Raw genomic sequence first — 57,671 nt, forward strand, 5'->3', positions numbered from 1 at the left:
CGACACCCCCACCAGCTTGGGGGCGCCCCCCCCCTCCCGGGGGGGGGCCGCCCCTCTTCGCGTGCGGGTGGTACGTGGATCGGCTCGCGGGGGTTGGTGCGCCACCGCGCACCCGTCCCGTGCGCCCGCCGTCCCGTCGCGTGCTCCTGTGCCGCCCACATGGTGGCTTCGTCCACATGGTGAACGGGACGGGTCATCGTACGGATGCGGTTGTCCGGATGGCGGAACGCTCCCGGCCCTTTTCCGGGGCCGGCGGGAGCAGCCCCGGGCCCGGGGGCGCGCGGGGCGCCGCCGGGGGCTCCCGGCAGGGTCAGAGGCGGACCTGGACGGACCGGGAGAGCCGGTCGTGCAGTCCGCGCCCGTCGCGGTCCCAGATGAGAGCCGGGATCACCAGGACCAGCAGGACGCTCCGTACGAGGACGCGCACCAGACCGAACCGTCCGCCGTCCTGGGAGACGACCCGCAGACGCAGCAGGCGCTTGCCGGGAGTGAAGCCGAGAGTGCCGACGGTGAGGAAGCTCATGACCAGGAAGACGAGCAACGCCCAGTTGCCGGCGGCCTGTTGGTCACCGGGAGCGATGAGCCCGTATGCGATCACCATGCACAGCGCCCAGTCGATGAAGATCGCCCCGAAGCGGCGGCCGAGCGGGGCCACGGCCCCCGGGCCCTGCTCGGGCAGGCCGAGGCGCTTGCCCCGGTAGCCGAAGTCGACGCCCATCTCCTCGGCGGCGGCCTGGGGGCCGGAGAGCCACGATCCGATTGCTTGCCTGTTGTCCACCCGACCACGGTACTGCGAGCGGGTTTGCTTCCTGCCGCCCGGGGCACGGGATGAGGCGTTGGGGTGCCCCCCACCGCGCGCCCGGTTAACTTGGGCGAAACAAATGGGTCATGCTTGGGAAATCCCGTCTGCCTAAGGTCGCCCTCAACGTGCGCCACCGCACTGGCGACACACACGAGCTACAACCCCGTCCCTCCGGGCCGGGAGTAGGAGGAGTTGGATGTTCCAGAACGCCGACGAAGTGCAGAAGTACGTCGCGGACAACGACGTGAAGTTCATCGACGTCCGCTTCTGCGACCTGCCCGGTGTGATGCAGCACTTCACCATCCCGGCAGCGAGCTTCGACCCGGCCGAGGAACTCGCCTTCGACGGTTCGTCGATCCGCGGCTTCCAGGCCATCCACGAGTCCGACATGGCGCTCCGCGCCGACCTGTCGACCGCCCGGGTGGACCCCTTCCGCCGCGACAAGACGGTCAACATCAACTTCTTCATCCACGACCCGATCACCGGCGAGCAGTACAGCCGTGACCCGCGGAACGTGGCCAAGAAGGCCGAGGCGTACCTCGCCTCCACCGGCTTCGCCGACACCGCCTACTTCGGTCCCGAGGCCGAGTTCTACGTCTTCGACAACGTCCGCTTCCAGACGTCGGCGAACGAGAGCTTCTACCACATCGACTCCGAGGCCGGCGCCTGGAACACCGGTGCGGTCGAGAACAACCGCGGGTACAAGGTCCGTTACAAGGGCGGCTACTTCCCGACCCCGCCGGTCGACCACTTCGCCGACCTGCGTGCCGAGATCTCCCTGGAGCTGGACAAGAACGGCCTCCAGGTCGAGCGCCAGCACCACGAGGTCGGCACCGCCGGCCAGGCCGAGATCAACTACAAGTTCAACACGCTGCTCGCCGCGGCCGACGACCTGATGCTCTTCAAGTACATCGTGAAGAACGTCGCCTGGCGCAACGGCAAGACCGCGACCTTCATGCCGAAGCCGATCTTCGGCGACAACGGCTCGGGCATGCACGTGCACCAGTCGCTGTGGCAGAACGGTTCGCCGCTCTTCTACGACGAGCAGGGTTACGCCGGCCTGTCGGACATGGCCCGCTACTACATCGGCGGCATCCTCAAGCACGCCCCGTCGCTGCTGGCCTTCACCAACCCGACGGTGAACTCGTACCACCGCCTGGTCCCCGGCTTCGAGGCCCCGGTCAACATGGTGTACTCGCAGCGCAACCGCTCCGCCGCGATGCGCATCCCGATCACCGGCTCGAACCCGAAGGCCAAGCGCGTCGAGTTCCGCGCCCCGGACCCGTCCTCGAACCCGTACCTCGCGTTCGCGGCGCTCCTGATGGCCGGCCTCGACGGCGTCAAGAACAAGATCGAGCCGGCCGAGCCGATCGACAAGGACCTGTACGAGCTGGCTCCGGAGGAGCACGCCAACGTCCAGCAGGTCCCGACCTCGCTCCCGGCCGTCCTCGAGGCGCTGGAGCAGGACAACGAGTACCTCCAGGCCGGCGGTGTCTTCACCACCGACCTGATCGAGACGTGGATCGACTACAAGCGCACCCACGAGATCGCCCCGATCCAGCTGCGGCCGCACCCGCACGAGTTCGAGCTGTACTTCGACCTCTAAGGAGCGGCTCCCGGTACCCCCGGGGCGGCTTCCGATCGAAAAGGAGCGTCGTCTCCACCCCTCGGCGGGTGGCGGCGGCGCTCCTTTCGTTCGTCCGTCCGTCGCTGCCGGCCCGGACCCCCCGTCACCCCAGCTCGATGACCGCCCGGACCGAGAAGTCCTCGTACAGGTCCTCGCCGTCGGGCGAGTGCAGGAACTCCGCGATCCCGGGGTTGTGGTGGGCGGTGGCGAGGGGCAGCCAGCTCAGGAAGGTGCCGTAGCCGCCGCAGACGGCCTCGCCGCCGTCGCCGCCGTGGACGCGGGCGGGGTCGCCGGTCATCTCCGCCTCGTACACGTCGTAGCCGATGTGCAGGCCGAAGGCGTTGGGCAGGCGGTGCGGGCCTGTGCCGTCGCCGTACGGGGAGTGGTCGGTGGGGTACGTGTCGCCCCAGCGGAAGAGGGTCTCGGCGCCGGCGCCGCAGGCGTGCTCCCACTCGTCGGGGGTGGGCGGACGCAGGCCCCGGGCGGCGAGCAGGCCGGGGACCTCGGACGGTACGTCGGGCAGTGGCTCGGCCTCGACCGCCATGAGGACGGTGGGGAGGGTGACCGTGCGACGGGGCGTGAGGACCTCGGCCAGGTGGGCGGAGAGGTCGGCTCCGAAGCCGAAGCCGCCCGCGAGGGTCTCCTCGCGGTAGGAGCGGAGCTGTTCGGCGGTCGGGGTCCACGCCGCCACGTCGAATCCGACCCGCACCTCGCCGCCGGGTATCAGGGCGTACCGCTGTCCGTCCCGTTCGATCACCGCGCGGTGCGGGACCCGGCCCCGCGCCGGGTCGCTCTCCCACTCGGCCAGGGTGCCGCCCACCTGGCGGGCGGCCTCCTCGGCGTGGCGGAGTGCGGTGGCCCCGTCCAGGGCGCACCAGTGGTCGAAGGTCAGGGTGGCGAGTGACATGCCGGGAGTCTGTCAGCCACCGCTGACAACCGGTCGGAGGCCGAACGGCCGTGCCCCGCACCCCGGAGAGACGGGGATGCGGGGCGCGGCCTTCTGTGGAACGGAGCCGTCAGCGGCCGTAGCGGATCAGGGTGCGGACCATGCGGCAGGTGGCGTCGGACGGCGGGTGGATGCCGAGGCGCTCGGCGGCGCGGCGTATGCGGTGGTTGCTGGCGCTGGAGGGCTGGTAGACGCCGGAGTCGAGCAGGGCGATCGTCAGCCGCATGGCCTTCAGGCGGCGGTTGTGGGCGATGTACCACTCGCGGGGGCGGCCCGCCGGGAGCCTTTTCTTGGGCTGCGGCGCGGCGAACGGCTGCATCGGTAGGAACGGGGCGTGGAGCGTCGGGTCGAGCGGCTTGGTCGTGACTGCGGCGACGGCCATCGGCAACCTCCTGGCGCGGTGGTGGAACCCTCACGAACTGCCTCCATTTTACCGCCTCGCACTGACAATCGCCCCTGGCCAGAGGGGATTTCAGCCCTCGCTCCGGGACTCTTCCGCCGTATCCTCGGTGGCATGGAAATCTGGATCAATCCGCGTTGCTCGAAGTGCCGGAGCGCCGTTTCGCTGCTGGACGCGGAGGGGGCGTCGTACACCGTGCGCAGGTATCTGGAGGACGTGCCGACGCCGGACGAGATCCGGACGGTGCTGGACCGGCTCGGGCTGGAGCCGTGGGACATCACCCGGACCGGGGAGGCCGTGGCGAAGGAGCTGGGGATCGGCGGGTGGCCCCGGGAGGCGGCGGATCGCGACCGCTGGATCGGGGCGCTCTCCGCCCAACCGGCGCTGATCCAGCGGCCGATCATCACCGCGGACGACGGGACGGCCGTGGTGGGACGCTCGGAGGAGGCGGTACGGGAGGCGTTGGGTCGTACGGAGTGAGCGGCGCGCCCCGGCCGGGAGCCGGCCGTCGGGTTCACGCGTTCCGCGGGGAGAATCGCGATGTCCGTCTCCTGGACCCGGACGCTGCACGATGATCACGTCATGACAGATGTGATCTTCTTCGATCTGGACGGGACTCTCGTCGATCATCGCAGCGCGGTCTGGAAGACGATCGGCCGGATCGTCCGGGACGCGCCGGGCGCGACGGCTCCGCCGGAGGAGCTGGCCGCGGCGTGGTGGGCGCTGGAGGCGCGCCACATGCGGGAGTACCTGGCCGGCGAGTGCTCCTTCGCCGAGCACCACCGGCGCAGGGCGCGTTCGTTCCTGCCGCTGCTCGGCGAGCCGGTTCCGGAGCGCCCCGAGTCGCTGGATGCCTGGATCGACGGCCACTACCTCGCCGCGTTCGAGGAGTCCTGGGAGACCTATGCCGACGTCGAGCCGTGCCTGGAGGCACTGAAGCAGTTGCCCCGGGCTCCGCGGCTGGCGGTCCTCACCAACGGGGACCCCGGGCAGCAGCGCGCCAAACTCGCCCGCTTCGGTCTTCTGGAGCACTTCGAGGCGGTGCTCACCCCGGCCGAGCTCGGCGCGGCCAAGCCCGCCGCCTACGCCGCCGCCTGCGCGTGGATGGGGACGGAACCGGCGCGGGCGGCCAACGTGGGCGACATGCTGTCGAGCGACGTGCACGCGGCGAACCTCGCCGGGCTCACCGGCATCTGGCTGGACCGCGGCATCGACTTCGTCACGGGTGGGCCGTCGCCGGCGGCCGACGGGACGGTGTTCCGCGTCGAGCGGCTCACCGACCTCCCCGGCCGCCTGTCGCGCGAAGCCGGCTGAGAGGGCTCAGGCCCGGTCCGCCGGCCCCATCTGCGCTTCGGCCTCCGCCAGCAGCTCGGTCAGGCGTGTCCCGAACCGTACGTCGCAGGGGTGCGGTTCTCCGGTGCGTACGGCTTCCGCCAGCGCGTCGACGGCTCCGGCGAAGGCGTCCAGGGCGCCGCCCCAGCGGGGCAGGGTGGCGACGCCGTGCTCGCCGCGGAGTTCGAGGTCGGTGCCGGCCGCGCCGAGCGGGGCGGCGAGGCCGAGGGTGGCGGTGCTGGAGGCGCCGGAGGTGTGGCGGAGCACCAGGTGCGCGGTGTCGGACGGGCCCCGGACGGCGGTCAGTTCCGTCACGTCGCCGAGGACCGGGAGGAGTACGGAGAGGACATGCGGGCCCACGTCCCAGAGGCCGCCCTTGTCGCCGCGCCACGGGGAGGCGGCGTACTCGCTGGTCGATCCGGGGGCGTAGAGCGCGCCGAGCCACTGGCCGCGTGCGGTGAACCACCCGTCCAGCGCGGCCTGTTCGGCGATCCAGGCGGCCGTCGCGGGGGCGAAGCGCAGGGTGCAGAAGACGACGGAGGCGACACCGGCCCGGGCGGCGGCGTCGGCGACCTCGTGGGCGCCGGCCGCGGTGGTGGCGACCGGCTTGTCGAGCAGGAGGTGGCATCCGGCGGCAGCGGCGCGGGCCGCGATCGGGGCCTGCACGTCCGGCGGCAGGGCGATGGCGACGGCGTCGCTGGCGGCGAACAGCGCGTCGAGGCCGTCGTCGCCGGTGAAGGCCGGGACCCCGTGGGCGTCGGCCAGGGCGGTCGCCGCTTCGGGGCGGCGGCCCCACACCCCGGTCAGTTCGGCGCCGGGGTGGGCGGCGAGGGCGGGGGCGTGGGTCCTGCGGGCCCACGGTCCGGTGCCGAGCAGTCCGATGCGCAGGGGGGTCGCGGAAGTCGTCATGGGTACCAGTGTGCGGCCCGGGCCGGGTACGGCCCACGGGCGCGGCCCCGTATACGACGAGCTCGCGAGGGGTGCGGGCGGCGGCACACGCGGCTGCCGCCGGGGCTCGTACCCGTACGGCCGGGGAGGCCCGGGGGCGGGGCGGTCCACGGCTGTGACGTGGTTCACGCGCGGAAAACGTCGGTAACACGGGGTTCACATTGGGGCAACGGTTGGGAAATCGCGTCTTGCCAAGCTGCGCGCATAGACCTCGCAGCACCCGCAAAGGATGGCTTCCGTGACGTTCAAGGCTGAGTACATCTGGATAGACGGCACCGAGCCGACCGCCAAGCTGCGCTCGAAGACGCGCATCCTGGCCGACGGCGCGGAGCTGCCCATCTGGGGCTTCGACGGTTCGAGCACGAACCAGGCCGAGGGTCACGCCTCCGACCGCGTGCTGAAGCCGGTCTTCACCTGCCCGGACCCGATCCGCGGCGGTGACGACGTCCTCGTGCTGTGCGAGGTCTTCAACATCGACATGACGCCGCACCCGACCAACACCCGTGCCGCGCTGCGTCCGGTGTCCGAGCGCTTCGCCTCGCAGGAGCCGATCTTCGGCATCGAGCAGGAGTACACCTTCTTCTCGGGCCACCGTCCGCTCGGCTTCCCCGAGGGCGGCTTCCCGGCCGCGCAGGGCGGCTACTACTGCGGTGTCGGCTCGGACGAGATCTTCGGCCGCGAGATCGTCGAGAAGCACCTCGACAACTGCCTGAAGGCCGGTCTCGGCATCTCCGGCATCAACGCCGAGGTCATGCCCGGTCAGTGGGAGTTCCAGGTCGGTCCGCTGTCCCCGCTGGAGGTCTCCGACCAGCTGTGGATCGCCCGCTGGCTGCTCTACCGCACCGCCGAGGACTTCAACGTCTCCGCCACCCTCGACCCGAAGCCGGTCAAGGGCGACTGGAACGGCGCCGGTGCGCACACCAACTTCTCCACCAAGGCGATGCGTGAGGGCTACGCCCCGATCATCACCGCGTGCGAGTCGCTGGGCGAGGGCTCGAAGCCGCTCGACCACGTCAAGAACTACGGCGCCGGCATCGACGAGCGTCTGACCGGTCTGCACGAGACCGCCCCGTGGAACGAGTACAGCTACGGCGTCTCCGACCGCGGCGCCTCGGTCCGTATCCCGTGGCAGGTCGAGCAGGACCAGAAGGGCTACATCGAGGACCGTCGCCCGAACGCCAACGTCGACCCCTACGTCGTCACGCGGCTGATCGTCGACACCTGCTGCACCGCGCTGGAGAAGGCCGACCAGGGCTGATCCCCCGCACCTCCCCGTACGACGAGAGGCGCCCACCGGGTTTTCCGGTGGGCGCCTCTCGTCGTACGTACGGGGGCACATGACTCGCGGTGGAGTGCGCGGCCGGACCGTCCCTCACGCGGTCACGCCGTCACGCCCTCACCCGGCCGGCAGCGTGCCGTACCCGTCCAGGTGGAGCCTCAGCGCGCACTGGTCCTCGGCCACGACGTGGACCCGCTGCCCCCAGTGCTCACCGAGCCGGTGCGCGACGTCGACGAGCCGGCGGCGTTCCTCCGGCGAGTACGCGGGGAAGCGGACCCAGCCGCGTTCGGCGATCACGGTGCCGAGGTCGTGGAAGAGCGTGGCCCGCGCGCGCCGCTCCTCGTCCTCGGTCAGGGGGGTGGGGTCGCCCTCCATGGGCTGCGGGCGGACGTTGTACAGGTCTCGGATCACCGGTCGCTCAGCCTTCGTTCGGCGCGCGGGCCGTCGTCGGCGCGCTCTGCGGGCAGGTTATCGGCCCGCGGGCGGGGCGCTGTCGGTGGAGCGTGCCAGAGTGGCTCCATGCTGGAGATCAAGGTGGAGACCGAGGGCCGACAGACGTACACGCGCCCGACGGCGGACGGGTTGACGGACCTGGTCCTCGGGATCGGCGGGCCGGAGAACCGGTTCCTGGTGGTGCAGCGGGTGCCGGACCGGCCCGGACGGTTCGTGCAGGTCTGGCAGGAGGGGGACGGCCCGTACGAGCTGGAGTACCGCGCGGGCGGCCCGACCGACCACTACCGGGCCGAGCTGTCCGACCCGGAGCGGGTCGCCGGGGCCATGGTCGGCTGGGCGCGGCAGGAGGAGGAGTGGGACGCGGGGATCGGCTGGGAGCCCCTGGGGCTGCCCGCGGCGGAGCCCGTACCCGCTCCGGAACCGGAGGTCCTGGCACGGCTGGAGGAGGCCGTCCGGGGTGAACTCCGTGGCGGGTTCGGCACGGTGGAGACGCTGACCGGATGGGCGGCCGACTGCCTGACGAAGGACGGGGTGTCGCCCGTCACCCGGGAGCAGGCGCGGGCCGTCGTCGAGCGGCTCTGGCTGGAGCGGGTGGAGGAGCAGGAGCGGTGGACGGGGGTGAGCGACGCCGACCGGCTGGAGCGCGCGTTCGCCGCCCTGGACGCGGCCGGTCTGACCGCCCGGCAGAACTTCACCTGCTGCCGTTCCTGCGGGATGAGCGAGGTGTGGGCGGAGGACGAGTCGGCGCGGGGATTCGTCTTCTTCCACTCCCAGGGCACCGCGAGCGCGGCGGCGGGCCATGGACTCGCGCTGTACTACGGCGGGTTCGACGACTCCGAGGAGACCACCACCGCGGTCGGGGGCGAGGTGGCGGCGGCGCTCCGGGACGCCGGACTGACCGTGGAGTGGGACGGCAATCCGTCGAAGGCGATCGAGCTGCCGCTGCCCGACTGGCGGAAGCGGCTGGTGGGCTGAGGAGTCGGGCCAGGTCAGGGCGGGTGCGGGCGCGGTCCGGGGGCCGGGTGTGAGAAGCGCGACGCAAAGGGTCCGTATCGACGGGTGAGAGGAGACTGCTGCCGCGCCACATTCTCTGCTTCAATGGGCTCATGGCCGGCTTCCAGTACACCTCATCGGGTCGCAGCGACCTTGAGCCGTTCTGGCCTTCCCGTCAGCACCACGACTTCGACCGGGTGTGTTGCCGCGCGAGGAACGCGCAGGCCCTCTAAAGCCGCTCACCCCGGTCTTCGGCCCGCGCGCACGACGTACGTCCCTCGACGACTCCTCGCGCGAAAGAGCTGACCCTCATGGCGAACGCCCGTTCTCTCTCCGCCTCCGCCGCCACCGCGGCATCGGCGGCCCCCGCTGCGGCCACCACCACCGCCCGCACCCACTCCCCCAACCGTCGGCTCCGTGCCGTCGACCGTGACGACGTCGTCCGGCTGACCGACATGGCCGACTTCCTGCCGCCGGGGGCCACGTGGCTGCCCGCGCCTCAGCACTCCCTGCCCACCCTGCCGGGGCGGCCGCCCATGATCGGCTACCTCGTCCTCGTACCGGCCGACCAGCAGGCCGCTCTCGCCGGCGCGTTCCCGGACGCCCGGCCCTTCGCCGCGGGAGCGCTCCCGCAGGGCGTGCTCGCCCCGCAGGCCGTGGTGCGCGAGGCTCCCGCCGCGTCCACGACGGACGGTCCGGTGCTCATCGACTCCACCCGGCGCATCGCGACGGTGGACGGAGTGGCGCTCGACCTCACCTACCTGGAGTTCGAGCTCCTCGCCCACCTGGTCGCCCACCCCCACCGGGTGCACACCCGCGACCAGTTGGTGACCACCGTCTGGGGTTACGGTCACGTCGGCGACGGCCGGACCGTGGACGTCCACGTCGCCCGGCTGCGCCGCAAGCTGGGCGCCCAGCACCGCCACTCGATCCAGACCGTCCGCCGCGTGGGATACAAGTACGCCCCCTGACAGGTCTGTTGTCACGAACGAGGCCCCGGTCCGCGCGGATTCGTACCGCGTGGGCCGGGGCCTCGTGCCGTCCGCGGCCGGCCTCGGGCGCCCGCACGCGCGACCGCTCCGAGGAAGGGCCTGCACGCATCTGGTCCTGCACCGTACCCGTCAGTACATTGACACCATGTCCAACAAGCAGCCGGCGGCGGTCACTTCGGAGCGGACGCCCCTCAAGCCCCGTAACGTCTCGTTCGACTGGGAGCACACCCCGCTGCACTGGGTGCCCGGCGATCCCTTCGCCGGGCACACGATCAACGTCCTCCATCTGCTGCTGCCGGCCGGGGAGCGCTGGTTCATCCAGGTGTACCGGCAGGTGCTCCCGTACATCCGCGACGAACGGCTCCGCGCGGACGTCATCGGGTTCATCGGCCAGGAGGCCGTCCACTCGCAGGCCCACGACGACGTCCTGCCGCACCTGAAGAAACTGGGGCTCGACCCGACGCCGTACACCGCGCAGGTGGACTGGTTCTTCGAGAAGCTGCTGGGCGACCGGACCCTGCCGCCCGGGCGGGCGCGGGAGTGGTGGCTCATGGAGCGGGTGGCGATGACGGCGGCGATCGAGCACTACACGGCGTTCCTCGGCGACTGGATACTCAACGCGGACGCCCTCGACCGGCGGGGCGCCGACCCCACGATGCTGGACCTGCTGCGGTGGCACGGCGCCGAGGAGGTCGAGCACCGCTCGGTGGCGTTCGAGGTGTTCCTGCACGTGGACGGCGGCTACCGGCGCCGGGTGCGGACCTGGGCCACCGCCTTCTCCGCGCTGGTCTTCCTCTGGCAGCGCGGGGTCCGCTTCTTCATGGAGAACGACCCGGAACTCCCCGACGGCCGGGCGTCGTTCCGGGCGCTCCACAACAGCGGCAAGCAGGGCACCCTGCCCCCGGCGGCGGAGATCCTGCGGTCCGTCCCCGACTACCTGAGCCGCCGCTACCACCCCTCGCGGACCGGCAGCACCGCCCAGGCCGTCGGCTATCTCGCCCGCTCGCCCGCGGCACTCGCCGCCGAGGCCCGTACGACGGGAGACCACTGACCCATGGCCCTGCCCCTGCCCCGTGTCCGCATCGTGCTGCTGGTCGCCGGTGCCGGTGCCGCGCTGCTCGCCCGGCGGGCGCTGCGCGAGCGTGTCGCCGCCTCCCCGCTCTGGCCGATGCCCGCCCTGGAGGAACCCGTCTCCGGGCGGCCGGGACGCCGCGCCACCACCGTCCGGCGGCTGCTGATCACCGAGCGGACCTCGCCCGCCGAGGGCGTCGTCCAGCTGCGGCTGGAGGGGCCCGAGTTGCCCGAGTGGGAGCCGGGAGCCCATCTCGACCTGGTACTGCCCTCGGGTGCCGTGCGGCAGTACAGCCTCTGCGGCGACCCGGCGGACCCGGGGACGTACACGGTGGCGGTCCGGCTGGCCGAGGACGGGCGGGGCGGCTCCCGCGAGGTGCACGCCCGGCTCCACGAGGGCGAGGAGGTCGGAGTACGGGCGCCCCGCAACCGCTTCCCGCTGGTGGACGCGGACGGCTACCTCTTCGTCGCGGGCGGCATCGGGATCACCCCGGTCCTGCCCATGCTGCGGGCGGTCGCCGCGTCCGGGGCGCCCTGGCGGCTGCTGTACGGGGGCCGGTCGCGGGCCGCCATGCCCTTCCTCGACGAGATCGAGAAGCTCGGCGCGGACGGGGACCGGGTGACGGTCGTCCCGCAGGACACCGCCGGGCACCCGGACGTGGCCGGTGCGCTCGCCGCGCTCGCGCCGGGGACCGCCGTGTACGTGTGCGGCCCCGGCCCCCTGATGGACGCGGTCGCCGCCGCCCTGCCGGACGGGTGCACCCTTCACCTGGAGCGGTTCGCGGCCACCGGGCCGGACACGGACACCGGCGCCGACTCGGGTGGGTTCGAGGTTGAGTTGGCGCGCTCGGGCCGGACGGTGTCCGTGGCGGCGGGCCAGTCGGTGCTGTCGGCGGTGCGCGAGGAGCTGCCCCATGTCTCGTACTCCTGCGAGCAGGGCTTCTGCGGCACCTGCCAACAGCGGGTGCTGGACGGCGAGATCGACCACCGTGACGAGCTGCTGACGGACGCGGAACGCGCCGATTCGATGCTGATCTGCGTCTCCCGGTGCCGGGGCGGGCGACTGGTCCTCGATCTGTAGGTTGGCCGGGCCGGTCCCGCCGCCCTCCGCGCCCCGGTTAGGCTGTTCGCATGACCACCGGGGTGCGGCGCCGAATGGGTGTCGACGAGCGCAGACAGCAGTTGATCGGCGTCGCACTGGAGTTGTTCAGCAGTCGCTCCCCCGACGAGGTGTCGATCGACGAGATCGCCGCCGCCGCGGGCATCTCCCGCCCGCTGGTGTACCACTACTTCCCCGGCAAGCAGAACCTGTACGAGGCCGCGCTGCGCCGGGCCGCCGACGAGCTGGCGGAGCGGTTCGTGGAGCCGCGCGAAGGCCCGCTGGGCACGCGCCTGTTGAGGGTGATGGGCCGGTTCTTCGACTTCGTGGAGGATCACGGGCCCGGCTTCTCCGCGCTCATGCGGGGCGGCCCGGCGGCCGGTTCCTCCACCACCAACGCCATGATCGACGGGGTGCGGCAGGCCGCGTACGAGCAGATACTCGCCCACCTCGAAGTCGAGGTCCCCTCCGCCCGGCTGGAGTTGGTGGTACGCACCTGGGTGTCGCTCGCCGAGGCGACGGCGCTGCTCTGGCTGGACGGCAAGCGCGTCCCCCGCGCCGAGCTGGAACTCCAGCTGGTGCACGACTTCGCGGCGCTGGCCGCCGTGAGCGCCGCGTACGACCAGGAGTTGGCCACCATCGTGCTGCGGGTCATCGAACAGGAGCCCTCGGACGGCCCGTTCGGCGAATTGCTCACCCGTCTCGGCACGCTGACCGCCGGGGTGCCCGCCGTCCCCCCGCAGCGGCAGCCGTGACCGGTGGTCGCGCGGAGGAACGGGCCGTAGGCCGAAGGGCCCACAACACGCTTTAGTTCCTGCGGTACGAGAGGTCGAGGTCGCGGGTCTCGACCACGGTGTCGATCCGGTGGCCGTCGGCCGGCTTGAGGTGTTCGTCCAGCAGCGCGAGGACTGACTCGGTGAGCTGCCCCCGCAGCTCCGGGGTGCGGCCGGGCTGTATGGCGATGACGACGTAGATGAGCGAACCGTCGACGGCGCCCTCGCCGAACAGCGTCTGCTCGACCCGGCGGAGCCTGGTCTTGCAGGCCGCGGCCGAGGTGGTGATCGTCCGGGCTATCAGCGGGTGCAGCTCGGCGGCGAAGCCCCGGCTGTCGAAGGCGTCTTCGAGTCCGGCGGAGTAGTCGATGGTGATGTGAGGCATCAGGCGCTCCCGTTGCGGGTGGGGCGGACATGGTCGTCGCCAACTCTGACGGGGGGCACCCGTGCCGCACAAGCGGGTCTCACCAGGCACCCCGCCCCTCACCCGCGCTCTCAGATGCGGGAGCCGTCCCACAGCGCCGCGGCGAGTCCCGCCTCGGCACTCTCGGTGCGGCCGCTCTCGAAGGCGCGCTGGTAGGCGGCGTCGCCGACGGCCTCCCGGGCCCGGCGCTCGCAGGTCTCGCGCACCGGGGCGATGTCGGGGGTGCCGCGCTGGGGGTGCCCGACCATCCGCCAGTACACCTGCCCGGTGCCGTACACCCGGGCGGCGCGGGCGCCCTGGCCCTGGGCGGCGATGGCGGAGGCGAGGATGTCCAGGCCGAGGGCGATGCCGAAGCTGTCGCGCAGCCGGTGCTTGCCCTGGAGCATGGTGCGGGCGTGCGCGGCCGAGGCGTCCGGGCGGCCCTGGAGCAGGGCGATCAGGGCGAGTTGGTAGTCGGCGTAGCTGCGGGTCCAGTGCTCGTCGTGCTCCTCGCAGGCGGCTCTGAGGACGGCGGCGGCCTCGGCCGCCTCGTCGAGCCGGCCGAGGCCGCTGAGGGAGAAGACCGTGATGAGCTGGCAGCGCAGGCGGTAGGCGGATTCGACCGGTCTCGCCCCGGTCAGGCGCAGGGCGCGGTCGGCGGCTTCGAGGGCGGTCCGCGGTTCGCCCTTCATGATGTGGGTGAGCCCGGCCAGGTAGGTCGAGTTGAGGATGCCCTCGTCGTCGCCGTCGGTCTCGGCATGGGCCGTGCACTGGGCGCCGAGCCGTTCGGCGGCCTCGAAGTCGCCCTGGAGCAGGGCCGCGACGCCCATGACCCAGAGCAGTCTGGTGCGGTCGGGTCCGTCGACGGGGCCGCCTTCCAGGGCGCGCCGGGCGTAGCTCCGGGCGGCGGTGAGGTGGCCGCAGCAGCCCCAGAAGAAGCCGACGCGTCCGGCCATCTCCTGTGCTGCGCGGATGTCGTGGACCAGCAGGTGGTCGAGGGCGGCGCAGAGGTCGAGGTGGCTCTCGGAGACCTTGTGGTACCAGGCGACCTGGTCGCGGCCGGTCCAGCCGGTGTGGGCGCGGCGGGCCAGGCGGAAGAAGCGGGCGGCGTGCCGGCGGGCGGCGCCGGCCACTTCCTCCGCGCCGAGTTCGACGAGCCACATGCGGCCGTACTCGCGCAGGGTGTCGAGCATGTGGTGGCGGTCGCCGTCGCGTTTGACGACGGACTTGGCGACGAGTCCCCGCAGCGCTTCGGTGACCCCGTCGGGGGTGAGCGGCCCGCCGGCGCAGACCTCCCGGGCGGCCTCGTCGTCGAAGTCGCCGCGGAGCGGGGTGAGGCGGGCCCACAGGAGGCGTTCGAGCGGGGTGCACAGCTCGTGGCTCCAGCCGATGGTGGTGATGAGGGCGCGGTGGCGGCGGGGGCGGGGGGAGTCGTCGCTGAGGATGTCCAGGCGGGAGCCGAGGCGGTCGGCGATCTGGCTCAGGGTGTGGCGGCGGGCGGAGGCGGCGGCCAGTTCCAGGGCGAGCGGGAGTCCTTCGAGGCGGCGGCAGATCTCGTCGGCGGCCCTGGTGTCGGCGGGGCGCCGGAAGGTGATGCCGGGGGCCGAGGCGCGTACCCGGTCGCGGAAGAGGGTGAGCGCGTCGCTCTCGCCCTCATAGGGCAGCGGGGGGACTTCCACGACGTTCTCGCCGCGGACGCCGAGGGGCTGTCTGCTGGTGGCGACCACGGTCAGGCCGGGGGCGATGGTGAGGAGTTCGCCGAGGAGGTGGGCGGTGGGGGCGCGCAGGTGTTCGCAGGAGTCGAGGACGAGCAGCATGTTCTTGTCGGCGAGCCATTCGCAGAGCGCGTCGACGGGCATCCGCAGGGCGTGGTCGGCGAGGCCGACGGCGTCGGAGACGGTGGGCAGCAGCAGGTCGTCGTCGTAGAGGGGGGAGAGGTCGGCCCAGCGGACGCCGTCCTGGTAGCGGTGGGCGACGAGGCGGGTGGCGCGTCCGGCGAGGCGGGACTTGCCGACGCCGCCGGGGCCGACGAGTGTGGTCATGCGGTGCGGGGTGAGCCGGTGGCCGACGAGGTAATAGGGCGTCAGGGCGGATTCGAGGCGCAGGAGTTCGACGCTGCGGCCGATGAAACTGCTCGTCTCCTCGGGCAGGTTTCCCACGATCTTCATCATCACCGTCCGGCGTGCTCGGGCCTGGTGCGCCGACGGGCCGGACGGTGTCCGCCACCCGGCCGGACCGGCCGGCCCCGGCGCCCCTCCCCTGAAGGAGCGGCGCCGTGACCGGCCGGTTCTACCGCGGAGTTACGGTGCTCGACGCCGGGCCGCTGCGGCTCGGTCGCCGACGCGTGCGGTCACACCGTAGCCCTTCGGTGTCAGCGATGTGAAAACACGGCGACGGTCCGTCCGGGGACGGTGAAGCTGCCGGATTCCACTTCGTACCGGGACTGCTTGACGGTGGGGTCGGCGCCCGCCGCCTGCACGGGGTGCAGGGCGTACTTCTTGCCCGCGGCCGTGTCCACCTTCTGGGTGGTGGTGGAGGGGGTGGCGTTGATGACGACGACCAGGTCGCCCAGGGTCATGGTGATGACGCCGGGGGTCTCGTCCTTGCCCGAGAGCGGGAAGGCGAGGGTGGACTGGACCTGGGAGGCGGAGGTGAGGGCGAAAGCCTTCTCGGTGCTCCGGATCTTCAGCAGGTCCTGGTAGGCGGCGGACGCGCCGTTGATCTGCGCGCAGCCGGGGGTGAGGTTGGGGTTGGTCAGCAGCGGTGCGGCGTACGACCACTTGTCCTGGTTGTCCGTGGCGGGCGGCAGTCCCCGGCCGAAGCCGTTGCCGTCCTGGCAGTTCCAGTGGATGGCGTTGTACCAGTCGCCGCTGTCGAAGGAGTTGCGGTCCAGGGACTTGGAGCGCAGCTGGTCGGTGCCCGCCTGGGAGAGCGAGGGCCCCTGGGAGAGGGTGGAGATGCCCATGGCGAGGACCTGCATCCTGGCCCGGTCCGCGGCCGAGGTGTCCGCGGGGAGCTTGAACGCGAGGGCGTCGTAGAGGCTCTCGTTGTCGTGGGCGTCGGAGTAGGCGAGGGCGTCGCCGGGCGCGGCCGCGTATCCGGCGGGCTGGCCGTTGTAGTCGACGCCGGCGCCGGTGACCTCCTTGCCGGAGGTGTCGGTGAAGGTGTAGCCGGCGAGGCTGCCGGAGAGGCCGACCTTGATCAGGTCCTGGTAGTGCAGGAGGCGGGCCTTCTGCTCGGCCTCGGTGCCGTTGGCGGTGGAGTTGTTGGGGTCGGTGTAGAGGCCGGAGGCGAAGCCCTGGACGCCGGGGTCGCTGTCGAAGGGGCCGCCGCCGCGCACGGCGTCGCGGGCGCGGTCGTCGAAGGTGGCGATGCCGGTGCCGGCCATGTTCTTCTGGGTGGCCTGGACGAAGCGGGCGTCGTCGGCGACCTCGCCGAAGTTCCAGCCCTCGCCGTAGAGGATGATCTTCTTTCCGTCGACGCCGTCCTTGGCGAGGGTCAGCGCGTCGAGCGCCTTCCGCACGGCGAGGATGTTCGCCTTGGGGTGGTGGCCCATCAGGTCGAAGCGGAACCCGTCGACCTTGTACTGCTTGGCCCAGGTGACGATCGAGTCCACGACGAGCTTGCCCATCATGGCGTTCTCGGGCGCGGTGTTGGCGCAGCAGCTGGAGTTGGCGACGGAGCCGTCGTCCATGAGCCGCTGGTAGTAGCCGGGCACGATCCGGTCGAGGACGGACTTGTCGTCCTGGCCGGAGGCGACGGTGTGGTTGTAGACGACGTCCATGACGGTACGCAGTCCGGCGTTGTTGAGGCCCTGGACCATTTCCCGGAACTCGACGGTGCGCTTGGTGCCGTTCGGGTCGGAGGCGTAGGAGCCCTCCGGGACGGTGTAGTGCAGCGGGTCGTAGCCCCAGTTGAAGCCGTCCTTGGCGGCGGCGGCCGTGACGCAGGCCTGCTGCTCCGCGGAGTCGGGGGCGTAGACCTTGAGGTCACAGGCGGGCTGCTGCTGGTCGGACTTCTTCTCGGAGATGGTGCCGATGTCGAAGGCGGGCAGCAGGTGCACGTAGGAGGTGCCGGAGTCGGCGAGCTCCTTGAGGTGCTTCATGCCGTCGGAGGCGGTGTCCGTGAAGGCGAGGTACTCGCCCGGGTGCTTCGAGGTGGGGTCCGCGATGGAGAAGTCGCGGATCTGGAGTTCCTGGATCTGCGCGCCGCTGATCGGGACGGCGGCGGGCTTCTTCTGGGCGGACCAGCCTGCGGGCGCGAGCTTCGGGTCGGCGAGGTCGACGACGAGGCTGCGGGCGGAGTCGGTGGTCAGGGCGGTGGAGTAGGGGTCGGTGACCTTGTTGGTGACGAGCTTCTGGACGGTGGGCGCCCAGACCTGGACGACGTAGCGGTAGGGCTTGCCGTTCCAGGACCTGGTTCCCTTGACGGACCAGATGCCGGTGGTGTCGTCGCGGCGCATCGGGACGGTCCTGCCGTCCAGTTCGAGCGCGACGGTACGGGCGGTGGGGGCCCACACGGAGAGCGTGGGCGTGCCCTTGTCGAAGACGGGGCCGAGGGCGGCGCCGGTGGCCTTGGGGTACAGGCTGTCGAGCACGCCGGGGATCTGTACGCCGGTGGCGGCGAGGAGGGCGCCGTTGGCGGCGCGCTGGGTGGCGATCAGCTGGCCGCGCAGGGATTCACGGATCCGGTCGCGGTCGCGGACGTCGACCTGGAAGGCCGGGTAGTCCTTGAGGTGCGGGTACTTCGCCTTCTGCGCGTCGGTCAGGGCGGTCGGGTTGAGCCGCAGCCACTGGCCCTCGTCGGAGAGCGCCCCGTCGACGACGGAGATCCCGCCGTTCGGCGCGTAGACGAGCTGCTCGCTGGTGGCGGCGGTGGCCTTGACCTTCCAGACGACGGTGTCGGCGTCGATCCACTGCGCCTCGGCCTTGGTCAGGTCGGGGGCGGGGACCCCGGCGGCTGCCGGGAGGAGGTAGTTCGCGGTGCCGCCGAGCATCCAGACCTCGTGGCCCTTGCCGGCGAAGTCGAGGGACTGGTCGCTCGGGAGGTCCTTCTCGTCCCCCTTGTGGAGGATGTAGCTGAGCGAGGTGGCGCCCTCGGCGAGCGGGACCTCGAAGGTGACCCCGTAGGCGTCCTTCTTCACCGGCTGGAGCGGCTTGGCCCAGTCGGTCGGGTCCTTGGCGCCGGTCCAGGTGTGCAGGCCCCAGCCGTCGTAGTTCCCGTCCTCGCGGTGGTAGTGCAGGACGGCCTTGGTGGTGTCGGTGGAGGGGCCGGCGCCGTCGGGGACCTCGGTGACCTGGCCGTCGTCGCCCTGGGCGACCCAGACCTGGCCGGTGGTGGAGAGGTCGACGGTGCGCTGGGGGCCGTCGGCGGTGCCGTCCTTCTCGATGGTGTACGGGACGGTGGAGGTGCCCTCCGCCAGCTTCAGCCAGGCGAACGCGCCGTACGCGTCACGGCCGGTGAACTCGGCGGTGGTGTCACCGGACTTGAGCTGCCAGCCGGTGTAGTCGCCGTCCGCGCGCTTGTAGTGGACGACGGCGTAGTCGCGTTCGACGGCCACCGGCTTGGCGGCGGGCGGCGTCTGGCCGGCGGTGGTGGAGGCGAGCGCACTGGCGGTGCGGCCGGTGCGGTCCACGACGACGGCCTTGTACCGCAGGGGCGTTCCGGCGGCGACCGAGTCGTCGACGACCTGGGTGACCTTGTACGGGGCGTGGTCGGCGGTGCCGAGGGTGCGCCACTTGCCGTTGCCGGTCTGGGCGGCGAAGACCACGCGGTCGAGCTGGCCGCCGGTGACGTCGGCGGAGATCTCGACGGTGCCGGTCGCGCCGGCCGCCGGGGCCTTCAGGGTGACCGTGGGCTTGGTGGCGGGGGCGGCGAGCGTCTGGTCGGCGCGGAGCACGATGCTGGACAGGGCGGGCACGGTGACCGTGACCTTCTTGTCCGAGCCGCTGCGCACGGTGGCGGAACCGCCGTAGATGGTACGGAAGTTCATTCGGGCGGACTCGGTGGTGAGCTCGACGGTCCGGGGTTCAGTGCCGTTGTTGACGGCGACGAGGTACTCGTTGGAGTGCTTGGCGTCGATACGGGAGTACGCGTAGACGGAGCCTTCGGCGTAGCGCTCGGTCTGGACGCCGTCCCGCAGGGCCGGGTTGTCCTTGGTGAGCTTGGAGAGCGCGGCGATCGACTTGTACAGCGGGTGCGTGGTGTCGTACGCGTCGGAGGCGTGCGTACGGTCGGTGCCCAGCTGGTCGTCGTCGAGGTAGTCGGCGATCCTGGTGGCGAAGAGGGGCTGGCGGGCGTCCTTGTCGCCGCCGGCGCCGGTGTAGCCCTGCTCGTCACCGGAGTAGACGACGGGGTTGCCGCGGCCGAGGAACATCAGCTCGTTGGCGAGCTTGTCCCGCTTGACGAGTTCGGCGTCGGAGGCGTTCGGGTTGTCCTGCTTCAGGAAGGTCCCGATGCGGCCCATGTCGTGGTTGCCGAGGAAGGTGACCTGCTCGTAGGCGTTCGCCTTGTCGGTGGTGTACCGGTAGTCGTCGGCGTAGAGCGCGGCGAGCTTGGCGGCGGGGGCGCCCTGGGAGGCGTACTGGCGGGCGGCTTCCTGGAAGGGGAAGTCCAGCGTCGCGTCGAGCCGGCCCTGGGTCACGTACGGCGAGGTGATCGCGGTGTCGGCGGAGTAGACCTCGCCGAACATGAAGAAGTCGTCGCGGCCGTGGTTCGCGGCGTACGTGTCGAGGGCGGTCGCCCACTGGGTCCAGAAGTCCATGTCGACGTGTTTGACGGTGTCGATGCGGAACCCGTCGATGTCGAAGTCGCGGACCCACTTCTCGTAGATCTTCTCCATGCCGGAGACGACCTCGGGACGCTCGGTCCACAGGTCGTCGAGCCCGGAGAAGTCACCGTAGGTGGTGGACTCGCCGGCATAGGTGGAGTCGCCCCGGTTGTGGTACATCGTCGGGTCGTTGAGCCAGGACGGGACCTTCTTCGCGGTCACCTTCGGGGTGTACGGGAACGAGTCCGCGTCCACCTTCGCCATGCCGTCGCTGTCGTCGAAGGGGCGGCCTTCGGTGTCGAGGTAGGGGTAGGCGCCCTTCGGCTGGTAGCCGTAGGTCTTCTCGGTGTAGTCGACGGTGTCGGCCGTGTGGTTGGCGATGACGTCGAAGAAGACCTTCATGCCCTTGCCGTGGGCCTTGTCGATCAGCTTCTCCAGGTCGGCGTTGGTGCCGAAGTGGGGGTCGACCTGGGTGAAGTCGGTGATCCAGTAGCCGTGGTAGCCGGCCGAGGCGTCGGCTCCGGTGCCCTGCACGGGGCGGTTCTTGAAGATCGGGGCGAGCCAGATCGCGGTGGTGCCGAGGCCCTTGATGTAGTCGAGCCGGTTGGTGAGCCCCTTGAGGTCGCCGCCCTGGTAGAAGCCCTTGTCCGTGGGGTCGTACCCGGTCTCCAGGCGGGAGCCGGTCAGGCCGCCCTTGTCGTTGGAGGTGTCGCCGTTGGCGAACCGGTCGGGCATGACGAAGTAGAACTGCTCGCGGGTGAGGTCCTGGCGGGACGACTCCTTGGCGAGGGACGCGTCCGAGGGCGGGGAAGGTGGTCTGGTCGCGGCGGACGCGGACGCCGCCGGTACGACGGGCAGCAGCGCGGCGCACAGCGCGGCGACGGCTCCCCGGCGGAGGGTGGTTCGGGACACGGAGGGTTCTCCTCGGACGGTGGGTGGGGTGGTACGGCCGGCCCGGCGGGGGCGGCACGGAAAGGGGCGGGCCGGGAGGCGTCCGTACGCACCCCCGGCCCGCCCCTGGTCGTTCAGCTGCGCCAGACGTCGCTGGTCAGCGTGGTCTTTCCGGTGGCGGGCACGGTGGCGGTGCGGTTGGCACCGCTCTCCCAGGTGACGTTCCCGGCGGCGTCCTTGCGGAGGTACTTGTACTCGAAGGAGGTTCCCGCGGGCAGGGACACGTCGAGCTTCCAGACGGGGTACGTGGCCGGGTCGAGCTTCAGGGCGCTGTTCGGGTCCCAGTTGCCGAGGGCCGACTGGTTGCCGGTGACGTAGATGTTCTGGCCGGTCGTGGTGGTGGCGTTGACGCCGAAGGTGGCCCCGGAGGCGGTGGTGCCGGTGCCCGTGTCCGTGCCGTTCCCGGTGCTCGTGCCGGTGCAGGTGCGGGCGTTGACGTGCAGGGCGAGGGCGGTGTCGGCGCCGAGGGTGGCGGTGAACTGCCCGGAGGAGTTGACCGTCACGGCGTTGCCGGTCTGCACGTCGCAGTAGGAGCCGGCGGGCAGCCCGGTCTGGAAGGTCCGGGTCAGCGAGGAGGACTCGTGGTTGATCGCGACGTACGCCTTGGCGCCGCGGCCGAAGGCGATCTGGTCGGCGCCGTTGTCCCACCAGTTGGTGACGGCCTCGCCGCGGGCGGTGTTGCGGAAGGCGACCATGGAGGAGATCTGCGGCCAGGCGTGCTGGCACTTCCAGCCGTCGGTGTAACAGGCGTTCACCTGGCCGCCGTTGGGCGGTCCGGCGTCGACGTCGCTGAACTCGTAGCCGGAGTGCACGTCCGGGGAGCCGTACGGGTAGGCGAGCATGAAGACGTTGGCCAGCGTGTAGGAGGCGCCCGCCTTGTAGTTGAGGGTGTCGCCGCCGCGCTCGGTGTCGTGGTTGTCGACGAAGACCGCCGACTGGGCCGACGGCATGAAGCCCCAGCCCTCGCCGTAGTTCTTCAGGTAGGCGAGGTTCTCGCTGAGGAAGACCTGCTTGAGGCCGCGGGCGTAGCGGAACTCCTGGACGTCGCCGTTGCCGGTGTACTCGGAGGGCTGGACGGCCTCGCCCGCTCCGTAGATGGCCTCCTGCTTCCAGTACGCGTTCGGGTTGGTCAGCCGGGACTTGATGTTGGCGAGGTCGGCGGCCGGCATGTGCTTGGCCGCGTCGATCCGGAACCCGTCGACGCCGAGGGAGAGCAGGTCGTTCATGTACCCGGCTATCTTGCCGCGCACGTACTCCTCGCCGGTGTCCAGGTCGGCGAGGCCCACGAGTTCGCAGTTCTGGACGTTGGCGCGGTCGCTGTAGTTGCTGATCTGCGACTGGCAGTCGTTCATGTCGTTGACCGAGTAGACGCCCGGGTAGTCGTACTTCGTGTACGAGGACCCGCCGGTGCCGGTGCCCGAGCCCGCCGACATGTGGTTGATGACGGTGTCGGCGACGACCTTCACTCCGGCGTTGTGGCAGGTGGTGACCATGTTCGCGAAGGCGGTCCGGTCGCCGAGCCGGCCGGCGATCTTGTAGCTGACCGGCTGGTAGGAGGTCCACCACTGGCTGCCCTGGATGTGCTCCATGGGCGGGGAGACCTGGACGAAGCCGTAGCCCGCCGGGCCGAGGGTGCTGGTGCACGCCTGCGCCACGGAGGCGAACTTCCACTCGAACAGGACGGCGGTGACGTCCTTGGTACCCGGCGCGGCCGCCTGGGCGGTACCGGCTCCGACGCCTGCGGGGACGACCAGCGCGGCGACTCCGGCCGCGAGGGCGAGAGCGGCGGACAGCGGTCTGCGTGCCATGTTCTTCCTCCTGCTGTGGGGGAAACGCGGGTGACCGAGCAGCCTCACGTGACAACGCGCCGTGCCGGAAGGCTTTGAATGTTCTTGCAGCAAGACTGGAAACCCAGTCGCAGCGCAGACCGTACGAGCCCGTCAGGCCGGGGTCAACCCTTTGGACATGACCCGCTCACATCCGCGAAACGCTGCATTTTTCTGCCTGCAAGGACTTACGCAAGATATTGCGAGCCTGTTACGTTCTTGGTGACTCCGGTCCGGCCGGCCGGGGGTCCGCGCTCCGGCGCAGGGCCCCACGCGCCCGGCCGGCCGGGCCGGTCGACGCGGATGAGAGGCGCCGGGAGTCACACTCCCCGCCGGCCCAATCCTGGGCCGATTCCCGGTGCCTCTCCTCGGCGTCCGCAGGACCCGCACCGGGTCCGCACCGCGCCGTACCTTCGTACTTTCGTACCGGGGGCACAGAGCCCCCGTGCGGCACGCGACCCCCCTCCGGCCGCGTGCCGCCCGTTCATGCCCCCCGTACCGCCCGAGCCGAGCGCAGCGCCGCGGTCGAACCGCGTACGACCAGCTCCGGCTGGAACACGTACTCCGTGCGCTGCACGGGGCTTCCGGCGATCTCCTCCAGCAGCGCCCCCACCGCGGCGGCGGCCATCGCCTGCACCGGCTGGCGCACGGTGGTCAGCGGCGGGTCGGTGAAGGCGATCAGCTGCGAGTCGTCGAAGCCGACCACGGAGACGTCCCGCGGGACCTCCAGGCCCCTCCCCCGGGCCGCGCGCACCACGCCCAGCGCCATCAGGTCGCTGCCGCAGACGATGCCCGTGCACCCCTGGTCGAGCAGCGCACCGGCCGCCACCTGGCCGCCCTCCACGCCGAACAGCGTTGAGCAGACCAGGAGTTCGGCCTCGTCCCGGGTCATCCCCAGGGTGCGGACCGCCGCGTCGAGGAACCCGTCCCGCTTGCGGCGGGAGGGCACGTAACGCTGCGGCCCGACCGCCAGGCCGATCCGGCGGTGTCCCAGGGCGGCGAGGTGGCCGACGGCCATCCGTACGGCGGCGGCGTCGTCCGGCGAGACGAACGGGGCGCTGATGCGCTCGTTGTACCCGTTGATCAGGACGAACGGGACGCCGCGCTCGGAGAGTTCGGCGTACCGCGTCGGGTCCGCCGACAGGTCCGCGTGCAGCCCGGACAGGAACACGATGCCGTCGACGCCCCGCTCGACGAGCTGTTCGACGAGCTCGTCCTCGGTGGCGCCGCCCGGCAGCTGGGTGCAGAGCACCGGGGTGTAGCCGTGCCCGGCCAGGACCTGCTCGACCGACTGCGCGAAGGCCGGGAAGATCGGGTTGACGAGTTCAGGTGTCATCAACCCGATCAGCCCGGCGCTCCGCCGGCGCAGCCGGACGGGACGTTCGTAGCCGAGGATGTCCAGCGCCGCCAGCACCCGCTGCCGGGTGCTGTCGGCGACGCCGGGTTTGCCGTTGAGCACCCGGCTGACGGTGGCCTCGCTGACCGCGGCCTGCCCGGCGATGTCGGAGAGCCGCAGCGCCGAGCCCGTCCGGGGTGCGGGGACGGTCACACCGTCCACCACACCGTGGTGTCGGCGGGAACCTCGGCCGAGCCGTCCTCGACGGCGACCGGGGCGCTGGAGACCAGCACCGTGCCGGGCGCGGGGATCCGCACCGGGGCGCCGGTCGTGTTGACGGTGCAGACGAAGCCGGGGCGGGCGAAGGAGAGGACGCCCTCGGGGCCGTCCAGCCACTCCACGTCCGTACCGGCGCCGAGGCCCGGCAGGTCGCGGCGGGCCGCGATGGCGGAGCGGTACAGCTCCAGGGTGGAGCCCTCCACGCCGGTCTGCGCCTCGATGGACAGCTCGCCCCAGCCCTCGGGCTGCGGGAGCCAGCTGCCGCCGTCGCCGAAGCCGTAGCTGCTGCCCTCGCGGGTCCACGGGATCGGGACGCGGCAGCCGTCGCGGTAGCCGTCCTGGCCGTCGGCGCGGAAGAACGACGGGTCCTGGCGGGCCTCGTCGGGCAGGTCGGTGACGTCCGGCAGGCCGAGCTCCTCGCCCTGGTAGACGTAGGCGGAGCCGGGCAGCGCCAGCATCAGCAGGGTCGCGGCGCGGGCGCGGCGCAGGCCCATCTCCCGGTCGCCGGCGGTACGGATCTGGGTGCCCAGGCCCGGCTCGTTGGCGAAGCGGGTGGCGTGCCGGGTGACGTCGTGGTTGGAGAGCACCCAGGTGGTGGGGGCGCCGACCGGGCGCATCGCGGCGAGCGAGGAGTCGATGACGGTACGCAGCGCGGCGGCGTCCCAGTCGGTCGACAGGTACTGGAAGTTGAACGCCTGGTGCATCTCGTCGGGGCGCACGTAGTTGGCGGTGCGCTCGACGGTCGGGGTCCACGCCTCGGCGACGGCGATGCGCTCGCCCGGGTACTCGTCGAGGATGGTGCGCCAGCTGCGGTAGATGGCGTGCACGCCATCCTGGTCGAAGAACGGCATGACGTCGTTGCCGAGCAGCTTGAGCTGGTCGTGCGAGCCGAGGTCGGGCAGGCCCTCGGCCTTGACCAGGCCGTGCGCGACGTCGACGCGGAAGCCGTCGACGCCCATGTCGAGCCAGAAGCGCAGGATCGAGCGGAACTCGTCGGCGACGGCCGGGTGCTCCCAGTTGAAGTCGGGCTGCTCGGGAGCGAAGAGGTGCAGGTACCACTCGCCGGGGGTGCCGTCCGCGTTCGTGGTCCGGGTCCACGCCGGGCCGCCGAAGATGGACTCCCAGTCGTTCGGCGGGAGTTCGCCGTTCTCGCCCTTGCCGGCGCGGAAGTGGTAGCGCTCGCGCAGGGCGGAGCCGGGGCCCTCGGCCAGCGCGCGCTTGAACCACTCGTGCTGGTCGGAGGAGTGGTTGGGGACCAGGTCGACGATGATGCGCAGACCCAGGGCGTGGGCCTCGCGGATGAGGGCGTCGGCGTCGAGGAGGTTGCCGAACATCGGGTCGATGGCCCGGTAGTCGGCGACGTCGTAACCGGCGTCGGCCTGGGGGGAGGCGTAGAAGGGGCTCAGCCAGACGGCGTCGACACCGAGGTCCCGGAGGTACGGGAGCCGTGCGGTGACGCCCGCGAGATCGCCCATGCCGTCGCCGTTGCCGTCGGCGAAGCTCCGTGGATAGACCTGGTAGATCACCGCATCCTGCCACCAGCCGGTGCGGTTGTCCGGGGCGTCGTCGGACGTGCCGGTGGAGGGGGCAGCGAGGTGCTGGGTCATGTCGTCCCTGGGGTGTCTGGGTGGGGAGCGGCGCCGGGTCCCGGTCGGGGGGTCCGGCGCCGCCGTGACGAATGCGGTGACGCGTGGGGGTGGGTGACGGTTCGGCGGTGTCCGCGGGTCAGGGTCGAACGCCGCCTCCGGTCAGCCCTTGACTGCTCCGGCCGACATTCCGGTGACCAGGTGCTTCTGCGCGAACAGGAAGACCAGGGCCGCCGGGATGGCGATGAGGACCGACGCGGCGGTCATGGGGCCCCACTGGGCTCCGTACTGGTTGACGAACTTCTGCAGTCCGCCGGCGAGCGTGAGGTTCTCGTCACCGACCATGAACGCGGAGGCGTACGCGACCTCGCCCCAGGCGGTGATGAAGGAGTAGAACGCGGTGACCGCGAGGCCGGGCTTGGCCAGCGGCAGGACGAGCCGCCAGAACGTGCCGAACGGGGTGAGGCCGTCGACCTGTCCCGACTCGTCGATCTCGCGCGGGATCGTGTCGAAGAAGCCCTTCATCATCCAGGCGCAGAACGGCACCGAGATGGTGAGGTAGGTGATCACGAGGCCGGCGGGCTGGTTGAGCAGCCCGAGGGTCGCCATGATGTTGTAGATCGGCACGATCAGCACGGCGACCGGGAACATCTGCGTGATCAGCAGGGTCCACATCAGTCCGCGCTTGCCGGGGAAGCGGAACCGGCTGACCGCGTATCCGGTGGTGGCGGAGACGAAGACGCCGAGGACCGTGGAGAGACCCGCGACCAGCACCGAGTTGCCGAACCAGGTGACGAACTCGGTGTCCTTGATCAGGTTGGTGTAGTTGACGAACGTCGTCTCCTTGAAGAAGTCCGTCGTCGTCGCGTACTTGGCCGGCTTCAGCGAGGTCAGCAGGACCCAGAGCACCGGGAAGACCGCGATCACCGAAGCGATGATCAGCGTGACGTGCAGCGCCACGGAGGCGATCGGCGAGCGCTGACCGCGCAGGCGCGGCTTGCGTGCGGACCGCCCGTGGGTGGGGGTGAGGGTGGTCACCAGGCATCTCCCTGCTTGCGGAGCACTCGCCGGTAGACCGCGGCGAAGATCATGAGGAGGACGAGGATCAGCACGCCCCACGTGGAGGACTGCGCGTAGTCGCGCGGGCTGATCTCGAAGGAGAACTTGTACGCCTGGGTGACGAGGATCTGGGTCGACTCACCGGGACCGCCCCGCGTGAGCAGGAAGATCACCGGGAACATGTTGAAGGTCCAGATCGTGGAGAGCAGGACCACCGTCGTGGAGACCGGAGCGAGGCCCGGCACGGTGATGTGCCGGAAACGCTGCCAGGCGGTGGCGCCGTCCATCTCGGCCGCTTCGTACTGCTCCGCGGGTATGGACTGCAGACCGCCGAGCAGGGCGACCATCATGAAGGGGACGCCGAGCCAGACGTTGACGGCGATCACGGAGAACTTCGCCCAGGTGGGGTCGTTCAGCCACGGGATGCCGTCGATGCCGACGCCGCCGAGCATCGCGTTGAGGATGCCGCGCTCGTCGTTGAAGAGGAAGCGCCAGGCGAAGACGGAAACGAAACCGGGCACGGCCCAGGGAAGGATCAGGGCCATGCGGTAGGCGGAGCGGCCGACGATGCGCCGGTTCAGGATGTTGGCGAGCGCCATGCCGAGGCAGAACGTGATGCTCACGCAGGCGATCGTCCACACCAGTGTCCAGCCGAGCGTGGACATGAACTCGCCGCCGCTGAGCGCGTCCTTGTAGTTGTCCAGGCCGACGAACTTGTAGGTCGCGGGGATCTCGTTGACGCCGATGGAACGCGCCACGTTGCGCTCATTGGCGTCGGTCAGCGACAACCAGATGCCGCGGACCAGCGGATAGCCGATGATCACGCCGATGACGAGCACCACCGGGGCCACCATGACCCAGGCGTACCAGTGCGTGGACAGAGAGCGCCGGAGCTTGCCCGGCGTCGGGGTACCAGTAGCGCGGCTCCGGCCGCGGGCGACGTCGTCGCCCGCGGCCTTTGCCACCGACTGGCTGGTGTGGACAGCCATCAGTCGGCCAACCTTCCTGTTACTTCCAGCCCTTGAGGAGCTTGCGGTAAGCGTCGCCGCTGTCCTTCGCGGCCTTCTCCGGAGTGGTCTGGCCGGTGAGGACCTCGGTGTACTGGGTCACCAGCGGGGCGAAGAGGCTGCCGCCCTCGGGGATCCACGGACGCTCGACCGACGTCTCGACGACCGGCTTGAAGAAGTTGACGATCTCGCTGTCGACGGCTTCCTTGCGGGCGTACGCCGAGGTGCGGGTCGGGAGCAGGTTCAGCTCACCGGCGGCCGTGGCCTGGGCGTCGACGGAGGTCATGTAGTCGACGAAGGCGTAGGAGGCGTCGAGGTTCTTCGAGCCCGCGTACACCGCGAGGTTGTGACCGCCCTGCGGGGCGCCCTGGGCGACGGAGCCCGCCGGGACGCTGGTGATGCCGAGGTTGGAGGCGTCCTTGAACTGGTCGCCGGTCAGCGTGTCGGCCACGGCCCACGGGCCGTTGATCATCATGGCGACGTCGCCGGACTTGAACGACTGCATCATGTTGTCCCAGCCGTCCGTGGCGTCCGTCTTCGCGGCACCGGAGTCGACCAGGTCCTTGACGACCTTGAACGCCTTGACGGCCTCCGGGTCGTCGATCTTCACGGTCTTGCTGCCGGCGTCGACCAGGTCGCCGCCCTCGCCGTAGAGGAAGGAGAGGAAGTAGTACGCGTCGTCGCCACGGAGGTAGAGACCGGTCTTGCCGGTCTTCTCCTTGATGGCGGCGGAGGCGGTCTTCAGCTCGGCGATCGTGGTCGGGACCTTGACACCGGCCTTCGCGAACATGGCCTTGTTGTAGAAGATGCCCATGGAGTCGATGACCTGCGGCACGGCGTACGTCTTGCCGTCGTACTTGGTCGACGCGACGGCCTGCTTGAGGAAGTCGCCCTGGTCCCGGAGGGCCGGGGTGCCGTCCAGCGGGGCGAGGTAGCCGAGGTTCGCGAAGTCCGGGGTCCAGGCGACCTCGGAGCGGATCACGTCGGGAGCACCGGTGCCGGCCTGGGCCGCGTTCTTGAACTTGTTCTGCGCGTCACCGAAGGGCACGTTGACGTACTTGACGTCGACCTTGGGGTGCAGCTTCTCGAAGCCTTCGGCGATCTTCTTGAAGACCTTGTCCTCACTGCCGACGCTGGAGGTGTCCCACCAGGTGACGGTGCCGGAGAGCTCGCCCGAGCTCTTGCTGCTGCTGCCGGACTTGTCGTCGCTGCCGCACGCGGTCGCCGCGAGCGCCAGGGCCGCGACCAGGACGGTGGCCGTTATGCCACGTCGCATGTGAACTCCTTCAACTGCCGTACCGCTCCGTCGCGGCGCCGGGTCGACCAGGAACGTAACAAGGATGAAAGAAGTCCGAAAGACCTTGCGGAACTTTTCTGCAAGACTCGGCGATCGTTACATGCGCGTGTCCTCAAGGTTGCCGTCGTGATGCTTGACGCGGACTGCATACCCCTGCTGTCGCAGGTCACACACGGGGTCGGGTTGATGTGACGATCCGACTGCAAGGTGCGCAGAGGTGACCGCAAGACCTTGCAAGATGTTGCCGCGACGGCCCCGCGGCGGCGTCGACATCCGCGCCGGAAGCACCGGAAGCGGCTGGAACCCGGGCCCTGTGGGCAATCCGGGGGGCGCCCGGTACAGTCCCCTTTCATGACCGCACGGCTTGCCGATATCGCAACTCAGGCGGGGGTCAGCGAAGCGACGGTCAGCCGGGTCCTGAACGGCAAACCCGGTGTAGCGGCGGCCACCCGTGAATCCGTCCTCGCGGCACTCGACGTCCTCGGGTACGAGCGCCCCGTCCGGCTGCGCCGGCGCAGCGCCGGGCTGGTCGGTCTGATCACGCCGGAGCTGGAGAACCCGATCTTCCCGGCGCTGGCCCAGGTGATCGGCCAGGCGCTGACCCGCCAGGGGTACACCCCGGTACTGGCGACCCAGACCCCCGGCGGTTCCACCGAGGACGAGCTCACCGAGATGCTCGTCGACCGGGGCGTCTCCGGCATCATCTTCGTCTCCGGGCTGCACGCCGACACCTCGGCCGACATGGGGCGCTACGAGCAGCTGCGGGCGCAGGGCGTCCCGTACGTACTCGTCAACGGGTTCTCCTCGAAGGTCCAGGCGCCGTTCATCTCGCCGGACGACCGGGCGGCGATGCGGCTGGCGGTGACGCATCTGGTGTCGCTCGGCCACACCCGGATCGGGCTCGCGGTCGGCCCCAAGCGCTTCGTGCCGGTGCTCCGCAAGATCGAGGGCTTCCACGCGACGATGCGGGAGCAGCTCGGTCTGAGCGAGGAGCAGGTCGAGGAGCTGGTGCAGCACTCCCTGTACACCCTGGAGGGCGGCCAGGCGGCGGCCACGGCGCTGATGGAGCGCGGCTGCACCGCGGTCGTCTGCGCGAGCGACATGATGGCGCTGGGCGCGATCCGGGCGGCCCGCCGCCTCTCGCGGCAGGTGCCGCGCGACCTCTCGGTGGTCGGTTACGACGATTCGCCGCTCATAGCCTTCACGGACCCGCCGCTGACCACCATCCGGCAGCCGGTGACCGCCATGGGCCAGGCCGCCGTACGGACGTTGCTGGAGGAGATCGGCGGTACGCCCGCCCCGCACAGCGAGTTCGTCTTCATGCCCGAGCTCGTCGTCCGCGGGTCGACCGCGGCGGGGCCGGGCCCCTCCTGACGCCTCTCCCGATGATGGCATCCTCCTCCGCGAGGTGCAGGACGTGCGACCGGAACCCGACCGGAGGATGATCGAGCGGTGGGGGGCGTATCTGGCAGACTCTGTGCCCATGGGTGATTCTCAGGTGAGTACACAGGAAGGCCCGTCGGTGGCCTGTCCGTCACCCACCAAGGACAAGACGGACAGCACGGACGAACACGGCAGGAAAGGCCTGACGGCGCGGCTGCGGACGACGCGGTCACCGCGCCGGCCACGCCTGTGGTTCGAAATCCTTCTGATCGGCGTCAGTTACTGGCTCTACTCGCTGGTGCGCAACGCCGTCCCGGAACAGCGGACGGCCGCACTGCGGAACGCCGACTGGGTCTGGTCCTTCGAGAACTCGCTCGGCGCGGGCTTCGAACACAGCGTCAACCACGCGGTGAACTCGGTGACATGGCTCATCGTGTCGATGAACTACTACTACGCGACACTGCACTTCATCGTCACCATCGCGGTACTGGTGTGGCTGTTCCGCCGTCATCCGGGCCGTTACGCGGCGACCAGACTGGTCCTCTTCGCGACCACGGGCGTCGCGCTGCTCGGCTACTACCTGGTCCCGCTGGCGCCACCCCGCCTCATGAACGGCGGCTCCTTCGTCGACACGGTGCTGGTGCACCACACCTGGGGCTCGATGGCCTCGGGCAACCTCAAGAACATGTCGAACCAGTACGCGGCGATGCCGTCGATGCACATCGGCTGGTCGCTCTGGTGCGGGCTGACGATCTTCGCCCTCGCCTCGGTGCCGTGGGTCCGCGTGCTGGGTCTGCTGTACCCGGTCGTCACCCTCACGGTGATCGTGGCGACCGCCAACCACTTCTGGCTGGACGCGGTGGGCGGCGTGGTCTGCCTGAGTTTCGGCTTCGCCGTCGCGTCCCTCGTGTACGGCACGCTCCCGTACCGCCTGCCGCGCCGGGTCGAGCCGCCGCGGACGCCCCTGCGGACCCGGCTCGTGGGGCTCGGTACGGCCCGGGGCGCGGGCGCGGTGAGCCGGGCCGAGCGGTGGTCCTCCTACCGGGCGGGGAAGGCCGGCGCCGCGGCGCCGGTACCCGGTCCGTCCGTGGCCCCTCCCGCCGTGCCCGAGGCTTCGCCGCGCTCGGGCTCGTGACCACCGGGCGCCCGCACTCCTCGGACGCCCGCGCTCACGCCCCGTAGAACCGCTCGTCCACCACCGCGCGTGCCCGGCGGGTGATGCGCCGGTAGTCGTCGAGCATGGTTCCCGCGGTACCCGGTTCGTACCCGAGGTAGCGGCCGACGGCGGCGAGCTCGCGGGGGGCGGACGGGAAGGTGTCCCCCGGGCGTCCACGCACCAGCATCACGGCGTTGCGGACCCGGGTGGCAAGCACCCACGCCTCATCCAGCACGCTCGCCTCGTCGGCCGGGATCAGGCCGGCCGCGCAGGCCGCGGCGAGCGCCTCGCGGGTCCTGGTCGTACGGAGACCGGGCTCGGCCCAGCCGTGCTGCATCTGCATCAGCTGCACGGTCCACTCCACGTCGCTGAGGCCGCCCCGGCCGAGCTTGGTGTGGAGGGTGGGGTCGGCGCCGCGCGGCAGGCGTTCGGACTCCATCCGGGCCTTGAGCCGGCGGATCTCACGCACCGCGTCGTCACCGAGCCCCTCCGCCGGGTAGCGGAGCGGGTCGATCACCTCGATGAAGGCGCGTCCGAGATCCTCGTCGCCCGCCACCGGTTCGGCGCGCAGCAGGGCCTGGCTCTCCCAGACGAGCGACCAGCGACGGTAGTACGCCTCGTACGACTTGAGGGAGCGGACCATCGGCCCGCTCTTGCCCTCGGGCCGCAGATCGGCGTCGATGAGCAGCGGCGGGTCGGCGGTGGGCAGCTGGAGGAGCCTGCGCATCTCGGCGATGACCGTGTTGGCGGCGCGGGCGGCCTCCTCGTCGCTCACCCCCTCGCGGGGGGCGTGCACGAAGAGCACATCGGCGTCGGAGCCGTAGCCGAGCTCATGTCCGCCGAAGCGGCCCATGCCGATGACGGCGAACCGGGTCGGCAGGGTGTCGCCCCACTGCGCGCGGACGGCGGCGCGCAGGGCGCCGGCCAGGGTGGCGGCGTTGAGGTCGGTGACGGCGGAGCCGATCCGGTCGGCGAGGGCGCCGTGGTCAGGCTCGGCGGGGTTCTCCTCGGTGCCGTAACTGCCGATGAGGTCCGCCGCCGTCGTACGGAAGAGTTCGCGCCGGCGCACGCCGCGTACGACGGCGACGGCGGACTCCGCGTCGGGCGCCCGGCCGACGGCGGCCAGCACCTCCTGGTCCAGGTTCTCCCGGCTGCGCGGGGCGAGGCCCCCGGGGTCGCCGAGGATGGCGACGGCCTCCGGCGCCCGCATCAGCAGGTCCGGGGCGAGCCGCCCGGCGGAGAGCACCCGGGCGAGGTTCTCGGCCGCCGCGCCCTCGTCGCGGAGCAGCCGCAGGTACCAGGGGGTGCGGCCGAGCGCGTCGGAGACCTGGCGGAAGCCGAGGAGCCCGGCGTCCGGGTCGGCGGAGTCGGCGAACCAGCCGAGCAGCACCGGCAGCAGCGTCCGCTGGATCGCCGCCTTGCGGGAGACCCCCGACGACAGGGCCTCCAGGTGCCGGAGCGCGGCGGCCGGGTCGGCGTACCCGAGGGCTTCGAGGCGGGTGCCCGCCGCCTTGGCGGAGAGCCGGCTCTCGCCGGGCGCGAGCTGGGCGACGGCGTCCAGCAGCGGCCGGTAGAAGAGCTTCTCGTGCAGCTTGCGGACGACCGAGGCGTGCCGTTTCCACGCCCGGTTCAGCTCGGTCACCGGATCGGTGCGCAGTCCCAGCGAGCGGCCGAGGCGCCGCAGGTCTGCCTCGGCCTCCGGGACGAGGTGGGTGCGGCGCAGCCGGTAGAGCTGGATGCGGTGCTCCATGAGGCGCAGGAAGCGGTACGCGTCGTCGAGCTGGGCGGCGTCCGCGCGGCCCACGTAACCGCCCTCGGCGAGCGCCCGCAGCGCCTCCAGGGTGGTGCCGCTGTGCAGGGAGGCGTCGCTGCGGCCGTGCACCAGCTGGAGCAGCTGCACGGCGAACTCGACGTCGCGCAGTCCGCCGGGGCCGAGCTTCAGCTCCCGGTCGACCCGGTCGGCGGGGATGTTGTCGACGACCCGGCGGCGCATCTTCTGCACGTCCGGGACGAAGTTCTCCCGGTCGGCGGCGTGCCACACCAGGGGGGCGACGGCCTCCACGTACGCGGCGCCGAGCTCGGGGTCGCCGGCCACCGGGCGGGCCTTGAGCAGCGCCTGGAACTCCCAGGTCTTGGCCCAGCGCTGGTAGTAGGCGAGGTGCGAGGAGAGGGTGCGCACCAGGGGGCCGTTGCGGCCCTCGGGCCGGAGGTTGGCGTCGACGGGCCAGATGGTGCCCTCGACGGTGGTGTCGGAGCAGATCCGCATCATGTGCGAGGCCAGCCGGCCGGCCGCCCGCATGGCCGCCGTCTCGTTCTCCGCTTCCAGCGGTTCTCCGACGAAGATCACGTCGACGTCGGAGACGTAGTTCAGCTCGTGGCCGCCGCACTTGCCCATGGCGATGACGGCGAGCCGGCAGAGCGCCGCGTCCTCGGGGGCCGCGGTCCGCGCGATGGCGAGCGCCGCCCGCAGGGTGGCCGTCGCGAGGTCGGCCAGCTCGGCGGCGGTCTGGGCGAGGTCGGTGGTGCCGCAGACGTCCCTGGCCGCTATGGCCAGCAGGCAGCGGCGGTAGCCGACGCGCAGCGAGTCGGGGTCGGTGGCCTCGGCGAGGCAGCGCTCGAACTCGGGCACCCCGGGGTGCAGGTCGGCCGCCTCGTAGGTGACCAGCTCTTTCCAGTCGTCCGGGTGGCGGGCGAGGTGGTCGCCGAGGGCCTCGGAGGCGCCGAGGACGCCGAGCAGCCGGTCCCGGAGCGGTTTCGCGGTCACCAGGGTGTCGAGCAGCAGCCGCTGCTCGTCCTCCGGCTGCGCCTCGACGATCCGTACGAGGCCCCGCAGCGCCAGGTCCGGGTCGGCGGAGGCGCCGAGCGCCTCCACGAGGACCGGGTCGGACCGTACGGCCGTGAGCGCGGGCAGCTGCAGCAGCCGTTCCGCGCCCGAGGGGTCCGTGAAGCCGTGGCGCAAGAGCCTGCTGAACGTGCTGCTCCTGCGCCCCGGAACCGGTACCGGCGTCGTCATACCGTGCTCTCCTGCCCCGCGTACCCCGCGTGTGGTGGGGGTTCGAGCGTAGCCCCGTGCCGGGGAGTTCGTCCCGGGGGCGGGGGTCCTGGCGCCGTCACCGTCACGGCCGCCGTCACGGCCGCCGTCACAGTCGCCGTCACGGCCGCCGGGGCCTGGTGCCGATGACGACGGTGGCCCAGAGCTCGTCGGAGGTCGCGATCCGTGCGTCGAGACCGCCGCCGCGGACGGTGGCGAGCGCGTTGTCCGCCTGGCGTTCGCTGGTCTCCGTGAGGAGGCTGCCGCCGGGCGCGAGCCACTCGGGGGCGGCGGCGACCACGCGGCGCATCACGTCCAGGCCGTCGTCGCCCCCGTCGAGGGCGACGAGCGGTTCGTGGTCGCGGGCCTCGGCCGGCAGCAGGGCCACGTCGCCGGTGGGGACGTACGGGACGTTGGCGAGGAGTACGTCGATCCGGCCGCGCAGTCCGTCGGGCAGCGCGGCGAAGAGGTCGCCCTCGTGGACCCGGCCGATGCCGTCGAGGTTGCGGCGGGCGCACCGTACCGCCGCCGGTTCGACGTCGCAGGCGTGCAGTTCCACCCGCCCGAGGACCTGGGCGAGCGCGGCGCCGAGGGCGCCGGAGCCGCAGCAGAGGTCGACGACGACGGGGGTCCGCGCGGCGCGGTTCGCCGCCCCGTGCCCGGTGTCCCCGAGGGTGGCGGCGGCCTGGTCGACGAGGAACTCGCTGCGGCGGCGGGGCACGAAGACGCCCGGGTCGACGGCGACCCGCAGGCCGTGGAACCCGGCCCAGCCCAGGACGTGTTCGAGGGGCAGCCCCTCGGCGCGGCGCCGGACCATGGCGGCGGCCTCGGCCGGGGACGCGGCGGTGGAGAGGATCAGTTCCGCTTCGTCCTCGGCGAAGACACAGCCGGCGGAGCGGAGCGCGGTGACGATCGTGGAGCGGGAGAGCGGAGGGGGAAGTACCGACATGGCGGAGCCTTTCGGGAGCCGATGGGCGCTCCGCGTTCGCTCACGTCCGGTGGACGTCGCGACCGTACGGGGTGAGCACCCAGCCTGACGCAGCGGTAATGGGGGCTCACCTCCTCGGTCCTGGTCCCCGTGCGGGGACGGTGCCCCGGTGTTGGGGCGGTGTCCCTGTGCGGGGACGGTTCCCCTGTGCGGGGGTGCCGGTCACACTACCGCAGCCTCCGGGGGCCGGACGCGCCCGTGCCCGCACCGGATCGGGGTGCGGGCACGGGCGCGTGAGAAGTCCGGGCCTTCCGTCAGAGGTCCACGCTGTCACGGAGCTTCGTCGGGGTCAGGAAGGACGCCGCCAGGACACCGACGACGGCGATGCACGCGGCGATGAGGAAGATGTGTCCGGTCGCGTCTCCGTAGGCGGCGCGGACCACTTCCTGGATCTGCGGCGGCATCGCCTTCAGGTTGAGCGTGGAGCCGCCGGAGGCGGAGGCGGCCGGATCGATGCCGAGCTTCTTCAGCCCGTCCGTGATCTTCGTGGTGACCTGGGCGGCGAGCACCGCACCGAGCACGGAGACGCCCATGGTGCCGCCGAGCGACCGGAAGAAGGTGATCGCACCGCTGGCCGCGCCGAGTTCCCTGAGCGGGACGGTGTTCTGGAGGACCAGCACGAGGTTCTGCATCGACATGCCGACCCCGGCGCCGACCGCGAACATGCCCGCCCCCACGAAGACCAGGTTCGTCGTGTGGTCGATGGTCGACAGTGCGAGGAAGCCGAGGGTGAGGACGACGACACCGGTGAGGATGAACGGCTTGACCTTGCCCGTACGGGAGACGAGCCGGCCCGCGATCGTGGAGGAGAGCAGCACGCCGAACATCAGCGGGATGGTGAGCAGTCCGGACTGGATCGGCGAGTAGCCGCGGCCGGTCTGGAAGTACTGGCCGAGGAAGACGGCACCGCCGAACATGGCCATGCCGACGGAGAGGCTCGCGACGATGGCGAGCGCGGGGTCCCGGCGGCGGACGACGTGGAGCGGTACGACGGGCTCCTTGACCCGCGCCTCCACGAAGACGGCCGCGCCGAGGATCAGCAGGCTGCCGGCGACCATCGCGGCGGACTGCCAGGAGATCCAGTCGAAGTCGTCGCCGACGAAGGTGACCCAGAGCAGCAGGAGGCTGACGCCGGCGGCTATCAGGGAGGCGCCGAGGTAGTCGACCTTGGCGTCGGGACGGCGCTTCTCCACCAGGTGCAGGGTGCGGGCCAGCATCACGAAGGCGACCAGGGTGAAGGGCACGGTGATGAAGAAGCACCAACGCCAGCCGAGCCACGAGGTGTCGGTGATGAACCCGCCGAGCAGCGGGCCGCCGACAGTGGCGACGGCCATGACGCCGCCGAGGTAACCGTTGTACCGGCCGCGCTCCTTGGGGCTGATCATCGCCCCGATGATCACCTGGACGAGCACCTGCACCGCACCCATGCCCAGGCCCTGGATGACCCGGAAGGCGATCAACTGGCCGGTGGACTGGGCGAATCCGCAGGCGACGGAGGAGATCACGAAGAGGCAGATGGCCGTCTGCAGCAGCAGCTTCTTGCTGAAGAGGTCGGCGAGTTTGCCCCAGATCGGGGTGGACGCGGTGGACGCCAGCAGGGTGGCGGTGACCACCCACGTGTACTGCGACTGCGTGCCGTTGAGCGCTCCGATGATCTGCGGGAGCGCCACCGAGACGACGGTACTGCTGGTCAGGGCGACGAAGAGCACGAGAAGCAGACCGCTCAGCGCCCGCAGCACCTCGCGGTGCGTCATCGGCACGGCTTCGGTCGGCGTGGCCGTTTCTGCGCTCACGCGCAACCTCCGGAGTTTCGTAGGGAGATGGACGAACCGAGAGCTGAACGAACATCGACGGCCGCACGCCCCGGCGGTGAGCGACCGGGTTGCGCGCACTCCCCCACGAACTCCACGGTCCAGCAGTGGAGTTCAAGGCTCACACCGGAGGGCGACACGCCTCACGGCGGAGCGAGTCACCCAACACCCCGGCCTCGCGCGCGGAATGACAGGAACGAGATGACAGGAACGAGATGACAGGAACACTTCACCATACATGCACCATGGGCAATCTTGCCGCATGCGCAACAATCAACGGCCAAGCGACAATGGCCCGATGGAGAACTCTGTGGGACTGCGGGAGCGCAAGAAGGAAGCCACCCGTCAGGCGGTGCACGAGGCCACACTGCGGCTGACCGTCGAGCACGGCTTCGACCACGTCACGGTGGAAGCGGTCGCGGACGCGGCCGGCATCTCGCGCAGAACCTTCTCCAACTACTTCACCAACAAGGAGGACGCCCTCCTCTACGGGGAGGAACGGCAGATAAGGGCGCTGGTCCGCCTGGTGCACGACCGCCCCGCCACCGAGCCCGCCTGGACCGCCCTGCGCGGCGCGATGCTCCAGTTCACGGACCGGCGACCGCCCCTGAACCGCGAATGGGCCGTCCACACCCGTCTCGCCCTGCGCCACCCCTCGCTGCTGGCACGTCAGTTGGCCAACCACGCGGCACTCGAACGCGACCTCGCCGAAGCCGTCGCCGGCCGCCCCGGCCCCACGGCCCGGCCGGTACGCCCCCTGATCCTGGCGGCGGGCTTCCTCTCGTCCCTGCGGATCGCGATGCGCACCTGGATCGAGGAGGCCCCGGACCGCGAGCCGTCCGAGCTGATCGCGGAGGTCCTGGAGGAGATGGGGCGCAGCTTCGAGTGAAGGCCGGACCCGCCCGGTCAGGCGCCCTGCCGGGCACGGGCGCGCCGGTCCATGGTCAGCAGCGCGGTGTTGGCCGCCACCACGGCGGCGTACGACAGGGCCGACTTGGACCCGTCGAGGTCGTACAGGGCGGCCACCGCGCACACGAAGACCAGCATCTTGACCGCTACGACCCCTGCGACCGGTAGCGTGAACCGCGCCTTGGGCGAGGCGAACATCCCCCAGACGACCGCCGCCACCGCCGGAAGCCCCACGGCGAGAACGATCCGCAGCACCGTGTTTCCGGAGGCGTGCCATCCCCAGCGGGCGAAGGCGACGATCCCGACGACCTCGACGATGAAGGCCAGCAACTCGTTGACCGTGCGCACGGGGGCGGGGAGTCTCATCGGGGGCCTTCCGGCGGAGAGGGGCGCGTCGGAAGTAGGACTCCTCGGCCGGGCACGGGGTTGCCTGGCGGGGAACCCGACATCCCGTAAACGCTCGCCGTCTTCGCTCTGACGGGACGGCCCCCGACGCCCGGGCGTTCACGGAGAGCGGGCATCCGTTCACGGAGGACGACCTCCGCTCGACCCGGCCGTTCCGGATCGAGCGGAGGCACGCACCGGCCTCGACAGCGCCGACGCCGAACTACGGGCGGCGCCTCAGTAGTGCCAGCGGTTCCTGCCGGACGAGAGGCTGCACGTGATCGCCCGCCCGGCCTCGTCCGTGGTGGTCGCCCCCACGTCGGTGCTCCGGCAGAACTGTCCGGCGCGGTAGCAGTTGCCCGCGTTGGAGCGGATGCTGCACACCTGCGTCTTGGTCGCGCTGCCGCCGGTCGTCGAGCTGCCACCGGTCGTCGTGCTCCCGCCCGAACTGCTGCTACCGCCGCCGGACGAGGAGGACCCGCCACTGGTGGACGTGCTGCCGGACGAACCGCCGGACGAGCTGCTGGACGATCCGCTGGACGATCCGCTGGACGACGAGGCGCTGGGCGGGTTCGAGCAGGACTCGCTCACGCCCACGATCTTGAAGGCGACCTTCGTGGACGTGCTGTACGTGCCCGCGGACGGACTCTGCGAGCACACCTTCCAGTTGGAGGTGTGCACCACGGAACGGTGCAGTTCGCTCGCGTCGGAGTACGTCACCGAAGCGACATGGTGGGCGCGGGCGTCCGTCACCGCCTGGGCGAGGTTCCATCCGCCGTAACTGCCCACCGCCGCCTTGACGACCGGCTTCTCGGAGGGAGTCGCGGACGGCGACGGCGAAGCCGTGGCGGTCGGCGACTCCGAAGCGGACGCGCTCGGGGACGCGGGGGCCGAAGCCGTCGGGAGCGTACTCACCGACGCCGAAGCCGAGTCCTGATCCCCGTCCGAGCACCCCGCGAGACTCACGGCGAGGGCCACCAGCCCGACCACCAGGCCCCCGTAGGTCCGGCGGCCCTTCCTCATGTTGTTCCCCATGCCCTGGGCACCGTTCGATCCTGACGATCTCGGCGCATACCGAAGAGACATGCCACCCCCCTGGGTTCTCGTTCTCGGCAGCCGGCGAGGACCATGCGTCGGCGCATGCCGACCTGGTTGCGCGCCGGAGAACGACGCGCGCGCCACTGCGGAGGCCAGACTAGAGGAGATCGCGAGGATTATATGAGGATCTTGTGAAACAAGGTTTCGTGAGCGCGTACCCGCGAGCGCACCGACGGCCAGAGCGAGTACAGGTGCCGGGGAAACAGCCGGCCGACGGACACCTCACTGCCGGAAATCCGGGCGACGGCCACCGCCCCGGCTGACACCCTGGCGCACATGACCACGGCACCGACCGCGAGACAACGACTTGCCGCACTCCACCGCTACGCGTCCGTGCGCCGCGAGGACTTCGCCGGCCAGAACCTCGCTTCGGCCCGCACCTCGCAACTGCGTTTCACCGGCTGCTCGTTCAGAGGCACCGATCTGCGCCACGCCGACCTGGACGGATGCTCGTTCAAGTTCTGCGACTTCACCGACGCGGACCTGCGGGGGGCTTCACTGCGCGGGGTCAGCCTGGCTGGATGTGATCTACGGGGTGCCGACCTGCGCGACACCGACCTGACCGACGCCAGGTTCGGCAGCGTGAACACGGGTGCGCCCCCGCACGGGCTGACGAACGTCACGGGCGCCCGGTTCGAGGGAGCGGCGCTGCGCGATGTCCGGGCGGAAGACGTCATCGGGTGGCCCACCGGGCGCGACGGGAACGGCGGTCACGGATAAGGCCCGCCCGTCGGCACGCCGATGACGCCGGCCACGAAGGCCACGCTGGTCACGACAACGGGCGGGCCACGTCCGAAATGGACCGCGACCCGCCCGCGTCGTCGTACTGCCTACACCTTCGACCAGCCCAGCTCCTACAGCACCGGCAGCAGCGCCTTCCGCTCGAACGCGGTGACCTCGCTGCGGTACTCCTCCCACTCGCGCTTCTTGTTGCGGAGGAAGTTAAGCCATGACGGCCTCACCTGCAGAGGCACCCGGAAGCTAGTCGTCGGCCTGCGCAAACCAAGGCGTCACTAGTCGTTACTGGTCTACCCTGGCCGACCCCAGACGGCCCAGGGACGGCCCAGTTCGCAGCGTCACAGATGAGGTCGACTAGGCCACGTTCGACAGGATCTCTCACCAGGTGAGTTGCGACGAACACGACGCAAGTGGTCAGTTCACTACGCCCGTGTGCCGCCACACTCGCGACCCGATGGGCTGGTCACATCCTCATCGGTCACAATGAGCGGCTTTTTGCCACGCCGTAGCAGGTAGGTGGCCAAGGTACTCAGACTACAATCGGAGCGCGCAGCGAATCGTGCGCATACCGACGTGGGGACGGTGGCCGGAGTGACCAATGATGAGTCCAACAAAAGTTCACGGGTTCGCATTTCACGCGTTCACTTGGATGCGTTTCGAGGAATCCCTGAAACGCTCGACGTATCATTCATGCACGCGAATGGAAAGCCAAGCTCGGCGCTGATCTTCGGGGATAATGGTTCCGGAAAGTCTAGTATTGTTGATGCCGTTGAGTGGGCTTGCCAAAAAACAGTCGGCCGCAACAGGGCTCTATACGGAGGCGGCAGCACCCCATCTCTAGCAAATCTCGCTGCCAGTGGTAAAAGATGTGCCGTAGAAGTGACTCTCTCCGACGGCCAGTCAGTGCGCCGGAGAGGGAGTTTCGGGGACGGCGGGGCCAACATATCGGGCCATGCAGTCCCACAAGCTTTCTCCCGAGTCCCAATGAGTCTTAAGCGGGCCGACATACTTCGATTTCTAGATACGCCTGCCATTAAGCGCGCATCGATTTTTATGGATCACGCACTAGGGGATGAGATATCTTCCCTGGAGTCGCTCACTACGGACCAACAGGCGGTGATAGAGGAGCGTCATGAAGCCAAGAGGCTGATGAGAGAAGCGGCGGCAAATCTTGCTTCCCTGATAGGTATCACCCCTCCCCCTCGAGACGCTAACGACATCGCAGACATGATCGCGACAGACGTCTACAAGAGAATACCCGTGGTCGACCGAATTAAGGTTTCCCTCCCGCGGGCGGTGGAGGAACAGGTCGAAGTAGTCACAAGACACAAGGAACGAGTACAACAACTAAATCAACTAGCCAAGCGGCTCAGCTTGCCAACCTCAGAAAAAACTGAGCGGCTCCTTGCCATGCAATCCCTCCTAAGCGGCGTCGGCGATTGGCTGACGTCCGCCTTCCTCGCCGTGACAGGGGCTCCACACGTCCGCCGAATCGAGCCCAAATTCGGCGCCCTAAGCGTAGTTTCACTTGAGATACGCATAACTCTAGTGGGTCGGCCCACTACGACTACACCCGAGAAGGTTTTCAGCGAGGGCTACCAGGACCTAGTAGCCCTGCTCTATTTCCTCGCGGTGGCCCGCGCCGCAGGAGAACAGGGGCAAGCCAAGGTTCTAATACTCGATGACGTCCTACAGAGCGTCGACGCAAACATCAGAGTGGCACTAATGGAGCTGGTAGTTCGGGATTTCAAGGACTGGCAACTCCTGGTCACAGTACACGACCGATTGTGGCGAAATCAGCTTAGGGACATATTCCAACGATTCGGTCACCCAAGAATTGAAGTCGAAATTAAGCAATGGAATTTCGGCGCTGTCCCAGACATCGTTCCAGCCGGTACGGATGCCGCCGATTCCCTATGGGCGGCCATGGATTCTTCGGACCCGTTCGCTGTATGCGGAGTGGCGGGGCGACTCGTCGAACAAATATGTGATCGACTTTCTTGGACCATCCCAACCAGCGTGAAGCGTAAGCGTGGTGATACCTATACTCTCGCCGACATGTGGCCTGGCATCATGAAGGAACTAAAGCGGACCTCGTGCGCGGATGTTTTGGTACGGGTTGATCGCTGGGTTCACCTGCGCAATGCAGCTGGAGCACACTATAACGAGTGGGCAGAGAGCCTGACTTGGGCCGAGGCCGAATCATTCGGATACGCAGCCCTTGAGTTCTACAGCCAGGTTCACTGTGACTCGTGCGGTCAATGGGTGGAGCGCATCGGAGCGAAGCAATTCTCATGCCGCTGCTTCACCGTAAAGGTGGTTAACGAGAACTGATTGAACAACTCCCATGCCCATTGGACGAATGGCTGCAGGCAGCTACTCGACAACCAGAAGATAACACACGCATTCAATGCGTAACTGCAGTGCATTTTAGGGGAGTGAGTAATGCATAGAATTCGTTATGACCAGCGAGTGCTCGCATTGGTGGAGGTTGCGGGAAGCGCACGAGACTGGGTCGAGGCTGAGAGGATATTCGAAGCACAGGACTGGCCCATTATTGATCATCACCCTGCCGGCGAAGGCCCCACGGCTGGCGCTCTCGAACTCAACCCTTCCCTTCGCATTTACCGAATCGAAGTGCGCCTTTATGGAGCTGCATACCGGGCAGAAACCGGGGCAGCCTGGCACGTTGAAGAAGCAGCCAAAGCACATCGTTTGACAATGCACGTCAGGCGCTCAGACTTAATTGAGTCGAGTCATAAGCCGCCATTCGAGTGGCGGTTGGTGCCTTCCCCGATGGCTCGACCCCCGCAATCCACCTTCAAACGCTTGCGGATGACGCGTGGACTTTACGACAGCGGACCTCACGTATCAGGGAACCCCCGCGAAGCATTGCGTCTGGCACGACGCTCCGCACCAGACGGTTCCCACTCTCCTGATTTCTCAATTCGCCCAGTACGCGGAGGAGCCTGGAGTGCGACCGCAATTTGGGGGGAGTCACTTCCTAGGGGTCGGGCGTTCATGGTCGGAATGGGTTTCATGCTGGGGATACTTCCGGCAGCAATTGCGGGGCGTCCCGACCTTGTTCCCATGTTGTCGCTGATCGGGTCCACCTTTGGGCTTTTCGCCTCCGCAGATTCAAATAGTAAGGGAATAGACAAAGCACTACCAGCACTACTCCTAACTGGGACCTTCAGCATGCTGGCGGTATCATTTTTCGCTAACTTAAGCAACTTCTCACCAATCCAGCAGATGTCACTCCCCTTGTTGCCATTTATCCTCTACGGCATTTGGCTTATTGCAAGGCAGTGGACATGGGGAGAATGGGTCGCCTGGGCGGCACCTCTGGCTGCCACACTGCTCCTTTCATCGTTCGTTGGAGCGGCGCCAGTCCTTCATGCTTGGTACGCGGAAAGGCTTTCCGTATCTGCCGCAGATCTAGAGGTCGCCGGGATTTGGCAGGTAGCCTCCGCGATCAAGCTGCTTTCTACTCTAACCTTGTTGCTTATCGTTCCTGCCGTATGGGGATTTGCTCGCCATTTTCACCTGCTACGAACGGGAGACCAGTTCAATCTGATGCTCTACGCGGCCCTGCTTTCGGCCCTGCTGATCGGGTGTGGATTCTTGTCAGCCGAGTCAGCCGAACAAGCAGCTTCAAAGACTGCACTAGCCGCAAAGCAAGGCACTGCGGCTCCACCGTATTTTGGCGTAAAACCGGAATGGATCTGCGTTATCCCTGTTGCTCCTTTGAAAGAGATACCCTCCGAGGGAGGACTGCTAGATGCCCGACGCGCCTACCTTTCTCTAGGAAGCTCAGAAGGGCAGGTGCTACTTTTGGAGCTTGGTAGCGCAAAGCCGATAAAGCTTCCAACGAAGTTGGTTGCGCTCGTTCCTGCTAATTCGGCCCACACGGAATGTCACTAATCGAACAGTGAATACTTTCTTGGGATCTGGCTCGCTGGAGGATAAATCACGCATCCTCCTGAACGAGTCGGCTCGTGAACCCCGCTCATAGACGGGCGTACGCCCTGGCCACCACGCCAGGGACAGTCTGACGAACCATGAAGCCTTGGTCGGGGTAGAGCAGCATCCGCTGCTGCGCGCCCACGAGCATGTCGACCACCAGCTGGGTGTTGCCAATTGAACCGACATAGTCATCAAACGTCATCGGTGTGGACACGCTGACGAACTCGACTTCTGGCCACAACTTGCAAGCCGTCGGCGCATCGTCGTATCGGCGCGTGATCTACAACAGCGTCTCCACGGTCCTCAACGCCGCCGTCGACGATGGCCACTTGCCGAAGAACCCCTGCCACGCCCGCTCTGTGCGTCCTCCAGAGCTCTCCAGGCACCGAGTGGTCCCGTGGACATCTGCGCGTACGTTCTCGGTGCGGGCCGCCCTCCCGGAGCGCTACAGGCCCATCGCGTCCGTGCTCCTGGACGCCGGCGAGAACATCAAGGCGCTGAGCACGTACCTCGGCCACAGCGACCCAGGGTTCACGCTGCGGGTCTACACGCACCTCATGCCGAGCAGTGAAGGCCGCACCCGGAAGGCCGTGGACAGCATGTACGAGGCCCTCGCTGCGACAGCGGGCGGCCCACAGGCGGCCCAGGACGCCTAGGGACTGTTTCTCGGATCATGTTCGGAGCCAGATGGTGAGGGCTGCGAGGGTGACGGTCCCGAGGTAGATGTAGGCGCGTTTCTCGTAGCGGGTGGCGACGGCGCGGAAGCCCTCGAGGCGGTTGATGGTGCGTTCGACGGTGTTGCGCTTCTTGTAGCGCTCGCAGTCGAAGCCGGTGGGTCGGCCGCCTCGGGAGCCTCGGTTCTTGCGATGTCTTTGCTGGTCAAGGCGTTCGGGGATGGTGTGCCGGATTCCGCGTCGCCGCAGGTAGCGGCGGTTCGTGCGGGACGTGTAGGCCTTGTCCGCCAGGACATGGTCGGGGCGGGTGCGCGGTCGCCCGGCTCCGGCGCGGGGCACGGAAATCAGCTCCAGCACAGGCTCGAACTGTGGGCCGTCTCCGTAGTGCCCGGGCGTCAGGACGAGGGCGAGGGGGCGGCATCGCCCGTCGGCCGCGAGGTGGATCTTAGTGGTGAAGCCGCCCCGGGAGCGTCCCAGGCATTCGCCGAGCTGACCACCTCCTCCAGCCGGAAGACTAGTTTCCGCAAGACCGGATCGACCTGGTTCGTCCCTCGCCCGGCCCCCTTTTGAAGAACCGCGGGCGGGGGCGCGTTTCTCGCGCCGGCGGCGTGCTGGTGGGCCCGCACCACGGTGGAGTCCACCGACACGTCCCAGTCGATCCGGCCGACCGCGTCCTCGGCGGCCTGGACCTTCGAGAGCAACATCTGCCACGTTCCATCCGCCGACCAGCGGCGATGACGCTTGTAGACCGTCTCCCACGGCCCGAACCGCTCCGGCAGATCCCGCCACTGCACACCCGTGCGCACCCGGTACAGAACCCCGTTGATCACCCTGCGGTGATCGCTCCAGCGACCTCCACGCGTGCCACCTCTCGGCAGGAACGACTCCAGCCGATCCCACTCCGCATTCGTCAGATCCCCACGGCCCATACAGCCACCCTGGACCCAACACCCAACCCACGTCAGGAGATCCGAGAAACAGTCCCTAGAACGGCTTCGGGCCGACGGTGCGACACCGTCGGCCCAAAGTCGTGTACACGCGCCTCGGGGCGCTGACCTGCGGTTACAGCACCGGCAGCAGCGCCTTCCGCTCGAACGCGGTGACCTCGCTGCGGTACTCCTCCCACTCGCGCTTCTTGTTGCGGAGGAAGAAGTCGAAGACGTGCTCGCCCAGCGTCTCCGCGACGAGTTCGCTCTTCTCCATCAGGGAGATGGCCTCGCCGAGGTTCTGCGGGAGGGGCTCGATGCCCATCGCGCGGCGCTCGGAGTCGGAGAGGGCCCAGACGTCGTCGTCGGCGCCGGCCGGGAGTTCGTAGCCTTCCTCGATGCCCTTGAGGCCCGCCGCGAGGAGGACCGCGTAGGTGAGGTAGGGGTTGGCGCCGGAGTCGATGGAGCGGACCTCGACGCGCGCGGAGCCGTTCTTGCCGGGCTTGTACATCGGGACGCGGATGAGCGCGGAGCGGTTGTTGTGGCCCCAGCAGATGTACGAGGGGGCTTCGCCGCCGGCGCCGGCGCTGCGGGCGGAGCCGCCCCAGATGCGCTTGTAGGAGTTGACCCACTGGTTGGTGACGGCGGAGATCTCGGCGGCGTGGCGGAGCAGGCCGGCGATGAAGGAGCGGCCGACCTTGGAGAGCTGGTACTCGGCGCCGGACTCGTAGAAGGCGTTGCGGTCGCCCTCGAAGAGGGAGAGGTGGGTGTGCATGCCCGAACCCGGGTACTCCGAGAACGGCTTCGGCATGAAGGTGGCCTGCACGCCCTGCTCCAGCGCGACCTGCTTCATGACGAGGCGGAACGTCATGATGTTGTCGGCAGTGGAGAGGGCGTCGGCGTACCGCAGGTCGATCTCCTGCTGGCCGGGGGCGCCCTCGTGGTGGCTGAACTCGACCGAGATGCCCATCGATTCGAGCATGGTGATCGCCTGGCGGCGGAAGTCCATGCCGACGTTCTGCGGGGTGTGGTCGAAGTAGCCGGAGCTGTCGGCCGGGGTGGGCCGGGTGCCGTCGACCGGCTTGTCCTTCAGCAGGAAGAACTCGATCTCGGGGTGGGTGTAGAAGGTGAACCCGAGGTCGGACGTCTTGGCGAGGATGCGCTTGAGGACGAAACGGGGGTCCGCGAAGGACGGCGATCCGTCCGGCATCAGGATGTCGCAGAACATGCGGGCGGTGCCGGGGGCCTCCGCGCGCCAGGGCAGGATCTGGAAGGTGCCCGGGTCCGGCTTGGCGATCATGTCCGATTCGTAGACGCGGGCGAAGCCCTCGATCGCCGAACCGTCGAAGCCGATGCCCTCGTCGAAGGCCTGTTCCAGCTCGGCCGGAGCCACGGCGACGGACTTGAGGAACCCGAGGACATCGGTGAACCACAGTCGTACGAACCGGATGTCACGTTCCTCAAGCGTCCTGAGGACGAATTCCTGCTGCTTGTCCATAGCCACATCCTTGCAGTTCAGACGGTCCGCGCACCACCGCCCGGGATAGGGGAGTCACTCCAGTATCACGACCCGGGATTTCACCCAGATTACGCACACGGTGTGAGAGAGAGCACGCGGCCACCCACTACGATCGGCGGCCCCCATGTGCTGGGGCACGGGCGCACGCGCAACCGACTCTCGCACAGGGGTTCCCGCGACTCGTTCGCTCCCTCCCGGCTCCTCCCAGAAGGACTCGACACCATGAGCCTTTCCCCGCCGCCTCCCCAGGTTCCGACGCCCCCGGCCCCGCTCCCCCAGCGGCGCCGCACGGTGCGCGGCAGGGTCCTGGCCATAGCGGCCGGTGTGGCCGTCGTCGCAGGTCTGGTGGGGTTCGGCGGCTCCGGGGTGCTGGACGGCCCGGCCTCGCGGGCGGATCTGATGACCACCGCGGCCGAGGACTCCAAGCCGGGCGGTACGGAGCCCTCGCGGGCGGCCGACGCGGCGGCGGTACCGGCGATTCCGGGCGTGAAGTCCTGGGACGCGAGCAAACTGACCCGCAACCACGTGACCCACGAGGTCCACTACCCGATGACGCCTCCGGTGGGCGGGGACCACGACCCGACCTGGATGAACTGCGACGGCGACGTATACAAAACACCGCTCGCGGACGTGAACGCCGTCCACTCCCTGGAACACGGCGCGGTGTGGATCACGTACAACGGCAGCGCGTCCACCGACGCGGTGCGCGCGCTCGCCGCCCGGGTCAGGGCGACCTCGTTCACGCTGCTCAGCCCCTATCCCGGCCAGTCGGGCGCCCTCACGCTCAGCGCCTGGGGGAAGCAGCTCACAGTGGACGGTCCGGACGACGCGCGGGTGGGCCAGTTCCTCGCCGCGTACGTCCAGGGCCCGCAGACCCCGGAGCCCGGCGCGCCGTGCACGGGCGGTCTGGCGGCTCCCCGATGACCGGCGGTACGGCGCGTACGGCGCGCCCGCGCTGGGTAGCGGCCGGAGTGCTGGTGCTCGCGATGCTGGTCGGAGGCGGTACGGCGGCGCTCGTGACCGCCCGCTCCGACGGTGCGCGGGAGCGCGGCGAGGAGCGGACGCAGGCGTACGCCGCGGGGTACGGGCAGGGGTCCGGCCCCGGGCAGGGGCTTCCTGCCGTCGACTCGGCGGACGCGGGGTTCGCACAGGACATGGCCGTCCACCATCAGCAGGCGGTGGAGATGTCGTTCGTGGTGCGGGACGGTACGCGCGACGAGGACGTGCGCCGCCTCGCGTACGACATCGCCCACACCCAGTCCAACCAGCGCGGGATGCTGCTGGGCTGGCTCGACCTGTGGGGGCTGCCGAAGATCGCCCCGCCCGGACGGTCCATGGCGTGGATGGGCGGCCAGGACGCCCAGCCCTCGTCGGGCGGGACGGAGCGGGTGGCCGGCACGGACCACGACATGGCCGACATGGCCGGGATGGCCGGCATGGAGGACACGGAGGGCATGGCCGGCATGGACCACCCGGACGACATGGCCGGGGCGGACGGCATGGGACAGGGCGCGGCCCGCGCCGGGGCCGGTACGCGGATGGCCGGCATGGCCACCCGCGCCGAGCTCAAGCAGCTCGGGGCCGCGCGGGGACGGGCCGCCGAGGTGCTGTTCCTCCAGCTGATGACCGACCACCACAAGGGCGGCATCGCCATGGCCCGGGCCTGCGCGGAACGGTGCGCGGTACCGGCCGAGCGGCGGCTCGCGCAGGGCATGGTGGACGCCCAGCAGGCCGAGCTGGACCTGATGGCGCAGCTGCTGGCCGAACGGGGGGCGCACCCCCGCGGCTGAATGTCTGCCGCACCCATGTCTCCCCCACCCGCGTCTGCCACACCCCCGCCCCTCACTCGCCCGTACGGCCCCGCGCCCACGGACGAGTGAGGGGCGCACGACGTTCCGCACTCACTCGAATGGGTGATATCGGTCAGCGGTGGGGCATGCCCCCGAGGACGATGGAGGATGGACTCGGGGCCGTACGGGGGTGTGCTCAGGCACGGATCGGTACGCAGGAGGAACCCCATGACCACGGCGAAGGACATCATGCATCCCGGCGCCACCTGGATTCCGGCGCACGAGACGCTCGACCGCGCCGCCCAGATGATGCGCGACCACGGGGTGGGCTCGCTGCCCGTCTCGGCCGAGGGCGCCGAGGACCGGATGGTCGGGATCATCACCGACCGGGACATCGTGGTCGCCTGCGTGGCGAGCGGCCACGATCCGTCGGAGGTGACGGCGGGCGACCTCTGCCACGGGACCCCGCGCTGGATCGACTCCGGCGCCGGGGTGGACGCGGTGCTGGAGGAGATGCAGTCCCACCGCATCCGGCGGCTCCCGGTGGTCGAGAACAAGAAGCTGGTCGGCATGATCAGCGAGGCCGATCTGGCGCAGCACCTCAGCGAGGACCAGATCGCCGACTGGGCGGGGCAGGTGTACGCGCGGGGCTGACCAGCACCAGCGCGGCGCAGGCCAACCCCGGCGCGGATCCGACCAACCCCGGCCCGACGCCGACCAACTCCAGCGCGCGGGGCCGGAATCAGCGCTCTCCAGGACATCGCGTCAGTAAGACGATTACACTGCGGGCGTGCCTCAACTACGCCTCGCACTCAACCAGATCGACTCGACGGTCGGCGATCTCACCGGCAACGCCGAGGCGATCGTCCGCTGGACCCGGCACGCCGCCGAGCTGGGTGCCCACCTCGTGGCGTTCCCCGAGATGGTGCTGACCGGCTATCCCGTGGAGGACCTGGCCCTGCGGTCGTCCTTCGTCGAGGCCTCGCGGTCGGCGCTGCGCGCGCTCGCCGCCCGGCTCGACGCGGAGGGGTTCGGCGAACTGCCGGTGGTCGTCGGCCATCTCGACCGCTCCGAGCACGCCGCTCCCCGGTACGGCCAGCCTGCCGGTGCTCCGCGCAACGCGGCGGCGGTGCTGCACCGGGGGCGGATCGCGCTGAACTTCGCCAAGCACCACCTGCCCAACTACGGGGTGTTCGACGAGTTCCGGTACTTCGTGCCGGGCGACTCGATGCCGATCGTGCGGGTGCACGGCATCGATGTGGCGCTCGCCATCTGCGAGGACCTCTGGCAGGACGGCGGGCGCGTCCCGGCGGCCCGCGCGGCGGGGGCCGGGCTGCTGCTCTCGATCAACGCCTCCCCGTACGAGCGGGACAAGGACGACACCCGCCTCGAACTGGTCCGCAGGCGGGCCCGGGAGGCCGGGTGCACCACCGCGTATCTGGCGATGATCGGCGGCCAGGACGAGCTGGTCTTCGACGGCGACTCCCTCGTGGTGGACGCGGAGGGCGAAGTGATCGCCCGCGCACCGCAGTTCGCGGAGGGCAGCGTGATCCTTGACCTCGAACTGCCGGCCGCGGCGGCCGAGCCGCCGTCCGGCGAGGTGAACGACGGGCTCCGCATCGACCACGTCGTCCTCTCCGCGGAACCCCTCCCGGCGTACGTCCCCGAGCTGGCGGGCGGGTACGCCGAGCGGCTCGACGACGACGAGGAGCTGTACTCCGCGCTGGTCGTGGGCTTGCGCGCGTACGTCGCGAAGAACGGTTTCAGCAGTGTGCTGGTCGGGCTCTCCGGCGGCATCGACTCGGCGCTCGTCGCGGCCCTCGCCTGCGACGCGCTGGGGGCGGGACACGTCTACGGCGTCTCGATGCCGTCGAAGTACTCATCGGACCACTCCCGGTACGACGCGGCCGAGCTGGCCCGGCGTACCGGGCTGAACTACCGCACCGTACCGATCGAGCCGACGTTCGACGCGTTCATGGGGTCGCTGGAGCTCACCGGGCTCGCCGAGGAGAACCTCCAGTCGCGGCTGCGCGGCACCACGCTGATGGCGCTCTCCAACCAGGAGGGCCGGATCGTGCTCGCGCCGGGCAACAAGTCGGAGCTGGCGGTGGGCTATTCGACGTTGTACGGGGACTCGGTGGGGGCGTACGGGCCGATCAAGGACGTCTACAAGACGTCGGTCTTCCGGCTGGCGAGGTGGCGCAACCGGGCCGCCGAGGAGCGCGGGCAGATCCCGCCGATCCCGGAGGCGTCGATCACCAAGCCGCCCAGCGCCGAGCTGCGGCCGGGGCAGGTGGACACCGACTCGCTGCCGGACTACGAGGTGCTGGACCGGATTCTGGAGCTGTACGTCGACCGGGACCAGGGCCGGGACGCGATCGTCGCGGCGGGCTTCGACGAGGAGCTGGTGGTCCGGACGCTGCGGCTGGTCGACACCGCCGAGTACAAGCGGCGGCAGTACCCGCCGGGCACGAAGATCTCCCCGAAGGGGTTCGGCAAGGACCGGCGGCTGCCGGTCACGAACCAGTGGCGCGAGTCACCCGCGAAGGACCTTCCGTAGGGCACGGACACCGGAACGGGCCGGACCGCGTGAGCGACGCGGTCCGGCCCGTTCCGGTGCGACGGCGGGGCGCTGCCTCACTCCCCCGGCGCGCTCCGTACGGTCGGGCGGCTGTCCGCGTCCGCCACCGTGCCGGTCCCCTCGGTACGCCCGGCCACGACGCGCGACGGGTCGCGGTCGCGGTCCAGGACGGTCGCGGTGACCGCGATGCCGAGGCCCACGACGGCGAGGGCCGCGCCGACCGGGGCGGGCGAGGTCCAGCCCCAGCCCGCCGAGATGGCCGCGCCGCCGAGCCAGGCGCCGCCCGCGTTGGCCAGGTTGAAGGCCGAGTGGTTGGAGGCGGAGGCCAGGGTGGGGGCGTCCTTCGCCTTGCGCATCACCAGCATCTGGAGCGGAGTCGTCGTCATGAAGCCGACCGCTCCGAGCAGGACCACCATCACCAGCGCCAGCCACTGCACGTGCACGGTGAGCGGGAAGACCAGCAGGACGACGGTGAGCGCGCCCAGGGAGCCGAAGAGCGTCGGCCGCAGCGCCCGGTCGGTGAGCGGTCCGGCGGCGAGCGCGCCGAGGGTCATGCCGATGCCGAACAGCGCCAGCACGAGGGTGACCGAGGACTCGCCGAAGCCCATCGCCTCGGTGGTCATGGACGAGAGGTACGAGTACACGGCGAACACGCCGCCGAAGCCGAAGACGGCGGTGAGCAGGCCGAGGATCACCTGGCGGTTGCCGAGCGCCCGCAGTTCGTGGCGTACGTCCTGGTGCTCGGCGACCGGGATCCGCGGGATCAGCCGGGCCAGGGCGGCCAGGGAGAGCAGCCCGATCACGGCCACCACGACGAACGTCGCCCGCCAGCCGAGGTGCTGGCCGAGCAGGGTCGCCGCCGGTACGCCGACGATGTTGGCCACCGTCAGGCCGAGGAACATGCGTGCGACGGCCCGCGCCTGACGGCCCTCCGGGACCAGGCGGGCGGCGACGACCGCGCCGACGCCGAAGAACGCGCCGTGCGGCAGGCCCGCGATCAGGCGGCCCGCGACGAGCCAGCCGAAGCCGGGGGCGAAGGCGGAGGCGGCGTTGCCGAGGACGAAGAGCGACATCAGCAGCAGGAGCATCCGCTTGCGCGGGATGCGGGAGCCGAGGGCGGTGAGCAGCGGGGCACCGAGCACGACGCCGATCGCATAGGCGGAGACGAGGTAACCGGCGGTGGGTACCGAGGTACCCAGGTCGTCCGCGACATTGGGCAGCAGCCCCATCATCACGAACTCGGTGGTGCCTATGCCGAAGGCGCTCACCGCCAGGGCGAGCAAGGCCAGAGGCATGGGAAAGGAACCTTTCAGCAGGAGGGCGCGCGCCCGGGTCCGGGGGCGGACGGTACGACCGTACGGGGACGTGGCGCAGCGGTCGGCCGCGCGGACGTGCGCGCGGACCGGGCGGGGAGGGGACGGGCGGAGGTCGAAGGACGGGCGGCGGTGCTCCGGCGGCTCTGCCAGGCATGCTCAGGTCAGCAACCTGAACAAAGTGTGGCAGACAATCTGTTCCTGGAGGTGAACGGGTCGTTTCGGCGGAGTCCGGCCCGGGCGTCGGCCGAGTGCCGGCCGCGTGCCGGCCGCGTGCCGGCCGGTGGGCCGCCGCCCGACGCCGCTCACCCCTCCCCGCGCGTACGGGGCCCGGTCAGAGCTGGACGCGGGCGGCGATCGGCAGGTGGTCGCTGTCGGTCGCGGCGAGCGTCCACGAGGACATCGGCTCCACGCCCCGGACCATGATCTGGTCGATGCGGGCCATCGGGAACGCGGCGGGCCAGCTGAAGCCGAAGCCGTCGCCGGCGGCGCCCTGGGTGGACCGCATCTGCGAGGTGACGGCCCGCAGGGCGCGGTCGTTCATGGTGCCGTTGAGGTCGCCGAGGAGGACGACCCTGCTCAGCGGCTCGTCCGAGATGGCCTCGCCGAGGGCGTCGGCGCTGTTGTCGCGCTGATTGGCGGTGAACCCGGCGTGCAGCTTGACGCGGACGGACGGCAGGTGGGCGACGTAGACGGCGACCTTGCCGCCGGGGGCGGTGACGGTGGAGCGCATGGCCCGGACCCAGCCCATCTTGATGTCCACGGGGCGGGTGTTGCTGAGCGGGTACTTGCTCCAGAGGCCGACGGTGCCCTGGACCGAGTGGTACGGGTAGGGCGCGTCGAGCGCCTTCTCGTACGCGGCGACCTGGCTGCTCGGGAGTTCCTGGAGGGCCACCACGTCCGCGCCGGAGCCGGCGACCTGTTGCGCGGTGCCGGCCGGGTCGGGGTTGCCGGCGTTCACGTTGTGCGTGGCGACGGTGAGGTCGCCGCCGGGGCCCGACTTGTCGTCGAGCAGCAGCCCGCCGAAGAGATTCAGCCACACCACCAGGGGCAGCAGCAGGGCGATGAGCGCCGTGGCGGAGCGCCGCAGGAGGCCGAGGATCAGCAGGACGGGGAGGAGGACCCCGATCCACGGCAGGAACGTCTCGGTGAGGCTGCCGAGGTTGCCGAGCCGGTTGGGGATCTCCGCGTGGAAGACCATCACCAGCGTCACCAGGACCGAGCAGACGGCAAGCAGGATGCCGCGCCGCCAGATGCCCCGGTCCGCCTTCAACCGGGCCAGACCGGCCCGGAAGCGGGAGCCGGCGCGCGGCGGCTCCGCGTTGTCGTTGCCGGTGTCCGCTCCGTACGCCTGCACCATCGCGCTTCCTCACTGCGTTGCCCTGCATGTCGCCGCGCTCTCGACCCTAGGGGATCGGCGACCGTTTTCCCTCCGCCGGTGTCGGCGGCACGGAGAAGAGGACGACCGGAACGGGGCCATGGGTTCCGCTTTGTGCCGGACCGGTCCGGTCCTGTGACCGACCCCTCATTTCCGGCCGGGCCGGTCCGGCGCGTCGGCGCTCTCCTCCGGCGGCGCCCGGGGCGGTGGCGGCGGGGCCCGGTGGCGGCGGGCGGTACGGGTCAGTGCCGGCCGGAGTCGCCCGGCGCGCCGCCGGGACCGGACGCGTCGGCGGGGCCGGACGCGTCGGCGGGGCGGGGCGCCGGGGCGAGGCCCTGCATCAGGGCGTCGATGACCCGGTCGACCAGGTCCTCCGGCAGCGGCGCGTCGCGGCGGTGCAGTGTCCGTACGAGCATCGCGCCGATGAGCAGGTCGTCCATCAGCTCGACGTCGAGGTCGTCCCGCAGCTCGCCCGCGGCGACTGCGCGGCGGACCGCGTCGACCATCGCGGTCCGGCGGGGCGCGATGACGGTGTCCTGGTACTCGGCCCAGAGCCGGGGGTGGCTCTTCATCTGCACGAACACGTTGTGCAGCAGAACCGACGAGCGCTGCGCCAGCCCCCGGACGCGCTGGGACTCCAGGAGCAGGCGCAGGTCGGCGAGTCCGGCGGTGCCGGAGACGACGGGGTCGGGCGCTTCCATGTCGCGGAGCACGTCGAGGAAGAGCTCCTCCTTGCCGTGCCAGCGGCGGTAGATGGTGGCCTTGCCGACCTTGGCGGTACGGGCGATGCGTTCGATGGAGAGTCCGGCGAGAGGCTCACCGGCCTCCAGGAGGGCGATGACGGCGTCCAGGATGGCCCGCTCGGCGGCGGCGCTGCGGGGGCGGCCCGGACCCCGGTCGTGGTCGTGCGCCCGGGAGTGCTCCGGCTCGTGCGCCGGGTCCTCCTCCGGGCCGGATTCCGGACCGGGCTCCGGACTCGGCTGCGCGCCGGACTCCGGACCCGGCTCCTGGCCCTGCCCCGGACTCGCTTGCGGACCTGGTGCCGAGCCCCGCTCCGGGCCTGGTTCCCGACCGTGCTCCAGGCTCTGCTCGCGCACCTGATTCCGCCTCTCCTCGCCCGTACGACCGCTGGAACGATTCTCGCCGACCGGAGGCCCGCCTTCCCGCCGGGCCCCGGCCCGGCCGGGTCCGGACCGCCGCGAAGGCCCGGGCCCCCTGGCGTACGCCGGTCGGGGCCCGGGCCGGGGCGCGGGAGGGCTCAGCCCTTGGTGCCCTGTTCGGCCGGGACCGGCGTGGGCTGCTCGGGGGCCTGCGGCCGGGGGCCGGCGGCGGACTTTCCGGGCAGGAACAGCGCGACGACCACGGCGCCGACCAGTGCGATGGCGGCGGAGCCGAGGGCGGCGACGTGCATGGCGCCGATGAAGGCGTCGGAGGCGGCCACCGCGAGCGGCTTGCCGGCCGGGCCGAGCTTCGCGGCGACGCCGAGCGTGGCCTCGATCGACTCTCCGGCGACGTCCCGGGCTCCGGCCGGTACGGCCGAGAGGTGGCCCTCGATGTCACCCCGGTAGACGGTGGAGAGCACCGAGCCGAGCACGGCGATGCCGAGCGCCCCGCCGACCTGGCGGAAGGTGTTGTTGATGGCGGAACCCGCACCGGCCTTCTCGCGGGGCAGCGTCTGCATGATGGCGACGGTGACCGGCGGCATGATGTGCGCCATTCCGGTGCCCTGGACGAAGAAGACCACGCAGAGCACCCAGACGGGCGTGTCGGCGTCGAAGGCCGCGAAGGCGGCGAGCCCGCCGGCGACCAGGATCAGGCCCACGGTGCAGACCGCTCGGACGCCGAAGCGCTGGACGACGATCCGGGCGCGCGGCGAGAAGATCATCTGCGCGGCGGCGAGCGGCAGGACCAGCAGGCCGGACTGGAGCGCGGTGTAACCGCGCACGCTCTGGAGGTAGAAGGCGGAGAAGAAGGTGACGCCCATCAGCGCGAAGAAGACCAGCGCGATGGCGGAGACGGCTGCGGAGAACGCCGGCTTCTTGAAGTGCGAGACGTCGAGCGCGGGGTGCGCGACGCGCTTCTCGTACAGGACGAAGGCGATCAGGACGGCCACGCCGCCGAGGACCGGGGCGAGCACGGTGACGTCGGTGAAGTCGGCGAGTTCGCCGCCCCGGATGATGCCGTAGACGAGCAGGACGAGGCCCACGACGGACAGGACGACGCCCACCGGGTCGAGCCGGCCGGGCTTGGGGTCGCGCGAGTCCGGTACGAGGATCACCATCGCGACCAGGGCGACGAGGCCCACGGGCACGTTGACGAGGAAGATCGAGCCCCACCAGAAGTGCTCCAGCAGGAGTCCGCCGGTGATCGGGCCGATGGCGATGCCCAGGCCGACGCCGCCGGCCCAGATGCCGATGGCCTTGGGCTGTTCGGCGGGCTCGAAGACGTTCATCAGGATGGCGAGGGTGGCCGGCATCACGAAGGCGGCACCGAGACCCATCACCGCACGCCAGGAGATGAGCTGCCCGGGCGTGTCGGAGAAGGCGGCGAGCGCGGAGCCGACGACGAAGACGGTGATGCCGCAGAGCAGCACCCGCTTGCGGCCGAGGCGGTCGCCGAGCAGACCGGCGGTGAAGAGCAGACCGGCGAAGACGAGCGTGTAGGAGTTGATCGCCCACTCCAGCTCGCTCTGGGTGGCGCCGATCCCGTCCGGCGCGGGACTGGCGATCGTCTTGACCGCGACGTTCAGGATCGAGTTGTCCAGCACCACGATGAGCAGGCTGAACATGAGCACGGCG

At 70.3% G+C, this 57,671-nt stretch carries 47 protein-coding genes and 2 pseudogenes (1 of these 49 running past the window's edge); 22 read left to right on the forward strand and 27 right to left on the reverse strand.

Annotated elements, in window-relative coordinates; translation table 11 throughout:
* Positions 1–310: 310 nt before the first annotated feature.
* Positions 311–778, reverse strand: a complete 468-nt coding sequence (locus tag ACWCWD_RS33605; RefSeq protein WP_450778870.1) for an RDD family protein — start codon at positions 776–778, stop codon at positions 311–313.
* Positions 779–998: 220 nt separating this feature from the next.
* Here ACWCWD_RS33605 and glnA (ACWCWD_RS33610) point away from each other — a divergent pair, with 220 nt between their 5' ends.
* Complete coding sequence (gene glnA, locus ACWCWD_RS33610) at positions 999–2,408, forward strand: type I glutamate--ammonia ligase (protein ID WP_450778872.1); 1,410 nt, start codon at positions 999–1,001, stop codon at positions 2,406–2,408.
* A gap of 124 nt (positions 2,409–2,532) precedes the next feature.
* On the opposite strand, the gene ACWCWD_RS33615 is transcribed toward glnA (ACWCWD_RS33610), so the two are convergent.
* Positions 2,533–3,336 (reverse strand): hypothetical protein, encoded by an 804-nt coding sequence (locus ACWCWD_RS33615; protein WP_450778873.1) that lies wholly within the window; start codon positions 3,334–3,336, stop codon positions 2,533–2,535.
* A 109-nt stretch (positions 3,337–3,445) separates the two neighbouring features.
* Complete coding sequence (locus ACWCWD_RS33620) at positions 3,446–3,757, reverse strand: hypothetical protein (protein WP_386894825.1); 312 nt, start codon at positions 3,755–3,757, stop codon at positions 3,446–3,448.
* Between the two features lie 132 nt (positions 3,758–3,889).
* Between ACWCWD_RS33620 and ACWCWD_RS33625 the strand changes: the two genes are divergently transcribed.
* Both ACWCWD_RS33625 and ACWCWD_RS33630 read left to right on the forward strand, forming a co-directional pair.
* Entirely contained in the window at positions 3,890–4,255 is a 366-nt protein-coding gene (locus ACWCWD_RS33625) for an ArsC/Spx/MgsR family protein (protein WP_450778876.1), read from the forward strand.
* Positions 4,256–4,357: 102 nt separating this feature from the next.
* The gene (locus ACWCWD_RS33630) at positions 4,358–5,089 is read left to right on the forward strand and encodes an HAD family hydrolase (protein WP_450778878.1); all 732 of its coding nucleotides are present in this window, start codon (positions 4,358–4,360) and stop codon (positions 5,087–5,089) included.
* Between the two features lie 6 nt (positions 5,090–5,095).
* Here the strand turns inward: ACWCWD_RS33630 and ACWCWD_RS33635 are convergent, their stop codons facing one another.
* Positions 5,096–6,016, reverse strand: a complete 921-nt coding sequence (locus tag ACWCWD_RS33635) for a Gfo/Idh/MocA family protein (RefSeq protein ID WP_450778880.1) — start codon at positions 6,014–6,016, stop codon at positions 5,096–5,098.
* Positions 6,017–6,293: 277 nt separating this feature from the next.
* Between ACWCWD_RS33635 and glnII the strand changes: the two genes are divergently transcribed.
* Positions 6,294–7,313 (forward strand): glutamine synthetase, encoded by a 1,020-nt coding sequence (glnII, locus tag ACWCWD_RS33640; protein WP_450778882.1) that lies wholly within the window; start codon positions 6,294–6,296, stop codon positions 7,311–7,313.
* 138 nt (positions 7,314–7,451) lie between these two features.
* On the opposite strand, the gene ACWCWD_RS33645 is transcribed toward glnII, so the two are convergent.
* Positions 7,452–7,745, reverse strand: coding sequence for a hypothetical protein (locus tag ACWCWD_RS33645; RefSeq protein ID WP_450778884.1), 294 nt, complete (start codon positions 7,743–7,745; stop codon positions 7,452–7,454).
* 108 nt (positions 7,746–7,853) lie between these two features.
* Between ACWCWD_RS33645 and ACWCWD_RS33650 the strand changes: the two genes are divergently transcribed.
* From ACWCWD_RS33650 to ACWCWD_RS33670, 5 genes are all read left to right on the forward strand, one after another.
* Entirely contained in the window at positions 7,854–8,762 is a 909-nt protein-coding gene (locus ACWCWD_RS33650; RefSeq protein WP_450778886.1) for a DUF6891 domain-containing protein, read from the forward strand.
* A gap of 329 nt (positions 8,763–9,091) precedes the next feature.
* A complete protein-coding gene (locus ACWCWD_RS33655; protein WP_450778887.1) occupies positions 9,092–9,751 on the forward strand; it encodes a winged helix-turn-helix domain-containing protein in 660 nt (219 codons plus the stop codon).
* A gap of 166 nt (positions 9,752–9,917) precedes the next feature.
* Entirely contained in the window at positions 9,918–10,823 is a 906-nt protein-coding gene (locus tag ACWCWD_RS33660; RefSeq protein WP_450778889.1) for a metal-dependent hydrolase, read from the forward strand.
* Between the two features lie 9 nt (positions 10,824–10,832).
* Entirely contained in the window at positions 10,833–11,924 is a 1,092-nt protein-coding gene (locus ACWCWD_RS33665) for a PDR/VanB family oxidoreductase (RefSeq protein WP_450778971.1), read from the forward strand.
* A 50-nt stretch (positions 11,925–11,974) separates the two neighbouring features.
* A complete protein-coding gene (locus ACWCWD_RS33670; RefSeq protein WP_450778891.1) occupies positions 11,975–12,697 on the forward strand; it encodes a TetR/AcrR family transcriptional regulator in 723 nt (240 codons plus the stop codon).
* Positions 12,698–12,749: 52 nt separating this feature from the next.
* Here ACWCWD_RS33670 and ACWCWD_RS33675 read toward each other — a convergent pair whose 3' ends face one another.
* From ACWCWD_RS33675 to ACWCWD_RS33715, 9 genes are all read right to left on the reverse strand, one after another.
* A complete protein-coding gene (locus ACWCWD_RS33675; protein ID WP_450778893.1) occupies positions 12,750–13,100 on the reverse strand; it encodes a 5-carboxymethyl-2-hydroxymuconate Delta-isomerase in 351 nt (116 codons plus the stop codon).
* 110 nt (positions 13,101–13,210) lie between these two features.
* Entirely contained in the window at positions 13,211–15,286 is a 2,076-nt protein-coding gene (locus ACWCWD_RS33680) for an ATP-binding protein (RefSeq protein WP_450778895.1), read from the reverse strand.
* A 203-nt stretch (positions 15,287–15,489) separates the two neighbouring features.
* A complete protein-coding gene (gene pulA / locus ACWCWD_RS33685) occupies positions 15,490–20,799 on the reverse strand; it encodes a pullulanase-type alpha-1,6-glucosidase (protein ID WP_450778897.1) in 5,310 nt (1,769 codons plus the stop codon).
* 113 nt (positions 20,800–20,912) lie between these two features.
* Entirely contained in the window at positions 20,913–22,646 is a 1,734-nt protein-coding gene (locus ACWCWD_RS33690) for a carbohydrate-binding module family 20 domain-containing protein (RefSeq protein ID WP_450778899.1), read from the reverse strand.
* Between the two features lie 502 nt (positions 22,647–23,148).
* Complete coding sequence (locus ACWCWD_RS33695) at positions 23,149–24,225, reverse strand: LacI family DNA-binding transcriptional regulator (protein WP_450778901.1); 1,077 nt, start codon at positions 24,223–24,225, stop codon at positions 23,149–23,151.
* On the reverse strand, positions 24,210–25,886 hold the full coding sequence (locus tag ACWCWD_RS33700) for a glycoside hydrolase family 13 protein (RefSeq protein WP_450778903.1): 1,677 nt from the start codon (positions 25,884–25,886) through the stop codon (positions 24,210–24,212). Before ACWCWD_RS33700 ends, ACWCWD_RS33695 begins: the two co-directional genes overlap by 16 nt.
* A 141-nt stretch (positions 25,887–26,027) precedes the next feature.
* The gene (locus ACWCWD_RS33705; RefSeq protein ID WP_450778973.1) at positions 26,028–26,906 is read right to left on the reverse strand and encodes a sugar ABC transporter permease; all 879 of its coding nucleotides are present in this window, start codon (positions 26,904–26,906) and stop codon (positions 26,028–26,030) included.
* The gene (locus ACWCWD_RS33710) at positions 26,900–27,913 is read right to left on the reverse strand and encodes a carbohydrate ABC transporter permease (RefSeq protein ID WP_450778905.1); all 1,014 of its coding nucleotides are present in this window, start codon (positions 27,911–27,913) and stop codon (positions 26,900–26,902) included. Before ACWCWD_RS33710 ends, ACWCWD_RS33705 begins: the two co-directional genes overlap by 7 nt.
* Before the next feature lie 19 nt (positions 27,914–27,932).
* Complete coding sequence (locus ACWCWD_RS33715) at positions 27,933–29,207, reverse strand: extracellular solute-binding protein (RefSeq protein ID WP_450778907.1); 1,275 nt, start codon at positions 29,205–29,207, stop codon at positions 27,933–27,935.
* Positions 29,208–29,579: 372 nt separating this feature from the next.
* On the opposite strand from ACWCWD_RS33715, the gene ACWCWD_RS33720 reads away from it, so the two are divergent.
* A complete protein-coding gene (locus tag ACWCWD_RS33720; protein WP_450778909.1) occupies positions 29,580–30,602 on the forward strand; it encodes a LacI family DNA-binding transcriptional regulator in 1,023 nt (340 codons plus the stop codon).
* A gap of 109 nt (positions 30,603–30,711) precedes the next feature.
* Positions 30,712–31,746 (forward strand): phosphatase PAP2 family protein, encoded by a 1,035-nt coding sequence (locus ACWCWD_RS33725; RefSeq protein ID WP_450778911.1) that lies wholly within the window; start codon positions 30,712–30,714, stop codon positions 31,744–31,746.
* A 34-nt stretch (positions 31,747–31,780) separates the two neighbouring features.
* Here ACWCWD_RS33725 and ACWCWD_RS33730 read toward each other — a convergent pair whose 3' ends face one another.
* The 3 genes from ACWCWD_RS33730 to ACWCWD_RS33740 form a co-directional block, all read right to left on the reverse strand.
* Positions 31,781–34,780: a bifunctional [glutamine synthetase] adenylyltransferase/[glutamine synthetase]-adenylyl-L-tyrosine phosphorylase gene (locus ACWCWD_RS33730; protein WP_450778913.1), complete on the reverse strand. Its 3,000-nt coding sequence runs from the start codon at positions 34,778–34,780 to the stop codon at positions 31,781–31,783.
* A 139-nt stretch (positions 34,781–34,919) separates the two neighbouring features.
* Positions 34,920–35,747, reverse strand: a complete 828-nt coding sequence (locus ACWCWD_RS33735; RefSeq protein ID WP_450778915.1) for a putative protein N(5)-glutamine methyltransferase — start codon at positions 35,745–35,747, stop codon at positions 34,920–34,922.
* 293 nt (positions 35,748–36,040) lie between these two features.
* Entirely contained in the window at positions 36,041–37,540 is a 1,500-nt protein-coding gene (locus tag ACWCWD_RS33740) for an MDR family MFS transporter (protein WP_450778975.1), read from the reverse strand.
* A 355-nt stretch (positions 37,541–37,895) separates the two neighbouring features.
* Here ACWCWD_RS33740 and ACWCWD_RS33745 point away from each other — a divergent pair, with 355 nt between their 5' ends.
* Positions 37,896–38,486, forward strand: a complete 591-nt coding sequence (locus tag ACWCWD_RS33745; RefSeq protein ID WP_450778917.1) for an acyl-CoA-like ligand-binding transcription factor — start codon at positions 37,896–37,898, stop codon at positions 38,484–38,486.
* Positions 38,487–38,503: 17 nt separating this feature from the next.
* On the opposite strand, the gene ACWCWD_RS33750 is transcribed toward ACWCWD_RS33745, so the two are convergent.
* On the reverse strand, positions 38,504–38,872 hold the full coding sequence (locus ACWCWD_RS33750; protein ID WP_450778919.1) for a YrdB family protein: 369 nt from the start codon (positions 38,870–38,872) through the stop codon (positions 38,504–38,506).
* 255 nt (positions 38,873–39,127) lie between these two features.
* Entirely contained in the window at positions 39,128–39,274 is a 147-nt protein-coding gene (locus ACWCWD_RS33755) for a hypothetical protein (RefSeq protein ID WP_450778921.1), read from the reverse strand.
* Between ACWCWD_RS33755 and ACWCWD_RS33760 the strand changes: the two genes are divergently transcribed.
* From ACWCWD_RS33760 to ACWCWD_RS33770, 3 genes are all read left to right on the forward strand, one after another.
* On the forward strand, positions 39,264–39,671 hold the full coding sequence (locus ACWCWD_RS33760) for a hypothetical protein (RefSeq protein ID WP_450778923.1): 408 nt from the start codon (positions 39,264–39,266) through the stop codon (positions 39,669–39,671). The genes ACWCWD_RS33755 and ACWCWD_RS33760 overlap by 11 nt on opposite strands.
* A 15-nt stretch (positions 39,672–39,686) precedes the next feature.
* Positions 39,687–39,827, forward strand: a complete 141-nt coding sequence (locus ACWCWD_RS33765) for a hypothetical protein (RefSeq protein ID WP_450778925.1) — start codon at positions 39,687–39,689, stop codon at positions 39,825–39,827.
* A 437-nt stretch (positions 39,828–40,264) separates the two neighbouring features.
* Positions 40,265–40,708 carry a pentapeptide repeat-containing protein gene (locus ACWCWD_RS33770; RefSeq protein WP_450778927.1) on the forward strand — a complete coding sequence of 148 codons (444 nt, stop codon included), beginning with the start codon at positions 40,265–40,267 and terminating at the stop codon, positions 40,706–40,708.
* Positions 40,709–40,842: 134 nt separating this feature from the next.
* Here the strand turns inward: ACWCWD_RS33770 and ACWCWD_RS33775 are convergent.
* Positions 40,843–40,929 (reverse strand): annotated as a pseudogene (locus tag ACWCWD_RS33775) (glutamine synthetase); the annotation flags it as partial.
* A gap of 388 nt (positions 40,930–41,317) precedes the next feature.
* On the opposite strand from ACWCWD_RS33775, the gene ACWCWD_RS33780 reads away from it, so the two are divergent.
* Together ACWCWD_RS33780 and ACWCWD_RS33785 are read left to right on the forward strand one after the other, a co-directional pair.
* The gene (locus ACWCWD_RS33780; RefSeq protein WP_450778929.1) at positions 41,318–43,060 is read left to right on the forward strand and encodes an AAA family ATPase; all 1,743 of its coding nucleotides are present in this window, start codon (positions 41,318–41,320) and stop codon (positions 43,058–43,060) included.
* Between the two features lie 756 nt (positions 43,061–43,816).
* Complete coding sequence (locus ACWCWD_RS33785) at positions 43,817–44,650, forward strand: hypothetical protein (protein ID WP_450778931.1); 834 nt, start codon at positions 43,817–43,819, stop codon at positions 44,648–44,650.
* Between the two features lie 85 nt (positions 44,651–44,735).
* Here the strand turns inward: ACWCWD_RS33785 and ACWCWD_RS33790 are convergent, their stop codons facing one another.
* Positions 44,736–44,906, reverse strand: a complete 171-nt coding sequence (locus ACWCWD_RS33790) for a hypothetical protein (RefSeq protein ID WP_450778933.1) — start codon at positions 44,904–44,906, stop codon at positions 44,736–44,738.
* Between the two features lie 43 nt (positions 44,907–44,949).
* Between ACWCWD_RS33790 and ACWCWD_RS33795 the strand changes: the two are divergent.
* Positions 44,950–45,348 (forward strand): annotated as a pseudogene (locus tag ACWCWD_RS33795) (hypothetical protein); the annotation flags it as partial.
* A 15-nt stretch (positions 45,349–45,363) separates the two neighbouring features.
* Here the strand turns inward: ACWCWD_RS33795 and ACWCWD_RS33800 are convergent.
* Both ACWCWD_RS33800 and glnA (ACWCWD_RS33805) read right to left on the reverse strand, forming a co-directional pair.
* A protein-coding gene (locus ACWCWD_RS33800; RefSeq protein ID WP_450778935.1) for an IS5 family transposase occupies positions 45,364–46,295 on the reverse strand; the annotation gives its coding sequence in 2 pieces (ribosomal slippage) (positions 45,364–45,851 and positions 45,851–46,295; 933 coding nt in all).
* A gap of 133 nt (positions 46,296–46,428) precedes the next feature.
* A complete protein-coding gene (glnA, locus tag ACWCWD_RS33805) occupies positions 46,429–47,790 on the reverse strand; it encodes a type I glutamate--ammonia ligase (RefSeq protein WP_266703648.1) in 1,362 nt (453 codons plus the stop codon).
* 243 nt (positions 47,791–48,033) lie between these two features.
* On the opposite strand from glnA (ACWCWD_RS33805), the gene ACWCWD_RS33810 reads away from it, so the two are divergent.
* From ACWCWD_RS33810 to ACWCWD_RS33825, 4 genes are all read left to right on the forward strand, one after another.
* Positions 48,034–48,735: a DUF3105 domain-containing protein gene (locus ACWCWD_RS33810; RefSeq protein ID WP_450778937.1), complete on the forward strand. Its 702-nt coding sequence runs from the start codon at positions 48,034–48,036 to the stop codon at positions 48,733–48,735.
* The gene (locus ACWCWD_RS33815; protein ID WP_450778938.1) at positions 48,732–49,601 is read left to right on the forward strand and encodes a DUF305 domain-containing protein; all 870 of its coding nucleotides are present in this window, start codon (positions 48,732–48,734) and stop codon (positions 49,599–49,601) included. The genes ACWCWD_RS33810 and ACWCWD_RS33815 overlap by 4 nt, the downstream gene beginning before the upstream one ends.
* A gap of 228 nt (positions 49,602–49,829) precedes the next feature.
* Positions 49,830–50,255 (forward strand): CBS domain-containing protein, encoded by a 426-nt coding sequence (locus ACWCWD_RS33820; RefSeq protein WP_450778940.1) that lies wholly within the window; start codon positions 49,830–49,832, stop codon positions 50,253–50,255.
* A 136-nt stretch (positions 50,256–50,391) separates the two neighbouring features.
* The gene (locus ACWCWD_RS33825; protein ID WP_450778942.1) at positions 50,392–52,161 is read left to right on the forward strand and encodes an NAD+ synthase; all 1,770 of its coding nucleotides are present in this window, start codon (positions 50,392–50,394) and stop codon (positions 52,159–52,161) included.
* A gap of 77 nt (positions 52,162–52,238) precedes the next feature.
* Here the strand turns inward: ACWCWD_RS33825 and ACWCWD_RS33830 are convergent, their stop codons facing one another.
* The 4 genes from ACWCWD_RS33830 to ACWCWD_RS33845 all read right to left on the reverse strand — a co-directional run.
* Positions 52,239–53,477, reverse strand: coding sequence for an MFS transporter (locus ACWCWD_RS33830; RefSeq protein WP_450778944.1), 1,239 nt, complete (start codon positions 53,475–53,477; stop codon positions 52,239–52,241).
* A 352-nt stretch (positions 53,478–53,829) separates the two neighbouring features.
* Entirely contained in the window at positions 53,830–54,855 is a 1,026-nt protein-coding gene (locus ACWCWD_RS33835; protein WP_450778946.1) for an endonuclease/exonuclease/phosphatase family protein, read from the reverse strand.
* A gap of 260 nt (positions 54,856–55,115) precedes the next feature.
* A complete protein-coding gene (locus ACWCWD_RS33840; RefSeq protein ID WP_450778948.1) occupies positions 55,116–55,970 on the reverse strand; it encodes a TetR/AcrR family transcriptional regulator C-terminal ligand-binding domain-containing protein in 855 nt (284 codons plus the stop codon).
* Between the two features lie 161 nt (positions 55,971–56,131).
* A protein-coding gene (locus ACWCWD_RS33845; RefSeq protein ID WP_450778950.1) for an MFS transporter crosses the window boundary here: on the reverse strand, positions 56,132–57,671 show its 3' portion. 77 nt of this gene lie beyond the right edge of the window; only the last 1,540 of its 1,617 coding nucleotides appear in the window; the start codon falls outside the window, past its right edge; it ends in the stop codon at positions 56,132–56,134.

Source organism: Streptomyces sp. NPDC001493, from assembly GCF_053597235.1.

Bases quoted from the DNA above. Each gene is read 5' to 3' on its own strand.
- glnA (WP_450778872.1), top strand. From the start codon at position 999: ATGTTCCAGAACGCCGACGAAGTGCAGAAGTACGTCGCGGACAACGAC.
- ACWCWD_RS33615 (WP_450778873.1), bottom strand. From the start codon at position 3,336: ATGTCACTCGCCACCCTGACCTTCGACCACTGGTGCGCCCTGGACGGG.
- ACWCWD_RS33620 (WP_386894825.1), bottom strand. From the start codon at position 3,757: ATGGCCGTCGCCGCAGTCACGACCAAGCCGCTCGACCCGACGCTCCAC.
- ACWCWD_RS33625 (WP_450778876.1), top strand. From the start codon at position 3,890: ATGGAAATCTGGATCAATCCGCGTTGCTCGAAGTGCCGGAGCGCCGTT.
- ACWCWD_RS33630 (WP_450778878.1), top strand. From the start codon at position 4,358: ATGACAGATGTGATCTTCTTCGATCTGGACGGGACTCTCGTCGATCAT.
- ACWCWD_RS33635 (WP_450778880.1), bottom strand. From the start codon at position 6,016: ATGACGACTTCCGCGACCCCCCTGCGCATCGGACTGCTCGGCACCGGA.
- ACWCWD_RS33650 (WP_450778886.1), top strand. From the start codon at position 7,854: ATGCTGGAGATCAAGGTGGAGACCGAGGGCCGACAGACGTACACGCGC.
- ACWCWD_RS33655 (WP_450778887.1), top strand. From the start codon at position 9,092: ATGGCGAACGCCCGTTCTCTCTCCGCCTCCGCCGCCACCGCGGCATCG.
- ACWCWD_RS33660 (WP_450778889.1), top strand. From the start codon at position 9,918: ATGTCCAACAAGCAGCCGGCGGCGGTCACTTCGGAGCGGACGCCCCTC.
- ACWCWD_RS33670 (WP_450778891.1), top strand. From the start codon at position 11,975: ATGACCACCGGGGTGCGGCGCCGAATGGGTGTCGACGAGCGCAGACAG.
- ACWCWD_RS33675 (WP_450778893.1), bottom strand. From the start codon at position 13,100: ATGCCTCACATCACCATCGACTACTCCGCCGGACTCGAAGACGCCTTC.
- ACWCWD_RS33680 (WP_450778895.1), bottom strand. From the start codon at position 15,286: ATGAAGATCGTGGGAAACCTGCCCGAGGAGACGAGCAGTTTCATCGGC.
- ACWCWD_RS33690 (WP_450778899.1), bottom strand. From the start codon at position 22,646: ATGGCACGCAGACCGCTGTCCGCCGCTCTCGCCCTCGCGGCCGGAGTC.
- ACWCWD_RS33700 (WP_450778903.1), bottom strand. From the start codon at position 25,886: ATGACCCAGCACCTCGCTGCCCCCTCCACCGGCACGTCCGACGACGCC.
- ACWCWD_RS33710 (WP_450778905.1), bottom strand. From the start codon at position 27,913: ATGGCTGTCCACACCAGCCAGTCGGTGGCAAAGGCCGCGGGCGACGAC.
- ACWCWD_RS33715 (WP_450778907.1), bottom strand. From the start codon at position 29,207: ATGCGACGTGGCATAACGGCCACCGTCCTGGTCGCGGCCCTGGCGCTC.
- ACWCWD_RS33720 (WP_450778909.1), top strand. From the start codon at position 29,580: ATGACCGCACGGCTTGCCGATATCGCAACTCAGGCGGGGGTCAGCGAA.
- ACWCWD_RS33725 (WP_450778911.1), top strand. From the start codon at position 30,712: ATGGGTGATTCTCAGGTGAGTACACAGGAAGGCCCGTCGGTGGCCTGT.
- ACWCWD_RS33730 (WP_450778913.1), bottom strand. From the start codon at position 34,780: ATGACGACGCCGGTACCGGTTCCGGGGCGCAGGAGCAGCACGTTCAGC.
- ACWCWD_RS33735 (WP_450778915.1), bottom strand. From the start codon at position 35,747: ATGTCGGTACTTCCCCCTCCGCTCTCCCGCTCCACGATCGTCACCGCG.
- ACWCWD_RS33740 (WP_450778975.1), bottom strand. From the start codon at position 37,540: ATGACGCACCGCGAGGTGCTGCGGGCGCTGAGCGGTCTGCTTCTCGTG.
- ACWCWD_RS33745 (WP_450778917.1), top strand. From the start codon at position 37,896: ATGGAGAACTCTGTGGGACTGCGGGAGCGCAAGAAGGAAGCCACCCGT.
- ACWCWD_RS33750 (WP_450778919.1), bottom strand. From the start codon at position 38,872: ATGAGACTCCCCGCCCCCGTGCGCACGGTCAACGAGTTGCTGGCCTTC.
- ACWCWD_RS33760 (WP_450778923.1), top strand. From the start codon at position 39,264: ATGCTGCACACCTGCGTCTTGGTCGCGCTGCCGCCGGTCGTCGAGCTG.
- ACWCWD_RS33770 (WP_450778927.1), top strand. From the start codon at position 40,265: ATGACCACGGCACCGACCGCGAGACAACGACTTGCCGCACTCCACCGC.
- ACWCWD_RS33785 (WP_450778931.1), top strand. From the start codon at position 43,817: ATGTTGTCGCTGATCGGGTCCACCTTTGGGCTTTTCGCCTCCGCAGAT.
- glnA (WP_266703648.1), bottom strand. From the start codon at position 47,790: ATGGACAAGCAGCAGGAATTCGTCCTCAGGACGCTTGAGGAACGTGAC.
- ACWCWD_RS33810 (WP_450778937.1), top strand. From the start codon at position 48,034: ATGAGCCTTTCCCCGCCGCCTCCCCAGGTTCCGACGCCCCCGGCCCCG.
- ACWCWD_RS33815 (WP_450778938.1), top strand. From the start codon at position 48,732: ATGACCGGCGGTACGGCGCGTACGGCGCGCCCGCGCTGGGTAGCGGCC.
- ACWCWD_RS33820 (WP_450778940.1), top strand. From the start codon at position 49,830: ATGACCACGGCGAAGGACATCATGCATCCCGGCGCCACCTGGATTCCG.
- ACWCWD_RS33830 (WP_450778944.1), bottom strand. From the start codon at position 53,477: ATGCCTCTGGCCTTGCTCGCCCTGGCGGTGAGCGCCTTCGGCATAGGC.
- ACWCWD_RS33835 (WP_450778946.1), bottom strand. From the start codon at position 54,855: ATGGTGCAGGCGTACGGAGCGGACACCGGCAACGACAACGCGGAGCCG.